This is a genomic window from Rhizobium sp. WYCCWR 11152, assembly GCF_013087615.1.
GTDB lineage: Bacteria > Pseudomonadota > Alphaproteobacteria > Rhizobiales > Rhizobiaceae > Rhizobium > Rhizobium indicum.
On record NZ_JABFCP010000028.1, the window covers coordinates 1 to 48,826 of the forward strand.

Here is a 48,826-nt window from a genome sequence, read left to right on the forward strand (position 1 = left end):
CCCGGTAGCTCGTCAGGCTCATAACCTGAAGGCCGCAGGTTCAAATCCTGCCCCCGCAACCAAATTCCTCTTAAAGATCAGCACCTACCTTCTTATCGCTGGCGGAAAAGCTTCGCTTTCCCTGGCGATGGTAGCTCCTCGTTCGCGAAGCTCACCATAACCTGAAGGGTGAGCGGTCGCTCGGGCAACGCCCGATAAAACAGTCCAGTGGACTGTTTTAAGACCCGAACGGGGCAAATCCTGCCCCCGCAACCAACGATACTTACAAATTTGCCCATTCAGGGTATTTGCCCTTGCTCCTCGCCATAGCGGTCGAGGAGCTTTTTGCGTTTCTGCAGGGTGTCCAGCTCCCCGGAGCCAGCTGACCTGCCACGGAACTTCATCCGGCTGCGATGAGAGCCTCGGCGGTTTGATACGCATGGTGCCGTGCAATCGGCGGAAACGCGAAGCTTTCATCTTGCACAGCGAACCACTCGTCTCAAAACGTCCTGAGCCCGGACACATCATAGCCAGCGGCAACATAACTGCGACGGCATTGTATGAGGTGCCTCGCCGTTGTACCATGTAGTCTGACAATTGCGCGCAGTGCTCATTGTATAGCCGGAGCCAAAGTCCGGGCGCGCTTCAACCCGATGAATAAGTAGCCGGGATCATGGAACTTATCGTCGCCCTTGGCCTGATCGTCTTGAAGGTCGCGTTCCTGATTGCGATCCTGCTGTTGCTACCCTTGCCGCTAACCTGGCTGGAACGCAAGATCGCCGGGCACATGCAGCAGCGGATGGGGCCGATGCGCGTGGGATGGCACGGGCTGTTGCAGCCGGTTGCGGACGGAATCAAGCTCCTGACCAAAGAGGATCACATCCCGGCCGAGGCCGACCGGTTCCTGTTCAAACTGGCGCCAATCCTGGCGCTCGCCCCGCCCTTTGTGGTGTTCGTCGCGATCCCCTTCGGCGAAACTGTCTCGGTCCTCGGCCACGAGATCACGCTCTACGTCTCCAACATGAATGTGGCGCTCCTTTTCGTTTTCTCGGTGATCGGGATCGAGGTTTATGGCGTCATCTTCGGCGGCTGGGCCTCCAACAGCAAATACGCTGTCCTGGGCAGCCTCAGAACCTGCGCGCAGATGATCAGCTACGAAATCCCGATGGGGTTCGCGGTCATCGGCGTGGTCATGCTGGCGCAATCCATGAGCCTTCTCGAGATCGTGCGGGCGCAGGCCGACGTCTGGAACATCGTCTACCAACCGGTCGGATTCTTCGTGTTCTTCATCGCTGGATTGGCCGAAGCGCAGCGCATTCCCTTCGACCTGGCGGAAGCGGAAGGCGATCTAGGGGCCGGGTTCCATACCGAATACAGCGGTATCCGCTTTGCCTTCTTCATGGTTAGCGAATATGCCATCGTATTGCTTGTGTCTGTCCTGGTGGTGATCCTGTTCTTCGGCGGTTGGAACGGAGTTCTGATTCCCTTGCCACCGCTCCTGTGGTTTGTGCTCAAGGTCGCGTTCTTCGTCTATGTGTTTATCTGGTTCCGCTTCACTTTCCCCCGCTACCGCTACGACCAACTGATGGCGATCGGATGGAAAGTCTTGCTTCCTCTTTCAATGGCGAACATAATTATAACCGGTGTACTTTTAGGGGTCGTAGCGGCTCCGTAGCGAGGCGGCGATGTCGCGCGCGCAGGACAGAGTTGGAACATGGATTGGTTGGGCGTTCTTTGCCGATCTGGCGAGCGCCTTGGCTCTGACTTTCGGCTACATGTTCTCCAGATCCGTGACCATGCAGTATCCGGACAAGGAAAAGTGGCTGCCCTACTCCCGCTATCGCGGGCATCACTTCCTGACGCGTGATGAAGAGGGCGAGATCAAGTGCGTGGCCTGCGAACTCTGCGCGCGGATCTGTCCCTGCGACTGTATCGAAGTCGTCCCCTACGAGGACGAGAAGGGCAAGCGGCACCCGGCCAAATTCGAGATCGACACGGCCCGCTGCCTGTTCTGCGGGCTGTGCGAGGACGCCTGTCCGGCGGATGCGATCGCGCTTGGCCAGCAGTATGAATTTTCGAGTTTTTCCTCGCGTGACCTGGTGATCGGGCGCGACGACCTGCTCGCCAAGCCGGGTAAGGCGGCAACCGGCGGCGGCGTGGTTGCCGCGCGCCTGAATACGAAGAAGGACGTACTTGTCGAGACGAAAGAGACGCAGGGCTACAACTGGTGGCGGAATATCCGGCGAACATGAACGCGCGCCAGCTGTCAAACCGAAGCGCTCGGAAAGGAGGCTTAGATGTTTGTCGGTGAAATCATGAAGAACAAGGGTGTCGGTGTCATCGCAGTCGCTCCCGATCAGACGATGGTGGAGGTACTGAGGTTGTTTCGAGACAACAATATCGGCTTCGTCGTCGTGAGCCGATCGAACAGCAAATATCTCGGTACGCTGTCGGAGCGGGACTGCTGCAATGCGGTGGCGGAATACGGGGCTGAGGCGGCGGCGATGCGGGTCGCGGACATCATGAACCGCAATGTGGCGACGTGTTCGACACAGGATTTGCTGCCCGTCGCGATGGGGATCATGACCCAGCGGCGTACGCGCCATGTGTTGGTCACGGATGGAGGCGACGTTGTCGGCGTGGTCAGCATCGGCGACGTGGTTAAACACAGGCTCGACGAAGCGCAGCGTACAGAGCAGGATCTGCAGGATTACATATGCGGGACCAGGTATCACTGACGTCGCCAACTCGATGTGAAGACGCTGGGGCGGGCAGCTTGCCGCGGGGCCTTGCGGTGCCCCGACCCCAAATCTTCAGACCCCACGCCAGATCCGGCCTGGGCGGTCGACCTCAAGAGTCGCATGCGACTTCTGGACTTCCACCGCGCATGGATATTCGCCCCGCCGCAGCAGGCTGTTGAGACGCAAGGCTCTATAGTTTTCCGGAACGAAGACGAGGCCCTTGGGAAACCGCCTGTCGACCTTGAGCTGCGCCGTCAGTTCGCCTTGGCCGGAACGCACGATTACCTGATCACCATCCGAAAGGCCAAGCTCCGCGGTATCCTGCGCGCTCATCGCGACATAGGGATCGTTGGCGACCGTGTTCAGGATGTCCGACCGTTCGGAAAGATATCCGTTGTGGAACAGGCAGTCGCCGGTGATCAGCATGAGCCGGTCGGCTGCTGTTGGAACGGGTGGCGGCGCAAGGAACACGCCAGCCGGTAATGTTGGCACCGCCTTGGTGAATGCGCCGTCGGCGCCAAGCCCGTCCTGCGTCAACCCCTGATAGGCCGGAAGCAGCCGGGCAATCTCGTCGAAAATTTCGGCTTGCGTCGATGGCCGCAGCGCCTGGTTGCGTAGCGCCGCGACGAAGTCGACAATCGCCAGATTGCCTCGCGCCTCGAAAACGGGCTCACTGAATTTGCGAACATTCTGGATCCGACCCTCGTTGTTGGTGAACGTTCCGGATTCCTCGCCGTAGCCCGCCGCGGGCAAGACGACCTCGGCCATGCCCGCCGTATCCGTGAGGAACGCGTCCTGCACGATCAGGAGATCGGCGGCGCCAAGCGCCCGCGTCACAAAGTCCCGGTCGGGATAGGCGACCAGGGGGTCGGTTCCGACGATGTAGAGCGCGCCCATCCGCCCACCGACGCAGAGCTCCAGCATGGCGTCGAGATCCGCGCCGGGTTCAGACGGGATTTCGGCGCCCCAGTTTCGTGCAAGAGTTGCGCGCGTCGCGTCATCGGCGACCGCCCGCAGCCCCGGCAGAGCCGCCGGCAGGACCCCCATGTCCCAGGCGCCCATCTGGTTGGCACGGTCGAAGAGAAACTGCATCGCCGGGCCTTTGCCGAGCAGGCGGAGAACGTGCAGCAGGTTGTTGAGCTGCTGCAGCGTCGCGCGCGCTTCGGGTGATCTCAGGAGGTCGACGCTGACAAGCACGGTGACGCTGCGGCCTTCCTTGAGCGCGGCGGCCAGGCGATCCGGCCCGTCACTGCCGGCGCCCGCCGCCGGCCTGCCGATTGCCGCGTCGATGTCCGCAAAAGCGCCGCCCGGCAAGGCCTGACCAGCTGCCGCCACGAGACCGGCCACCACCGCCGCAAGGCTTGCCGCTTCTCCGCCCGGAGGCACACGAACCACCACCCTGGCATCGGCGTCCAGACGCGATGGCCGCGCCGATAGCATGAGCAATCCGGTCTGCCGCCGCCGCGCGCCGTCCCGCAGCAGGTATTCGGTGACCGGGTTCTCCTCGGTTATATTGCCTCCGACGACGAGCACGCAGTCGTTGCCGATTACGTCGTCCAGCGGCGTGCGGCTGTAGAAAGTTCCCAATAGCGGGCCGAGCGTATCGAAGGGCGCGGCCCAGCGTGACGAACAATCAATGTTGTTGGTCCGGAATACTGTTCGCATCAGCTTCTGGAACTGATAAAGCACCTCGTTGGGCAGGCGAGGCGAGGCCAGCCCGCCGGCAGCCTTGCTCTCGACGGCCAACAGTCGCCGGCGCAGATAGTCCCCCGCTTCGTCCCAGGAAACCGGAACCAGGGCGCCATCCTGACGGATCATTGGCTGCTTGATCCGGTCCCGGCTTGCAACGAAATCGAGGCCGAAGCGTCCTCGCACGCAGAGAGTTTCGTGGTTGACACCTTCGTCCCACTTCGAGCGCACCCGCATGAACTCGCCCTTGCGCGTGCCCACCGTCAGCTGGCAACCGGTGCCACAATGCGGGCAGACCGTGTCGGTCTCTACGAGATCCCAGGGGCGCGCCTTGTAGCGGTAGGGGAAGCTCATCAGCGCGCCGACCGGGCAGACCTCGACGCAATTGCCGCACTGGTCGCAACTCGCCAGACTGCCCTCGAAGCCGGTGACGGCGGTATCCATGCCTTTTTCGACGGTGCCCAGCGCCACCGCGCCGACGACCTCCTCACACATCCGGACGCAGCGCTGGCACTGGATGCAGCGGTTGACGTTCATGATGATGACCGGGCTCAGACGAATGTCCTCGGAGTGGAACACACGTTTGTCATCGCGGAATTGGCTTTCGCGGGGCCCGTAGGCCATTACCATGTCCTGAAGCTCGCATTCGCCGCCCTTGTCGCAGATCGGGCAGTCGAGGGGGTGGTTGGCGAGCAGCATGTCGAGCATGGAAGAGCGCGTTTCCTCGATCAGAGGCGTGTTCGTCCGCACGACCATGCCATCAGTGACCGCAGTGGCGCAGGACGGCTGCAACCGCCGCACGCCCTCGATCTCCACCAGGCACATGCGGCACGAAGCCAGCGGCGGCAGCCGCTTCAGATAGCAGAAGGTCGGGACGTCGATGCCCAAACGCTGGGCGGCCTGCAGCACAGTCGAGCCAGCCTCAACTTCCAGCGTTTGTTCGTCGATCGTGACTTTAAGCATGGTTTCCTCACAACCCTGATCCAGCACTCCTTCAGTGAAACGGGCACCTCCGCTCCTCGACATGGGCGACGAATTCATTTCGGAAATGCGCGAGTGCTGCACGCAATCCCATCGCTGCACCGTCACCCAAGGCACAAAACGTATTGCCGAAAATGCCCTTGCAGAGCATCTCCAGCTGCTCCAGATCGCCGGGTGCGCCATCCCCGCCTTCAACCCGGCGCAGGACCTTCACGACCCAGTTCAATCCTTCCCGGCAGGGCGTGCACTTGCCGCAGGACTCATGGTGGAAGAACTCGATGATCCTGGTGGCGACCTTGACCATGCAGGTGCTATCGTCGATCACGATAACGCCAGCCGAACCGAGCATCGAGCCGGCGGCAGCCAGCGAGTCAAAATCCATCCTCACGTCCAGCCCGTGCTCAGGGATGACCGGCGCTGAGACCCCGCCCGGGATCACCGCCTTGATCTTGCGTCCCGGCAAGGCCCCACCGGCATGTTCCTCGACCAGCTCGCGCAGTGGTATGCCCATCGGCAACTCGTAGAGGCCGGGTTTGCGCACCTGCCCACTGAGGCAGTAGAGCTTCGGGCCGGGGCTCTTGTCCGGGCCGATGCCGCGGAACCAGTCCGCGCCCCGCGCCACGATATGCGGCACGCAGGCCAGCGTCTCGACATTGTTGATCACAGTCGGGCTGGCGTAGAGCCCGGCCACGGCCGGAAACGGCGGCTTCAATCGCGGCTGCGCCCGCTTGCCCTCGAGCGACTCGAGCATCGCAGTCTCCTCGCCGCAGATATAGGCGCCTGCGCCGCAGTGGATGTGGACGGCGAAATCGAAATTCGAGCCCAGAATGCCCGTTCCCAGATAACCCTTTTCGTGTGCCTCGGCGATCGCCTGCTCCAGGCGACGGATCGCCGTCACATATTCTCCGCGGATGTAGACATAGGCGGTTTTGGCCCCAATCGCATAGGCGCTTACCGCCAGCCCCTCGATGAGTTGATGCGGATCGCGCTCCATGATGATCCGGTCCTTGAAGGTGCCTGGCTCGCCCTCATCGGCGTTGCAGCAAAGATATTTCGGCTTGTCGACCTGCTTCGGCACGAAACTCCATTTCATGCCCGTCGGGAATCCGGCACCGCCGCGACCGCGCAGGTTGGACTGTTTGACGAGGTTAACGACCTCGTCAGGCGTGTATTCGCGCAGCGCCTTCGCCAGTGCCTGGTAGCCGCCGCCAGCCTCGTAGGTCGACAGCAGGTGACTGTCCGGCGCGGCGACATTCTTGAGGAGAACCGGCTCGAACATGGCGCTACTCTCCCTGCGGTCGCGTAGAGGGCTCGATGCTCGCGACCCGTTCCGTTGTAGCCCGCAGGTTGTCCAAAAGTGCATCTATCCGCGCGACATCAAGGGCACCATGGTAATCGTCGCCGACCTGCATCACCGGAGCCATCTCGCAGGCACCGAGGCACTCGACGGAGGAAAGCGTGAACATCCCGTCCGGCGTGGTGTCGCCCTTCCTGATCGCCAGCGCCGTTTCCAGATGCTTCAGCAGGTCCTCGGCTCCGCACAGCATGCAGGAAACATTGTCACAGAGTTGCAGATGGAACATGCCCACCGGCTCGGTATGGAAGAGCGTATAAAAGGTCGCCAGCTCGTAGACCCAGATCCGTTCGACTCCGAGAATGTCGGCGACTTCTTCCAGCACCTGACCAGGCAGATGGCCATGCTCCCTCTGCGCGATCAGAAGCGCGGGCATGATCGCAGAGCGCTGGTCGGGATACCGCGCCGCTGCGTCTTTTATCTTTTCGCGCATGGTCATTGCATTCAAATCCCTGCTACTTGTCCACCTCCGCCATCACTGGGTCGAGACTGCCGAGCACGGCGATCATGTCCGCCAGATAGCGGGCGTTGGTCACCCCGAACAGTCCCTGAAGGTTGACGAACGAGGGTGCCCGCACCTTCATGCGGAATGGTTTTGGCGACCCGTCGCTGATGATATAGAAGCCAAGCTCGCCCTTTGGCGCCTCGATCGCCGAATAGACCTCGCCCTTCGGCACCTTGAAGCCATAGGCCGACAGGTCGAAATGCTGGATCAGTGCTTCCATCGAGCAATGCACCTTGTCCTTGTCCACCGGGAAGGCGATTGTTGGCATGTCGATCTGGAACGGCCCCTCGGGCATCTGGTCGAGGCATTGCTCGATGATCCGGACGCTCTCGCGCATTTCCTCGACCCGACATTGCCAGCGCGCATAGCAGTCGCCCTCGTCGCGCGTGATGACGTTGAAGTCGAGCCGGTCATAGATCTCATAGGGCTCGTCGCGACGGATGTCCCAGTTGACGCCCGAAGCGCGCAGGTTCGGGCCGCTCAGGCCAAGATCGATGGCGTCCTCGGCGGAGATCACGCCGATCCCCTGCGTGCGCTTCAGGAACACCCGGTTGTTTTCGAGCAACCGTTCATAGTCGCGGATCCGGTTCGGGAAGATGTCGCAGAACTCCCTGATCTTGGGAAGGAAACCGTCAGGCAGGTCCTCGCGCACTCCGCCAACCCTGCAGAAGGACGTGTGCATGCGCGCACCGCTGATCATTTCCAGGAGGTCCATGATCATTTCGCGCTCCCGCATGGCGTAAAGCAAGGCGGTCATGGCGCCGAGGTCCATCGGCAGCGCGCCGGTGATCAGGACATGGCCGGAGATCCGCGCCAGCTCGGCCATCATCACGCGGATATATTGTGCGCGGATCGGTGCTTCTATGCCGAGGAGTTTCTCCACCGCCAGCGCGAAGGCGAGGTTGTTCGACGGTGGACAGAGGTAGTCGAGCCGGTCGGTGAGCGGAAAAATCTGGGTGTAGGTGAAGCTCTCCGCCAGTTTTTCGGTGCCGCGATGGAGGTAGCCGATGTGTGGGTCCACGCGCTTGACGTACTCGCCGTCCAATTCCAGGACGAGCCGAAGAACCCCATGCGTGCTGGGGTGCTGGGGGCCGAGATTGAGAAGCACCTCCTTGGTGTCGAACGCTTCGCCTTGAGGGCTGATCAATTCGGTGACTTCGGTCATTTTAAGTTCCCGGCGTGGAGCGGCCTCCCTTATGGAATGTTCTTGGTGGCGAGGTCGGGCTGCGTCGGTGGCGTGCCTTCGGCGCCAAACGGGTTCAGCTTGTCCTTGTAGCCACGGAGCGGAAAATCCTTGCGCTGCGGGAAGCCCTCGAACCCTTCCCACATGTAGATCCGGCGCAAGTCAGGATGGCCGTCGAACCTGATCCCGTACATGTCCCAGGCTTCGCGCTCATGCCAATTGGCGGTTCGCCAGACCCCCGTCACCGACGGGACCCGCGGCGGATCGGCGAGGCGGCATTTGATGCGAACGCGCCATTTGTTCGGTAGCGAATAGAGGTGGTACACCGTCTCGTAGCGTGGCATCTCAGGATAATGATCGACCCCGCAAATGTCCGACAGGAAGTTGAACCGCAACGCCGGGTGTTCCTTCAGAAACCGGCAAAGCTCGACGATCATGTCAGGCGGAGCGGCGAAGGCATGTACACCATGCGCGAAGCCAAGATCGTCGATTGCCTCGCCGAAACGCTCCGTGATCGTAGTGCGGATGAGGGGCGTCTCCACACTCATGACGCTGCAACCCGATCCAGAGGAGTCCCGGCCAGTGCTCGGGATTTTTTGATCTTCTCCTGAAGTAGCAGGAATCCATGCATCAGCGCCTCGGGCCGCGGCGGGCAGCCGGGCACATGCACGTCCACCGGCACGAAGGTCTCCGCTCCCTGCACCACGGCATAGGTGTTGTAGACCCCGCCCGAGATAGCGCAGGTGCCCATGGCGATAACCCAGCGCGGCTCCGGCATCTGGTCATAGAGCCTGCGCACGACGGGAGCGAATTTCCGCGTCACGGTGCCGGCGATGATCATCACGTCGGACTGGCGCGGCGAAGGCCGGAACACCACGCCGAACCGGTCGAGATCATAGCGGGCGCACCCCGCCGAGATCATCTCGATGGCGCAGCAGGCAATTCCGAAGGTCTCGGGCCACAGCGCCGATTTTCGGCTCCAGTTGATAACGCTCTCGGCCGTGGTGAACAGCACGCTGTCGCGGATCGCATTGTTTACGCCTCCCATTCCAGCGCTCCCTTCAGCCAGGCGTAGGCGAAGCCCACAAGAAGCAGCACTATGAAGACGAACATCTCGACATAACCGACGAGCCCGATGTCTTTCAGGACAACGGCCCAGGGAAAGAGGAACATCGTCTCGACATCGAAGACGACCAACAGGATCGCGAGAATAAAGAACTGCACCCTGAAGCGGCCCCCGGCGGCGTCGCCTGCTGGGTCCATGCCGCATTCATAGGGCATGTTCTTTTCGGGATAGGGATTGGACGGGCGCAGCAGTGAGGAGACAAAAAGCGTCGCCCCTGTCACCAGAACAACTCCGGCGACCATGAAAAGAACCGGCAAGAATTCCATTGCAGTCATATCACTGCACCGGTTGCCCACTGCAGGCTTTTCTCGGGCCGCCGCCCCTGTTCAGGGCCGTAATGCGGTCGCCCGGGGAATCGACTTGGGCAATCCTTTCTTGAGCTTCGAGTTTATTCCGTCGGGCAGATCATTGCAAATTCAATCGGTCAGCCGCCAAACACCGAGTTTTGAGCAAGCCTCAGAAACCAGGCGGGAAACAGGCCGATGCCGATGGTGCCCAAGGCGGTGAAGGCGAGCGTGGCGCGCACCGAGGGCGTCAGCGCCGGGTCGAACGTCCTTTCCGGCTCGCGCATGTAGATCACCATGACGATGCGGATGTAAAAGTAGGCGGCGACGGCGCTCAGCAGCACCGCGATCACCGCCAGCATGACGAAACCTCGCTCGACGAGCGCGACCAGCACATAGAACTTGGCGAAGAACCCGGCCGTCGGCGGAATGCCGGCGAGCGAGAACAGATAGAGCAGCATCAGAAGCGCGAGCCCGGGACGGGACTTGGCGAAACCCGAGTAGTCTTCGATAACCTCGCCCGAGAAATTGGCGTTCCGCATCATGATGACGGTGGCGAAAATGCCGAGATTCATCAAAGAGTATATCAGCAGGTAGAGCATCACGCTGGCGATCCCGTCGGCGCCGCCGGCCACCACGCCAAAAAGGGCGAACCCGGCATGGGCGATGCTGGAATAAGCGAGGAGCCGCTTGAAATTATCCTGCACCAGCGCCACGAAACTGCCGAGCGCCATCGTCACCACGGCAATGACCGCGACGATGATCCAAACGTCCGAGGCTGCTACCAGCGGGTTGAGGAACACCCGCAGGATCACTGCGAACCCCGCCGCCTTGGGGCCGACCGACATGAAGGCGGTGATCGTCGTCGGTGCGCCTTCATAGACGTCCGGCAACCACATATGGAACGGCACCGCGCCGACCTTGAAGACCAGCCCCGCGACGATGAAGACCACCGCCAGCAACAATCCGGGATCGAGCGGATCGCCGGTGACCGCCGCAGCCATCCCGTCCAGCTGCGTCGTACCGGTGAGCCCGTAGACCAGCGAAACGCCGTAAAGGAAAATCCCGGTCGAGACCGCGCCAAGGATCACGTATTTCAGCGCCGCTTCGTTTGACCGCCGCTCTCGCCGCAGGAATCCGGTCAGCACATAGGTGCAGAGCACCATCAGTTCGAGGCCCACATAGATCGAGAGGAGATCGGTCGCCGAGGCCATGATCATCATTCCCGAAAGCGCAAAGAGCAGCAGGACATAGTATTCGCTGCTCCCGATCCCCTCGATATCCGCATATTTTCGCGAAAGGAGGAATGTCAGGATGGTGGCCAGGTAGAACACGAACTTGAAGAAGACCGCGAAGCGGTCGGCGACGAACATGCCCGTATAGGCCGGCCGCACCTCGCTCGAAAGAATGAGTGTCGCCAAGGCGGCAATCAGCACGATCGCGACGGAAGCCCAGACCAGGAAATATTCCTGCCCCCTGCGCACAAGTTGTCCCAGGATCAGCAGGATGCAGGCTCCAGTGATCACCACGATCTCGGGCAGGCTTGCGAGAGCCGACTGGAAAAGTGCTGCGGCTGTCATGGGCCGCTCCCCTTATCGTGCACCTGAGCCAGCAGATGCTTCACCGAGACGTCGATGATGCCGAGAAAGGGTTTCGGATAGAGCCCGACCCACAGCACTAACACGGCTAGCGGCAGGATCGCTGCCATCTCGCGGGCGTTCACGTCGCATATCTTGAACCGGGCGCCGACGCTGGCGGGACCGAGCGCGACTTTCCTGTACATGCCAAGCAGATAGGCCGCGCCCAGCAACGCGCCCAAAACGGCCGCCGCGCCGACGGCCAGGTTGGCCGCAAACCCGCCGGACAACACCAGCAATTCGCCTATGAACGAATTCGTTCCCGGCAGCGCCATCGACGATAGGGTGAACAGCGCGAGAAACGCTGTGTAGACCGGCGCCGCCTTCATCAACCCGCCATATTCGGCGATGCTGCGCGTATGTGTCCGCTCGTAAATCAGGCCGACGAACAGGAACAGGGCGCCCGTCGTTACGCCATGATTGAACATTTGCAGGATGCCGCCCTCGAGCCCGCGCAGGTTCATTGCAAAAATCCCCATCGTCACGAAGCCCATGTGGCTGATGCTGGAATAGGCCACCAGCTTCTTCAGGTCGTCCTGCGCCAGCGCAAGCAACCCGCCATAGACGATCGCAAGCGCCGAAAGCGAAAGCATCAGCGTCGAATAATACACCGACGCCTCCGGCAGCATCGGCAGCGAGAACCGCAGGAACCCGTAGGCGCCCATCTTCAGGAGCACCCCTGCAAGGATGATGCTGCCTGCCGTCGGCGCCTGCACATGGGCGTCCGGCAGCCAGGTATGGACCGGCACCATCGGCACCTTGACGGCGAAGGCGATCAGGAAGGCGAAGAACAGCCAGGACTGGACTGGGAACGGCAAATCCTGCGCTGTCAGCGCGAGGATGTCGAAGGTCTCGCCGCCGTTGAAATAGAGCACGATGACACCGATGAGGAACAGGAGGCTGCCCGCCAGCGTGTAGAGGAAGAACTTGAGCGCCGCATATACCCGGCCTTCGCCACCCCAGACGCCGATGATCAGGTACATCGGGATCAGCATCGCCTCCCAGAAGACGTAGAACAGGAACAGGTCGAGCGCGCAGAACACCCCCAGCATCAGCGCCTGCATGGTGAGCAGACTGACCATGAACTCCTTCACCTTGCGATCGATCGCGACCCACGAGGCGAGCACGCAGATAGAGCCCAACAGCGCTGTCAGGAACACGAAGAGCGCGCTTATCCCGTCGATACCAAGCGCATAGGTGATCCCGAGTGCCGGCACCCACGGGTGCGTCTCGGTGAACTGCATCGCGTGGGTCGTTGTGTCGAAGCTGGCCAGCATAGCGATGGAGAGAGCAAGGTCGAGGACGGTGACACCCAGCGCTGTCCACCGCACCGCATCGTCGCTGTGGAGGAACATCAGAACCACCGCCCCGGCGACGGGCGTGAACATGATGAGACTGAGTAGCGGGAACTCCATCGCACCCCCTACCGCCACGCCACGGCGAAGACGACGGTGGCTGCGATCACACCGGCGATCATCGCCAGCACGTAATGGGTCACGACGCCGGTCTGGAGCCGCCGCAGCGCCCCGCCGCCGCGCAGGGTCAAGCGGGCGACACCGTTCACGACGGCGTCAACGCCGGTGACATCGATCCGCAGTCCCATTCGCGCCGCCCCATGCAGGAAAGGCAACACAGCAGTCTCGGACACGTCGCTCACCGCCTTCTCGTAGCGCGCCAGCGGTTTTCCGGCGATCCACATGAAGACCCGTGCGCCCTTGCGGTAGAACCAATCGGTGTCGATGCTGATCGTGTTCTCGGGGTCGAGCGCCCTGAGGAATATGACAAAACCCAAGGCGGTGAACATCAGCACGCCAAGGCTCTCGGTGACATGGACGCCGGTGTAAGGTTCGTAGTCCACCGGATAGGGCAGAAGATCGTAAAGCGGCTGAGGGAACACCCCGATCGCGATGCAGAGCACCGCCGCCATGCCCATCGCAACCAGCATGTTGCGGGGCGGCTCCCGCGCCTCCAGCCCACGGTCGGTGCCAAAGAACATGTAGTATGGCAGCTTCAGTCCGGTGTGCAGGAACGTCCCCGCCGACGCCATCGTCAGCGCGAGCACCATCACAGCGCGGTGATCCTGTCCGGCGGCGGCCACCACCATCGACTTGGTGACGAAGCCCGAGAAGAATGGAAATGCCGAAATCGCGAAAGCGCCAACCATGTAGAGCGCCACGGTCACCGGCATGGTCTTGTAGAGCCCACCAAGCTCGGTGAGTTTGCGCCGGCCGGTGACGTAAATCACCGCCCCAGCACCCATGAACAAGAGCGCCTTGTAGAGGATATGTGCGAAGGCATGACTGGTGGCCCCGTTCACCGCCATCTCGGTGCCGACGCCGACGCCCGCCACCATGTAGCCCACCTGGCTAACGATGTGATAGGCCAGTAGCCGCCGGCAGTCGTTCTCCAGCACCGCGTAGACGACGCCGTAGAGCGCCATCGCGGTGCCGAGCCAAACGAGAAGTTCAGTTCCCGGAAACGCCCGCGCCAGCACATAGACGGCGGTCTTGGTGGTGAAGGCGCTCATGAACACCGCGCCGGTGACAGTCGCCTCCGGGTAAGCGTCGGTCAGCCATGCGTTGAGCGGCGGCACAGCGGCGTTGAGCATGAACCCGGCAAGGATCAGGTAAGCGCCGACGCCCATCTCGCCTGCGATCGGGCCGAAGAGCAGCGAGCCAGTCGAGAGCCCGTAGAGAATGACGCCGCCCAGTAGGACGACGCCGCCAGTGATATGGACCATGAGATACCGGAACCCGGCGGCGATCGCCTGTCGGCCGCCTTGGGCGAAGACCAGATAGGCAGAGGCAAACGCCATGCCTTCCCAGAACAGGTAGAGCGTCAGGTAGTCGCCGGCGAACACGATGCCGAGGGCGCTGCCGACGTAGACAAATGCAGCGACATGCTGGCCGGGGCGAGGCAGGTGCAGCGCATAGACCGTTCCGATCAGCGCCATGATGGTGAAAACGGTGGCGAAGACGATGCTCAGCTTGTCGACCTTGGCTATGAGGATTTCCTGCCCGATGAACTGCGTCGCGCCGTAGCTTCCCGGTTGTACCGTCAGCACGGCGAGGATCGCCAGCGCCGGGATCAGCAGCAGATAGGCTTTGCGGATCGATCCGTTCAGGAAAGGGATCGGCAGGGCGCCGAGAATGAACAGCAGGGCGGGATGGACGAAGTCAGTCATAATAGTCCTCGCGCCGCATGAGCCCAGCCCGATGGCCGAGGAACTTGGAAACGAAAATCAGCAGCACGCAGGATAAGAAGCCGTAGACGGCCGACCAGCCCGGCAGGCGGTCCCACAGGTATTCGGCGTGTTCGCGGTGGACCAGAAAGTCGGCGATGACGATCAGAACGAGCACCAGATAGAACAGCCGGCGGCGCTGGCTCGCATGTTCCTCGTCACCAAAGAAGTCGACGACACGCTTAATCATCTGACAACTCCTTCCGCCAGGGCGAGGAAATAGCCGGGAAAGATGCCCATCGACACCGACAAGATGGCGGTCGCAACCAGCGGGATCGTCATCATCGGAATTTCACGGACCGTCGCCGGGCTCTCCTGCGCTTCCGTCCCGAAAAAAGCGACATAGCTGACAGGCAGGAAATAAGCTGCGTTCAGGACCGAGCTCGCAAGGAGCACGACCAGGAACGCAATTTCGCCCGCCTCCACCGAGCCCCGCGCCAGATACCACTTGCTGACGAAGCCCGCGGTCGGCGGCACCCCGATCACGCTCAGCGAGGCGACGAAAAAAGCACCCATCGTCCAAGGCAGCCTGCGGCCGATGCCGGCCATGTCGCTGATATTCCGCTTTCCCGACGCGCAAAAGATCGAGCCGGCGCAGAAGAAGAGGGTGATCTTGGAGAACGCATGAGCCGCAATGTGGATGATGCCGCCGACCATCGCGACCGGCGACAACAGAACCGCGCCCAGAACGATGTAGGAGAGCTGGCTGACCGTCGAATAGGCGAGCCTCGCCTTCAGGTCGTCCCGCGTCAGGGCATAGACGGACGCCATCAGGATCGTGAAGGAGACCAGATAGGCCGTGGCGATGCCCAGCCCCAGCCCGCCCACCAGCCCCGTGCCGAAAATGTGGAATACCACCCGCAGCACGCAGAACACGCCCATCTTGACCACTGCCACTGCATGCAGGAGCGCGCTGACCGGTGTCGGCGCCACCATCGCGGCAGGCAGCCAGGCGTGCATCGGCATCACCGCAGCCTTGGCAAAACCGAAGAGATAGCAGAAATAGACGACAGTAAGCATCGGGGCCGAGGCATCGACCCGCGAGAGCAGCCCCCCCGCCACAAAATCGAGCGACCCCGCAATGTGGTAGGTCAACGCCAGCGCCGCGAGAAGCAGGCTTTTCGACGCGCCCATCAAATAGACGAGGTACTTGCGGCTGCCCGCCCATCCCTGTTCATCCTCGTGGTGGTAAACAAGCGGATAGGTCACGAGGCTAAGCATCTCGTAGAAGATCACCAGCGTGAACAGATTGGCGGAAAAGGCGCCCCCGACGGCCGCCGCGAGGCTGGTGGCGAAGCAGGCGAAGAACCTAGTCTGCGCATGCTCGTTCAAGTGGCGCATGTAGCCGATGGAATAGATCGCCGCCACGATCCACAAAAGCGACGAGACGGTGGCGAATACCATGCCGAGCGCATCTACCCGGAAAGCGAAGTCTATCCCCGGCAAAATTTCGAACAGGCGCAAATCGACCGTCCCGCCCGCCAGCACCGTGGGCGCCATCGAGACGACAATCGCGAACATGGCGATTGCAGCGAGCGGCGAGACGATATCGCGGAGCTTCTCGCGGTTGTGCAGAAGGAGAACGGCAAGGGCCGCCAGGCCTGCTATGGCGACGGCAAGCAGCGGCCGGATCGATATCACCGGGTCCAAAGCCGCTATCCTTTCATCATGGTCACTTCGTCGACCTTGAGGGTGGATTTGTTCCTCACGAGGGCGACCAGGATACCGAGGGCGACGGCAACTTCCGCCGCGGTGATTGCGATGACGAAGATCGCGAAGATCTGCCCGCGGAAATCGCCGTAGTAACGCCCGAAAGCGATGAAATTGATGTTGACCGAGTTGAGCAGCAGCTCCAGCGACATCAGCACGACCAGGATATTGCGCCTGACCAGCACGCCCGCTGCTCCGATCACGAACAGGACCACTCCGAGTAGAATGTACCACGAGAGCGGAACCATCATCCCTGCTCCTTCCGCGCCAGCACGATGGCGCCGACCAGGGCGGCCAGAAGGATGACGGACGCAGCTTCAAACGGCAGGAGATAGTCGGCGAAAAGTGTCGTGCTGAGCTGCCTGATCTGATCGCCGCCGCCCATGGCAGCGGGCTCCGTGATCGAAAAGCGGTCGCTCCAGAGCACCAGCACAAGCATCTCGATCCCAAGCAGGATGAGCAGCACCATGGCCGGCAGGTTGCGGCCCGGCAAGAACCGCTGCAACACCGCTTCACGTACATCGATCATCATGATCACGAACAGGAACAGGACCATGATCGCGCCGACATAGACGAAGATCTGGATCACCGCGAGCAACGGCGCCTCGAGCATAACGAAGATTGCCGAGATGTTGAGGAAACACGCCATCAGCGCCAATGCGCTGTGCACCGGATTCCGGGCCAAGACCACCGTCAGGGCCGTGATCACGGACACCGTAGCGAACAGAAGAAAGAACCCCGGATCCATCGACGCCGACCCTCCGACGCGAACCGCTACCCGGCGCGAGACGGCCGGATTTGAGATTGCGCCGCAACTTCCGATGCGTTCACAAATTGTGCCCTAATATTGGATTTTTCACAAGATTATTGTCATTGGCGGAGCAAGACCGGGTCGGTCCGGATGTGGCGAAGGTCGCTTGCGAAGCGCGCGCTTTCGATAGCGCCGTACCGATTTTATTGTTCCATAGGCAAATGGCTTGAGCCGGTCGGTACCGACGTTTTGTTACGGCGTAGTGGGAAATTTCTTCCAAATAACACCGGCTGTTTCGCCGAAGTTACAAGTCTCTGTGGCTTCAGGCCCCCGCAAGAAGGCGAAGCCGACGCAGCGGGACAGAAAACACAAATCCTGAAACCGAAACCAAACTTCCTTCCAAAAATCAAACGCTCTTCGTGGAGCAGCCCGCTCGGCGGACAATCGATTCACTCGATCGATTACTTATCCGCCTCGCCTCGCCAGGCTCATAACCTGAAGGGTGAGCGGTCGCTCGGGCCTCGCCCGATAAAACAGTCCACTGGACTGTTTTAAGACCCGAACGGGGCAAAGCATGCCCCCGCAACCAGATTCCCCAATACACTCCAGAGACCAAAACACAAAAGCCCTCCGACAAGGAGGGCTTTTTGCGTTTCCAGATGTGATCGAGGAGTTAACCCCTCAGCAGGGGGCCGCAACAAGGCCAGGCGATGATGAATGGCCGATCTGCCTATATGCCCGTTCGAGCGTCTGAACCACGTCCTCGCCTCGATAGGTGAAGCGTGCATAGTTCTCGAATCAACCCATTTATCGGTTCTTAAACAAAGAATGACAGCTTAGCTCCAATCGGTGGCGAGGGTGCATTCGTGGTAAATGGTTTGATGTCGCGGGTTCGCATTCAGACGAAGGTGCTCGTACTTTTGGCGCCATTCGTCATTAGCCTATGCGCAGTGGGACTGACGGGGTACTACGCGTCCAGCCTTCTCGAGGGACGGATGGAGATCTCCAACCACGTTTTGCAGTCCCTGAACGGGTTCAAACATGTTTCTTCCAGCATGACCGGCTTTCTGATGAAGCCGTCGCAGGAAGCTCGTGATACCGCGCTTGCGGACGCCCGAGAGCAACTGGCAAACCTGAAGCAGACGATCGAGAGGCTAAGGGCGACGACTGATGTGGGGCTTCTTGACCGGGCGCTTGATCAATCGCAAATCATTCCACAAAAGATCGAAGCGATTTGGCAAATCGCAACGGGACAGCAGAAAATTCTCAGTGATGTGGACGCTGCTTCCGCGGCACTTCTTGACCTGCAAGGGCAGGTTGGCAAGCGCTCGTTCATGCTGATGGCCAGTGCGAAAAAGATGGAAAATGCCAACAAGAGCGGCCTGAGCAATTCCGTTTCCATCAGCGCCGCCGCCAGTGTCGCGACAAAACTTCGCAATGACTATGCGAACGCGACGACGCCGGCTGACAAAGTTAGCCTGCTAGCCAAATATGCGCCCGATTTGCAAAAGGCCAAGGAGCAGCTTTCGCCTGCTGTAGCGACCGAAGCCCTCGCCGCGCAGTATGCCGCTGCTGTGGATGCCATCGCCAACGCTTCGAAGGTGTCGCCTGACACTTTGGATGTCCCAACAACGGATGCCGCCGTCGCCAATCTTGCTGCAACTGGCGACAGTCTCAAGACGATTGGCGACGATCTGATGCGGACCTCCGTGCTTGCGCTTGCCGCGTCGGACAAGGATATCTCTCAGGCGACGAATGTCGGCAACGAACTGCGCGCCATCGTTAACAGCAATAACGAGATCCGCGTCGGCTTCGCCGAACTCGCCGGCAATCCAGACGACGCGCGAGTGAAGAAAGTCCAGCAGTCGATCTACATGTATCAGACCGAGCTCGGCCGTCTCGCCGGCGTGGTGAACGACGATCCGGTCTTTGCCGAAATTCCGAAGAAGGCTCAACCCGTCCTCGATTTGCTTGCGGCGAACGCGGCAGCGCTCTCCGAAGGTGCGGTGCGCAAGCTGGCTGAGTTCGACAGCGCTGCTGGGCAGATCGACAACACCTGGAACCTGCTTGCTCAATTCGCCGAGACACAGAGGCAAAATGCTGGGCAGGATCGTCAACAGGCCAATAGGATATCCGGCGGCGCGATTGTCATCGGCATACTGATCGCTATGACCGCGGGTGCGGCGCTGGTCGTCACCCTGAAGGGACCGATCACCCAGATTACCGCAGCGATGCGCAAGATCGCAGAGGGAAGGCTCGATACCGCAATTACCGGCGAGGCACGGGGCGACGAAATCGGGGAAATGGCGCGTGCGCTTTCCGTCTTCAAACAAAATGCCCTGTCGAATGTCGAAATGGAACAACAGGCCGAGATCGCGCGTAGTGATGCGGAATCTGAGCGCGCCCTCAACGAACTCGAGCGACGTAGCGCCAAAGCCCAGGTTGACGCCGCAATCGAGGCGCTTGCAGAGGGACTCACACGGCTGTCGCGCGGGGAGTTGAATTTTTCGATCGATACGCCCTTTGCCTCCGAACTCGACCGGATCCGCACCGATTTCAACATGTCGGTGGCGGGTCTCAGGGAGACGCTCTGCGATATCCGCGAGACGTCTTCTCTTATCAGCGACAATGGCCGACAGATGGCGGAAGCCGTTGATGACCTGGCCAGCCGAACGGAAAAGCAGGCGGCTGCACTTGAAGAAACCGCAGCGGCAGTGGAGGAGATTTCTTCCGCCGTCAACACCTCTTCGGGACGGGCAGCAGCAGCGCTTGCGCTTGTCCAACGCGCCAAACAGGGCGCCGACGCCTCGGCTTCGGTGGTCCAAAACGCGGTTTCGGCCATGGGACGGATTGAGGACGCGTCGGGCAAGATTGTTCAGATTGTCAGCGCCATCGACGCCATCGCTTTCCAGACCAATCTCTTGGCCCTAAATGCGGGAGTCGAAGCGGCAAGAGCGGGTGAGGCCGGCAAGGGCTTTGCTGTCGTGGCACAGGAGGTGCGGGAGCTGGCGCAGCGATCGGCTCGCGCAGCCAAGGAAATCGGCGAACTCATCAACAATTCCGTCCGCGAGGTTGCGTCCGGCTCCGAATTCGTCGGCCGCACCGGCAATGCGCTGATGGAGATTTCCAGCGAGATCGTCCACATCGTCGGTCATATCGAGCTCATCGCCTCGTCAAGCCGCGACCAAGCGACGACACTCCATTCGATCAACGCATCGGTGAACGATATTGATCGAATGACGCAACAAAATGCGGCGATGGTGGAAGAGACGAATGCTGCCACCCGACAGCTATCGTCCGAGGCGCTTGCACTTACCGACATGATTGCACGCTTTCGGCTTGAAGGCCGCGAGAGCCCGGCTTCAAGAGGGTACGAGGCTGCGGCATAACAGCAGCATGTATTCGCAGAACCTGTTAATTTGCTTTGAGATGCATGGTTTCCGATCAGAAGGCTGATGAGTGATACGTTTCCCTTGATCAGTTTTCAGGCGCACGATCGTTGCTAAAATAGCAATATTCTAATATACGTGGAGCCGGCGTTTTAATATTTTCGCAGCGGCAAGCAACGTCCCTCCAATTGGCGGGCGTTTATTATCCTATTCAGCAGGGTGTTCGACTTCATGAAGTAGATCAGAGATTTATGGGGGGAGGAATAATGCGAAAATGGGCATCTTCTTTACTGACGGCTCCGCACGCAAGGTGTCGTCTTCCGTTTACAGTCTCGGGATTGCCAGCGCTCTTTGTCGTGGTGCTCTTTGCCGGTGTCGCTTCCGCGCAGGCGCCGACTGAAGAGCAGCGCAATGCGATCAGGGCGGAATGCCGCTCCGATTTCATAGCGCAATGTTCAGGGGTGACGCCGGGCGGCATCGAGGCGCTCACCTGTCTGCAACAGCATAATGCCACACTGTCAGCGGGCTGCCGGAAGGCGGTGTCGGCGGTGAGCAAACCCAAGTCGACATCTGCGGAGCCGGCTCCGGCGGCGCCAGCAACGACTGGGGCGACCAGTCCGGCACCTGCGACGGGCGCACCGGCGCATCAGCCGACGCAGGCGCAGCGCAACGCCGTCAAATCGGCCTGCCAACGCGATTTCCTGGCGCAATGCTCCGGCGTCACACCGGGCGGCTCCGAAGCACTCAGTTGCCTGCAGCAGCACAATGCCGCTCTGTCGGCGCCGTGTCAGCAAGCCGTTGCGGCATTGGGAGGATCAACCGGCGGAGGATCAGTCGGATCAACCCCAGCCGCCGGCGGTGCCGCGGCGACGGTTGCGACGACGCCTGCTCCTCGAGCCATGATGCCGGCCTTCTCGCCACGCGAGGAACTGATGATCCTGCGCGAAACCTGCGGATCGGATTTTCAGGCGCTGTGTCGCATGGTGCCTTTGGGCGGAGGGCGAGCTATGGCTTGCCTGCGGGACAATCTGCAACGCGTGTCGCCTGCCTGTCATAGGGTGCTGACCTCGGGACTATAGCGTCTGTTCGAATCTCCGGCTGAGGAGCCCCCCAACGGCAACCTGCTTCCGCGCGAAACCGCAAGTGATCGCGCGACAGGCTGTTGCCACAGCCTTACTGAACCTTCGATATCTCCGTTTCGGCGAGGCCCGCGGTCTTTGTGCGCCCTTTCCAATATTCCTCGAGGCGCTGCAACAGGACGTAGAAGGACGGGACAAAGAGCACGGCGAGGCAGGTCGAGGCGATCATGCCACTGAAAACAGATATGCCGATCGATTTGCGGGCGGATGCGCCGGCGCCGGTCGCCAGCACCAGCGGCAGGACGCCGAGGATAAAAGCGAAGGACGTCATCAGAATTGGCCGGAAACGCAAGCGGGCGGCTTCGACGGCCGCATCCAGTATTTCCATGCCTTCCGCCCGCCTTTCCCTAGCATATTCGACGATCAGGATGGCATTCTTCGACGCAAGCGCGATCAGCAGGATAAGGCCGATCTGCGTATAGAGGTTGTTGGCAACGCCGGCTGCCATAAGCGCTGCCACCGTGCCGAGGAGAGCGAGCGGCACGGCGAGAAGGACTGCCAGCGGCAAGAGCCAGCTTTCATACTGGCCGGCGAGCACGAAATAGACGAGGAGCATGGCAAGCGCGAAGATGAAATAGATCTGCCCGCCCACGGCCTTCTCCTGATAGGACAGCGCCGTCCACTCGAAGCCCGTGCCCGGCGGCAGTGTCTGATCGGCAATCTGCTCCATGACGTCGAGCGATTGGCCGGAACTGAAGCCGGCGGCAGGCCCGCCAACGATGGTTGCGGACGGGTAGAGATTGTAGAGGCTGATCAGGGAGGGGCCTTGTGTCGTCGTGACATCGACGACCGTGCCGAGCGGCACCATCGTGCCGTCACCGGCCTTGACCTTCAGATTGCGGATGTCTTCAGCGCTGACCCGGAAGTCGGAAGCGGCTTGCGCATAGACCTGGAAGGTGCGGCCAAATTTGTTGAACTGGGTGACATAGCTCGATCCGACATAGCCGGAGAGAGCGGAGAAGACCTGGCCCACCGTAATTCCCAGCGTCTCCGCTTTTATCCGATCAACGGAAACCGCGAGTTGCGGCACGTTCGAGCGAAAAGGCGTGCTCAGCCTTTGCAGCGACGATTGGGCACTGCCGTTCTTGACGATCGTATCGGCAAGCGATTGCAGCAGCGGGTAGTCGGAAATGCCGTTCCTGATCTCGACCTGCATGGTAAAGCCGCTGGCATTGCCGACGCCCTGGATCGGAGGCGGCACGACCACCAGCGTCTTGGCGGCCAGCACACTTTGCAGCGCGCCATTCAAATGCTGGTAGATCGACAGCAGATCTTGTCCCTTTTCCTTGCCGCGCTCGTCCCAATCCTTCAGCACGACATAGGCGACGCCGGCATTCTGCAGGCTGGCATTGTTGTCGAGAACGGAAATGCCGCTGATGGTCAGCACCTGATCGACGCCGGGCGTGGCTTCGGCGATCTTGCCGACCTCTTCCATCACCGTGTCCGTGCGTTCCTTCGACGCGCCATCTGGCAACTGCGCGCTGATCAGCACATAGCCTTGATCCTCGATGGGCAGAAACGCAGTCGGCAGCCGGGCGAGCCCCCAGACGGCGACACCGATCAGCGCAAGTGCTGCTATGACCATGATGCCGCTGTGGCGGGTCATCGATCCGATCAGCCCGGCATAGCTGCGTTCACCCCTGTCATAGACCCTGTTGAAGCCGCGATAGAAGATGTTGCGTTTCTCGGGCGCGGCCGGCGGCCGCAGCCAAAGGGCGCATTGCGTCGGTTTCAACGTGACGGCATTGATCGCGCTGATCAGTGCCGTGGCGGCGATGACGAGCGCGAATTGCCGGTAGAGCTGTCCGGTCAGGCCGGGCAGGAAGGCGGCCGGAATGAAAACGGCCATCAGCACCAGCGTGATGCCGATGACCGGGCCGAGCAGTTCCTCCATCGCCTTTTCGGCCGCCTTTCGGCCGGACATGCCCGCCTCGATGTGTCGGGCGACTCCCTCGACGATAACGATGGCATCATCGACGACGATGCCGATGGCGAGAACGATGGCAAACAGCGTCGACAGGTTGACGGTGAAGCCCAGTGCCGCCATGGCCGCGAAGGCGCCGATGATGGTGACCGGAACTGTGGTCGCCGGCACCAGCATCGCCCGCCAATCCTGCAGGAAAACGAGAATGACGATGAGAACGAGAACGCCGGCCTCGATCAAGGTGACGTAAACTTCGTCAATGGAAGCCTCGACGAATTTCGTCGTGTCGAACGGCACGTGATATTCGAGGCCCGGCGGGAAGCTCTTCGAGAGCTCCTGCATTTTCGTGTTCACCGCTTGGGCCACCGCGATGGCATTCGCCTCCGGCAGCTGAAAAATGCCGATCCCAGCCGCCGGTCGGCCGTTCTGCATGAAGGACTGGCTGTAAGTCTGGGCGCCGAGTTCGACGCGGCCGATATCGCGGATGCGGGTAATGCGGCCGCCCTGTCCGCTCTCGACCTTGACGACGATGTTTTCGTAGTCGGCCGCCTCGTTCAATCGGCCATTGACGTTCAGCGTGTATTGGAAGACCTGCCCCTTCGGCACCGGCGGAATGCCGATCTGGCCGGCGGCAACCTCCTGGCTCTGCTGCTGCACGACGCTGACCACATCCTGTGGCGTCAGGCCGCGTGCCTGCAGCAGGTTCGGATCCATCCAGATGCGCATGGCATACTGCCCGGCACCGAACACCGTGACGTTGCCGACACCCGGCAGGCGGGCGAGTTCATTCTGCAGATTGATGACGGCGTAGTTCGACAGGAACAGGCTGTCATAGCGGCTGTCGGGCGAGGTCAGGCTGACGAAGCCGAGGATCGCCGTCGACTTCTTTTGCGTCGTCACACCCTGAAGCTGCACCGCTTCGGGAAGCGATGACATCGCTATGGCGACGCGGTTTTGCACCAGAACCTGGGCCTGGTCCGGATCCGTTCCGATGGCGAAGGTCACGGTCAGGGAATAGGTGCCGTCGCTGGCGCTCGTCGACTGCATATAGAGCATGTCCTGCACGCCGTTGACCTGCTGCTCGATCGGCAGCGCGACGGTATCGACGAGGGTCTGGGCGCTGGCGCCCGGGAAGCGCGTCGTCACCAGCACCGTCGGCGGAACGACATTCGGATATTGCGCCACAGGCAGCTGGAACAGGGCCACCGCGCCGATGAGCACGAAAACCAACGCCAGAACATTGGCGAGTATCGGTCGCTCGATGAAGAAACGCGAGATCATGCTGGTGTCCTTAGACGTTCAGATGAAGCATGGCGGCGGATTCATTGCGTGGTGGTCTTGGCCTTGGCATCGCCGGCGGCATTGGCCGTCGGGTTCATTTCCATCTTCTCGGGGGTGACCTTGCTGCCGGGAATGGCCTGCTGGATACCTTGGGTCACCACCCAGTCAGCCGGATCGAGGCCGGACTGGATAACCCGAAGCGGACCTTCACGCTGGCCGGTCTTGACCTGCTTCTGCTCAACGACGTCGTCCTTGCCGAGAACAAGCAGGTAGCTGCCCAGCTGGTTTGTCCCGATGGCGTCGTCGCGCACCAGCAGAGCCTTGTCATTATGGCCGACCGGCACCCGAACCCGCACGAAGAGACCGGGCAGCATGGCGTGGTCCTTGTTGTCGAAGAGGGCGCGCACCTGAAGCGTGCCTGTGGAGGCATCGAGCTGCGGCGAGACGTAATCGAGATGTCCCTTATGCGGGTAGCCTTCCTCGGTCTGCAGGCCGAGTTCTGCCGGAATGCTTGGAAGATCCGTCTGCTTGAAGGTGCGCCCCTGCCTTGCCAGGGTTTCCTTGATCATCAGCACCTGGGTTTCGCTGACGTTGAAATAGGCATAAAGCGGATCCGTCTGAACGATGCTGGCGAGTTTGGTGGGACCGGATACGCCGACGAGCGCGCCGATATCGACGAGGTGATCGGTGACGGTGCCGTCGAACGGGGCAAGCACCTCCGTATATCCGAGGTTGATCGTCGCGAGATCGAGATTGGCCTGAGCGTTGAGGATGGATGCATTCGCCTCGTCGAGGGTCGCCTTGGCGCTGTCAACCGCGGTCTGGGTGGTGACCTGTTGCTTCGACAGATTGAGCTGGCGGTCATACTCCTGCTTTGCGCCGACTTGGGAAGCCTGCTGCGAGGCGAGTGACGCCTTCGCCTGATCCAGTTGCGCCTGATAGGTGTTGCGTTCAATTCCGAAGAGCTTGGTGCCCTTCATCACCGTCATGCCGTCCTGGTAGTCGATCGATTGGACGTAGCCTTGGACGCGCGCCTCGATATCGACGGAGTTGAGCGGCGCCGTGTTGCCGGTGAGTTCGAAATAGAGCGTCACCGGTTGCTGGATCGGCTGGGCGACCCGAACCGGAGGTGGAGGAGGGGCAACGTAAGTATTGCCGCTTTCCTCACAGCCACTGAGAATTGCCATGCCGGCGAGCACCACAGACAGGTGCAGACCCTGATACAATCTCACACGCATTGCCGCCGCCCCGATGTTTACGAGCCTACTACATAATTCATCAAATCGAATCGGTTTGTTGAATTATGAAGCAATTTCAACGAGCTACTGCGTCTTTTGCGCGTCTGAATAGACGCGCGGCGCCGTAGTCTTCATGCGTGCCTCGGTGGAGACGACCCCTCTCCGAAAAGTTCCGGGCATGCGATATTATGTCGCGGCATTGCTAAAAATTGCAATAGCTGCTGGTGCACAATTAAACTGTGAGCTCGTCCTCGACGGATGCCATGATGCGGCTATGGTTTCCCCAGCCGTTCGATGGCAAACTGTAGTGGTGCATCCGAAACACGGATCAGCCCAACATATGGGTTCGCCATATCCGAAACCAGGAAGATGGCGCCGGCGACGGACAGGGCGCAGACGAGCAGAATTGACAGCACCGTCGGATTGGCCGGCGCCTGCAGCCCGAAGGTCGCAAAGAGCAGCGAAAGCCAACAGACGAGAACGGTCAAAAAAGCCCAGGGCAAGCCCTCTTTGCCGGATTCGACCAACAGCCAGTGGGTCTCGGCCACCATGCCGCTCACTTCCAGCGCACGCGCCTGGAGAGAGTGCTGCACGGCATCCCTCGGCGCCAGGGATCGAAGGTCGGCCTGAACCGCCTCGATATCCTGATATTCCCCCGGCGCATTGCCGGATGTCTCGTCGATGGTCTCGGCAGTCCAGCCACGGCTCAGCCGTTTCTCGATGAGTTCACGCAGCAATTGACGTGCCTTGTCGGTTTCCGGCCCGTATTGCGCCATGACCCGGTCAAGCAGGAGTACCCGTGCCGCCGCCGTTCTCATTTCCACTTCGGCATTGTCATAGGACGACTTGGCGGATGCGATCAGAAGGCCGAGCGCCAGGGCCGACAGCGTTCCCACCACTGCGGTCGCCAGCCTGATGACGTCCTTGGATTCTGCATTGAGATGGTGATCCGGCAAGCGGCCGCGCACCATCAATCCTAACGATGTTGCCATCGACAGGAAAACAAATACAAGCCCGCCAACCAACAGTGAGCCCAAGCCCTGTCTCCGTATCGCCACGTAAGTCCTGCAGTCACCTTGCAAGCTGTGCTGCTATCATAGCGGAAGACAGACCAAGCGCGGAACTCTTTACTTTCCTGATCTTGTGCGGCCGCAATCGGGCGGGTTTCATTGCTGGAAAATCAGCAGCACGTAAGCCAGAAAAAGCACCAGATGGACAGCACCTTGCATGAGATGCGTGCGGCCGCTGGCAAAGGTGATGATGCTAACGGCAAGAGTGAGCAGGAGCATCACCAGATCTCCATGTTCCAGGCCGAGGGTTACCGGGTGCCCGTAAAGACGGCTGATGACAAGCATCGCCGGCACGGTCAGCCCGATCGTCGACAATACCGAACCAAGGAAGATGTTGACGGCGCGCTGAAGATTGTTGGCGATGGATGCACGCACGGCGCTGATTGCCTCGGGCGTCGCCACAAGGATGGCCATGACAACACCGCCAAATGCGGTTGGGGCATGCAGGGTTTCGATAATGTAATCGATCGGCCGCGCAAGCTGTTCGACCAGAAAGACGACGGGACCCATATAGGCGAAAAGCAGAATGGCATGAGGCCAGACCGGCCCGCGGGGAGGAGCATGTTCACCATGATGCTCGTGCCGATTGCTGTCGTCGGCGAAATAGTCCCGATGACGGCCGGCCTGAAGAAACAGAAACGTAGCGTAAAGACCGACCGATATTATACCCAGTATCAGTTGTCTCGATGCGGATGGATGCTGTCCGTCTGGGCCCGCAAGAAATGTCGGCATCACCAGGCTCAGGGTCGCCAGCGGGACGATGACCCCGAGATAGGCGTTGGCGCCCTGCAGGTTATGCTGTTGTTCCGGTCGCCGCCATGCGCCCAGCAGCAAGGACAGGCCGACCATGCCGTTCAGGATGATCATGACGACCGCAAAGAGCGTGTCGCGCGCAAGCGTGGGGTTGTTCTCGCCGTGAAGCATGACGGCGGATATTGCCATCACCTCGATCGAGGTGATGGCGAGCGTCAGAATGAGGGTGCCGTAAGGCTCCTTCAACCGCTCCGCCAGGTGATCCGCATGCCGCACGACCGACAGAGCGGAGCCGAGGACGACGGCAAACAGCCAGACGAAAACCACAGTGAACCAAAGGGGATCGGAAAGCTGCCCGAAGAGCTGCTCCTGGAAGGTAAGGAACGCCAGGCTGGTCGCGACGCTGACGCCGAGGAACCATTCCTCGCGCACCAGGCTGGTTGCGCCGACGGCGCGCAATGCCGGACCCTCCGTCATCGAAACCATCCGCCTTCTGGCAAATGCCGCCGCAATGCGATCATCAACACCATGGTGTCCGCCCGCTGTTCTCCTGCCCGTCCCATGAGCAGGACGCAGACGAGGCTGCCTCAAGGCGAACCGAAGCTCAAGCCAGATCGTGTGTCACTGAATAAAACTTGCAGGACTCTGTCGTGTCATCACCCACTGATCTCGACAAAGTAGCAATCGCGGGCGATCGATCACGCCACGTCTTCCGTTATTCGCGGCCGGTCGCCGGGATTGCCGCGCCGGTGACGACGGCTGCGGCCGGCGAAATCAGGAAGGCGATGAGGCAGGCGATCGATTGCGGCGATACCCAGCCGTCCGTCTTCGCATCGGGCATGGCCGCGCGATTCTCAGGCGTGTCGATCGTCCCGGGCAGGATGCAGTTGGCGGTGATGCGGTCGTCGCGGCATTCGGCAGCGATCGCCTCGGTCAGCCGGATGACGGCGGCTTTCGAGGCGGCGTAAGCGGCCTGCTTGGCGCCGGCCTTCAGGCCCGGCGCGGCAGCGATATGAACGATACGGCCGTAGCCGGCCGCCTTCATGGTCGGGAGAACCGCGGCGCTGATGGTCAGCGCAGTGCGGGCGTTTGCGGTCATCATCGTCTCCCACTGCGCGGGCGCCTCCGGCCCGACCGGCCCCATCTGGAAACCACCGACGGTGTTGACCAATGCGCTCACGCCGCCGAAGCGCTTGACGGCCCGGGCGACAGCGGCGGCACAGGAAGCATAATCGGTGAGATCCGTTCCCGCGATCGACAGAAATTCCGTAGAGGCAGGAAGATCGCCGGCCAAGGCTTCCAGCTCATGGCTCGAACGGTTCATGCAGACGAGTTTTGCGCCGGCATTGGCAAGCTCGCGGACAACGGCGCTGCCGAGGTTGCCGCCGGCTCCGGTGACGATCACGGCTTTCTGGTCTTTCATGACAATCGATCTCCTGACGGTGCCCGCGCTGGACGGTGCCGCGCATTGTTGATCCAGGCTGCGCTGCAGCGCAAGCCCGCCGCCCAAGACAAGGTCAGATGTTTGCGAAACGGCCCGCGGAGCTATCCGCGGGCCGTTCGTCTTTGATCGTCTGCCGGACCAGCTTTCAATGATATTTCTCGCGCTCGCGGCCGAGGATGACAGGCGCGTCGAGGCCGGCGATGGGACGGGTGACATCGGCCGGGATGTCGCCGGTGAGCTGCAGGTCGAGATAGCGAGCGCAGCAGACCCGCAGGAAGGACGTGAAGTTGCCGAGATCGTGGCCTGCATCGATCGATTCATGATGCAGCCGGGTGATCAGCTGGACGACATTCATGCCGTCGCGGCGGGCGATTTCCTCCAGCTTCGACCAGAAGAAATTTTCCAGCCTGACGCTGGTGACCATGCCGTCGATGCGCAGCGACCGGGTGGCGCTTTCCCAGAGCCGAGCATCCGCCTTGATGAACAGTTCACACATATCGTCCTCCCCGGTGCCGCCCTCCTCAGGCGGCGTTGGTTTCGAGCAGTGTTGCGGCATCGAGCACGGCCATGAACTGGCGCAGCCACGACGGATGCGCCGGCCAAGCGGGCGCCGTGACCAGATTGCCGTCCGAGACTGCATCGCTGATAGCGATGTCGGCATAAATGCCGCCAGCAAGTTCGACCTCCGGCCGGCAGGCGGGATAGGCCGAGCAGGTGCGGCCCTTCAAAACGCCGGCTGCGGCGAGCAGTTGTGCGCCATGGCAGATGGCGGCGACGGGTTTTCCTGCGTCGAAGAAGTGCCGGACGAATTTGAGGACGTCGGCATTGAGGCGAAGATATTCGGGCGCGCGGCCGCCGGGGATGACGAGGGCATCGTAATCTTCGGCGCACACACTGTCGAAAGTGGCGTTCAGCGCGAAATTATGGCCGCGCTTTTCGGAATAGGTCTGGTCGCCTTCGAAATCGTGGATGGCGGTGGCGACGGTCTCGCCAGCGTTCTTGCCGGGGCAGACCGCATGGACCGTATAGCCGCAGGCGAGCAGCGTCTGGAACGGCACCATCGTTTCATAATCTTCGGTGAAATCACCTGTTATCATCAGGATCTTTGAAGCTGGCATCGTTTCCTCCCTTTGAAACCAACTGGCGGAGAGTAGCAAAGAGCTGTGGAGAGCAGGTACTATGGGAATACTACAGGCAAAATTCGCACCCGATAAGGCGACCATTAAATCGCCCTGACCTTCACATCAGGCAATGCGCAAGCCTCGCCGCCGCCGAAGAGGCGGGAACGGGTCAGGAAGCGCTTCTCGCGGCCGTTGTCGAGCGAGAACATGCCGCCGCGGCCGGGCACGACGTCGATGATCAGCTGCGTATGCTTCCACGCCTCGAACTGGCTGGCGCTGATATAAACAGGTACGCCGCCGATCTCGCCGAGCTTGACGTCGCTGTCGCCGATCATGAATTCGTTAGCCGGATAACACATGGGCGAGGAGCCGTCGCAGCAGCCGCCGGACTGGTGGAAGAGGATATCGGGATGATCCCGCTTGATTTCTGCGATCAGATCGAGAGCTGTGTCGGTTGCCAGAACACGCGCTTCGCCGTTGACGGTGGTTTCCATCATTCTTCCTCCAAAGTTTCGGGAGGAGAATTCCCCTCCCCAACCCCTCCCCACAAGGGGAGGGACTTACGATGCCGCTCCGATAGCTCACCTCGTTGAAGTTTCGGCAAGAAGATACGTTTTTGGAGCGAGGCAATTCAACGCGTTAAGCCCCTCCCCCTTGTGGGGAGGGGTTGGGGAGGGGTTTTGACACTCCCTCCCGCCAAGCTAGAAGCTTCTCAGAAGAAGCCAAGCGCTTTCGGGCTGTAGCTCACCAGCATGTTCTTGGTCTGCTGGTAGTGGTCGAGCATCATCTTGTGGGTTTCACGGCCGATGCCCGACTGCTTGTAGCCGCCGAAGGCGGCATGGGCCGGGTAGGCGTGGTAGCAGTTGGTCCAGACGCGGCCGGCCTGGATTTCGCGGCCGAAACGGTAGCAGCGATTGGCGTCTCGGCTCCAGACACCGGCGCCAAGACCGTAGAGCGTGTCGTTGGCGATTTCGAGAGCTTCCTTCTCGTTCTTGAAGGTCGTGACCGAAACCACCGGTCCGAAGATCTCCTCCTGGAACACACGCATCTTGTTGTGACCCTTTAAGATCGTCGGCTTGACATAATAGCCGTTCGCCAGCTCGCCGCCGAGATCGTTGCGCGAGCCACCGGTCAGCACCTCGGCGCCTTCCTGCTTGCCGATGTCGAGATAGGCGAGGATCTTTTCCAGCTGCTCCGTCGAAGCCTGGGCGCCGATCATCGTCGCGGTGTCGAGCGGGTTGCCCTGCTTGATCGCCTCGACGCGCTTGACGGCCTTTTCCATGAAGCGGTCGTAGATCGATTCCTGGACGAGGGCGCGGCTCGGGCAGGTGCAGACTTCGCCCTGGTTGAGGGCAAACATCGCAAAGCCTTCGAGCGCCTTGTCGAGGAAATCGTCATCCTCGGCCATCACATCGGCGAAGAAGATGTTCGGCGATTTGCCGCCGAGTTCCAGGGTCACCGGAATGAGGTTCTGGCTGGCATATTGCATGATCAACCGACCGGTCGTCGTCTCGCCGGTGAAGGCGATCTTGGCGACGCGCGGGCTGGTCGCCAGCGGCTTGCCGGCTTCGAGGCCGAAACCATTGACGATGTTGAGCACGCCGGGCGGCAGGAGATCGCCGACGATCTCGGCCCAGAGCAGGATCGAGGCCGGTGTCTGCTCGGCCGGCTTCAGCACGACGCAATTGCCGGCGGCAAGCGCAGGTGCCAGCTTCCAGGTGGCCATCAGGATCGGGAAGTTCCACGGAATAATCTGACCGACGACGCCGAGCGGCTCATGGAAGTGATAGGCGACGGTATCGTGGTCGATTTCGCCGATCGAACCTTCCTGGGCGCGGATGCAGGAGGCGAAGTAGCGGAAGTGGTCGATTGCCAGCGGAATGTCGGCCGCCATGGTTTCGCGGATCGGCTTGCCATTGTCCCAGGTCTCGGCCTGGGCGAGCAATTCCAGCTTGTCTTCCATGCGCTGGGCGATCTTCATGAGGATATTGGAGCGTTCTGCAACCGAGGTGCGGCCCCATTTTTCCTTTGCCGCATGAGCGGCGTCGAGTGCGAGGTTGACGTCCTTTTCATTGGAGCGGGGAATGTCGCAGAGCTTGCCGCCGGTGACGGGCGTGAGGTTTTCGAAGTATTTTCCCTCGACCGGCTCGCGCCATTCGCCGCCGATATAGTTGCCGTATTTCAGCTTGAACGGCGACTCGACGATTTTCTGATGAAGCATGTCATCCTCCCTTGATGATCCAGGTTCCCAAGCGAACCAGTGGGAGGAAAATGTGCATGTTTTGGCGCAGCGAATAGGGTGGGTCTTCCATACCGCAGTGCACAGTGTCGCAGACCTGCGACAGCATCGGGTCACGATTGCTCCAGCATCGGGACCTTTACTCCGATCGGTGGAGATCGAGCTTTTTCATCTTCCTGTGCAGCGTGGCGCGGCTGATGCCGAGCGCGATCGCCGCCTGCGAGACATTGCCGCTGGCGCGCGACAGCGCCCGCAAGAGTGCCGCCTTCTCCGCCTCGACGATCTCGTCCTGCTGGGAGACGCCAGCCTCGTGCAGGACATCGGCCGCCGGAATGCCGGCGGCGATGCGCTTGTCGTCCAGCTGCAACGCGATGCGGGCGGCGCGCGTCGCGCCGAGCACCAGATCGTGCCTGTCGACGGCAAGCAGGGCGGCGGCGGAATTGGCGCCGGCCGGGACCATCAGGAAACGGGCGCCGGCAAAGGCCGAGCGAAAAAGGTTGAGCTCGATGCGCATCGCCGCATCGCGCACGGTCTGCGTCAGGATCGCCAGCGTCATCTCGTTAACGTCTTCGCGGCATGTGGAAATGTCGAGGGCTGCTGCCACCCGCCCACGATGATCGCGGATCGGCGCCGTCGTGCAGCTAAGGCTGGTATTCGAGCTGAAAAAATGCTGATCGCGGAAGATGGCCACGGCGCGCTCATCGGCAAGTGCGGTGCCGATGCCGTTGGTGCCGATGCTGGCCTCTGTCCAGACCGAGCCGGTCCAGAGGCCGAGTTCGCGGAATTCCTTGTCGTCGCCGGCAGCGCCCCGGCGTTCCAGCGCGATGCCGTTCTTGTCGGTCAGAAGCAGGCAGCAGCCGGCCCTGCCAACGGTGGTAAAGAGACGATCGAGCTCTTCCGTCGCGCTGGCGATCAGCTGTTCGGACTGCTCGCGCGCACGGCGGAATTCCTGGTCGGTCAGGCGCAGTGGAGCCCGCTGGTCCTCGGGGGCAAGCTGGTGCATGGTCATGCACCGCCGCCATGAGGCGACAACAGGAGAACTGGCCGCCGCAGAATCACGCTGGGCAGATGTGTAGACGTGCTCGGCGTGCGCTGAGTGTTCGTGCATCGGCTCCTCCCACCGAATTTCAGCACACTCTGATGGAAAAGCGGCTGGTTTGCAATCGGCCGGCGCTGGCGGTCGTCAGCGTGCGACTCTTCCTGACGAACGTGACTGAAATCACATTTCGGTGTTTTGGCGGCCATGGCGTAACAAAAGCCCCTCTCTTTCGTAGTTCTTTGCAGAAGTAAGTTTGCCAGACGAGGAGATCCGACCATGCTGAACAGACGATTGTTGCTGATGGGCGCTGCTTTTGGGGCGCTTGTGGTTCGCTTAGGCCTGGCCGGCAAGGCGATCGCCGGCGAGAGGTTTGCGGTGACCCACACCGAGGAGGAATGGCGCAAGCTGCTGACGCCGGATCAATATGTCATTCTGCGCCAGGCGGGGACGGAACATCCCTTCACCAGTGCCTTGCTGCATGAGGAGCGAAAGGGCAATTTCGCCTGCGCCGGCTGCGACCAGGACCTCTTTTCCTCGACCACCAAATTCGACAGCGGCACCGGCTGGCCGAGCTTCTGGGCGCCGCTTGAAAATGCCGTCGGCACCACCGGCGACACGACCTTCAGCATGGCACGTACCGCCGTGCACTGCAGCCGTTGCGGCGGTCACCTCGGCCATGTCTTTGATGACGGCCCGAGGCCAACCGGGCTTCGCTACTGCATGAATGGGCTTGCCATGACCTTCCATCCGGCCTCGGCCTGATCGAGAGATGATCTTGTTGTTTTGCCTCAGGGCTGACGGCCGCCAGCGCGGATTGAAAGAGTCAGAGCGTCCTTTGTGCGTCCGAAAGAACGCACGGCGCTCTAGCGCTGCAGCCAGGCTTCGATGCCACGGGCTGCCGCCCGGCCGGTCGCCAGGCAGGCGGTGAGGAGATAGCCACCAGTCGGCGCCTCCCAGTCGAGCATTTCGCCGGCGACGAAAGTGCCCGGCAGTGCCTTCAACATGTAGTTTTCGTCGATGCCGCTCCAGCGGATGCCGCCGGCCGAGGAGATCGCTTCGGCGATCGGCCGGGTTTCGATCACCGGCACCGGCAGAGCCTTGATCATGCCGGCGAGACGCTCCGGATCGGTGCGGTCGCGCTCGGGAGCGAGTTCGCGCAGCAGTGCCGCCTTGACGCCCTCGAGGCCGGCGCCCTTGCGCAGGCGGTTTGAAAAGCTCGATTTGGCGTCCTGCCGCGCAAGGTCGCGGCTCAGCCTGTCGATGGTGCGGCCGGGTGCGAGGTCGAGCGTCAGGACGGCGCTGCCATGGTTCAGCAGCCGGTCGCGCAACGCGGCCGTATGGGTATAGATGAGGCTGCCTTCGATGCCGCTGCCGGTGATGACGAATTCGCCGGGAAACGTGCCGGCCTCGGACGTGGCGGTGACCGATTTCACCGGCTCGCCGGCGAAACGCTCGCTGAAATTCCTGCTCCAGCCGACGACGAAGCCGCAATTGGCGGGTTGAAAAGTGTCAATTTCCACACCCTTGCCGGCCAGCCAAGGCACCCAGGCAGCATCGGAGCCGAGGCGCGGCCAGCTTGCGCCGCCGAGCGCCAGCAGGGCTGCGTCACAATGGACGATGCCGCGCCCTTCGGACGTTTCAAAAACATAGCCGTCTTCGGCAAAACCGGTCCAGCGGTGGCGGGTGCGCAGCGTGGCGCCCTGTGCCTCCAGCCGCCTGAGCCAGGCGCGGAGCAAAGGCGAGGCCTTCATCACCTTCGGGAAAACCCGGCCGGACGAGCCGACGAAGGTCTCGGTCCCGAGCTCTGCTGCCCAATTCCTGATATCATCAGGGGTAAACGCATCAAGAGCGGGGCGCAGACGGGCGGAGGCCGCGGCGAAACGCGTGGTGAAACGGGCATAATCCTCAGAATGGGTGATGTTGAGACCCGATTTGCCGGCCAGCAGGAACTTGCGGGCAAAGGTCGGCATGGCGTCATAGACCGTCACCGCATGACCGGAACGGGAAAGCAGTTCGGCAGCCGCGAGACCCGCCGGGCCGCCGCCGATGATTGCAATCCGCTTCTGGTTCATTGATCTCTTCGCCCGATTCTCTCTGCATGCAGTTTTGGCGCGGGCGCGGATCGCCTGCAAGGGCAGAGATTAGAGCAATTCCAGGAAAAGTGTGAAGCGGTTTTCCGTCCGGAATTGCGGGAAAACAAAGAGATAGAGCATTTTCGTGATTCGAAGAAAAACGGAAATGCTCTAGTGGTGCGGATGCGTGCACTGGCCGTGGTCGGCGAGAACCTCGATGACGCGGCATTGGTCGACGCGGCCGTGGCCGCAGCCTTCCACCATGGTTTCCAGCTCGGCCTTCAGCGCCATCAGGCTGCGGATGCGCTGCTCGACCTCGATGAGGCGGGCCTTGGCGATGGCGTCGGCCGAGGCGCAGGACTGGTGCGGATCGTCCTGCAGGGTGAGCAGCGTGCGGATCGCCTCGATCTCGAAGCCGAGTTCGCGGGCGTGGCGGATGAAGGCGAGGCGGCGGATATCGGCGGGTTCGAAGGAGCGCTGGTTGCCCTCGCTGCGGCTCGGGGCCGCGAGCAGGCCGATGCTTTCATAATAACGCACCGTCGGCACCTTGACGCCGCTCTGGCGGGCGGCTTCACCGATCGTGATCTTTTTCATGATTTTCCTCTTGCACCTCTAGTCACTAGAGGATGTAGGAGGGATGCTTCTGTTTGACAAGGAAGCGGATCATGGCTGAGAGCGAGACACGATACCGGGTTGGCGGCATGGATTGCGCCTCCTGCGCAACCAAGATCGATACGGCGGTCAGACGCTTGGCGGGTGTCGCCGATGTTTCCGTTTCGGTGATGGCAGGCACGATGACCGTCCGGCACGATGGCAGCAGTGATCTCAAGGCGATCGAGAAGAAGGTGACCGGGCTCGGCTATTCCGTCGCGCCGCTTGCCGGAAACGCTGCGCCTGCGCATGCCCACAGCTTGCAGCATCGTCACGACCATGGACATGAGCACCGTGATCACGCGGGCCATGACCACGATCATGCGGTGCATGATCATGAAGGGCACGACCATGCAGGCCATAGCGATGACCATGCAAGTCATGACCACGACGATCATGGCGAGAAGGAAATTGAGGGGCTGCACGGGCACGACCATGCGCCGATGGCCGGTCCCTGGTGGCAGAGTAGGAAGGGCCGGCTGACCATCCTTTCGGGTGCGGCACTCGTTGCAGCCTATGCCGTCGGCCATCTCGTGCCGGCGGTTGCCTCCTATGCCTTCATCGTCGCCATGCTGATCGGGCTGGTGCCGATCGCCCGGCGCGCTATCATGGCCGCTTTCTCAGGCACACCGTTTTCGATCGAGATGCTGATGACGATCGCCGCTGTCGGCGCCGTCATCATCAATGCCGGCGAAGAGGCGGCAACCGTTGTGTTCCTGTTCCTCGTTGGCGAGCTGCTGGAAGGGGTGGCAGCGGGCAAGGCGCGCGAAAGCATCCAGTCGCTGACGGCGCTGGTGCCGAAGACCGCGCTGCTCGAAGACAATGGGCAGACGCGGGAGGTGCCGGCGGAAAGCCTTTCGGTCGGCGCCATCATCATGGTTCGTCCTGGCGACCGGATCTCGGCGGACGGCATCATCCTCTCAGGCGAGAGCGCGATCGACGAGGCGCCGGTGACGGGTGAGAGCACGCCGGTACACAAGGGCGTCGATGCCGTCGTTTTTGCCGGCACGGTCAATGGCGACGCGGTGCTCAGGGTTCGCGTCACGGCGGCTGCCGCCGACAATACCATCGCCCGCGTCGTCAAGCTGGTGGAGGAGGCGCAGGAATCGAAGGCGCCGACGGAGCGCTTCATCGATCGGTTCTCGCGCTATTACACGCCCGGCGTGGTCGTGGTCGCAGCGCTGGTCGCGGTCGTTCCGCCGCTGCTGTTTGCTGGGCCGTGGGGCGAATGGGTCTATAAGGGCCTTGCGATCCTTTTGATCGGCTGCCCCTGCGCGCTCGTCATCTCGACGCCGGCGGCAATCGCCGCCTCGCTTTCATCCGGTGCGCGGCGCGGGCTGCTGATGAAGGGCGGCGCGGTGCTGGAAACGCTCGGCAAGGTGACGATGGTCGCCTTCGACAAGACGGGCACGCTGACGGAAGGCAAGCCTCAGGTGACTGACATCATTTCGTTCGGGCTGAGCGAGGCGCAGGTGCTGTCGCGCGCGGCGGTGCTGGAGCAAGGCTCCAGCCACCCGCTGGCGCTGGCGATCCTCAACCGTGCCAAGGCCGATGGTGTTCCCGTGCCGCCGGCCTTCGAGCTGGAAGCGCTGCCGGGCAAGGGTGTCAGCGGCAAAGTCGGCGGTGAGGCGCTGGATCTGCTGTCGCCGCCTGCCGCCCGCGAGCGCGGGACGCTCGGCGCGGAACAGGATGCACGCATCACGGCGCTGAACGACGAGGGCAAGAGCGTGTCGGTGCTGCTCGTCAATGGTGTTGCGGCCGGCTTGATCGCGATGCGCGACGAGCCGCGCGAGGATGCCGAGGCCGGGCTCGCTGCCCTCAAATCAGCAGGCGTCAAGGCGATGATGTTGACGGGCGACAACAAGCGGACGGCAGCAGCCGTTGCCGGCATGCTCGGCATCGACTGGCGCGGCGAGATGATGCCGGAGGACAAGCAGCGGGTCGTCGGCGAATTGAAGCGCCAGGGTTTCATCGTCGCCAAGGTCGGCGACGGCATCAACGATGCTCCGGCGCTGGCCGCTGCCGATATCGGCATCGCCATGGGTGGCGGCACCGATGTGGCACTGGAGACGGCGGATGCCGCCGTGCTGCACGGACGCGTCGGCGACGTGGCGCGAATGATCGAACTTTCCAAACGCACGATGCGCAACATCCTGCAGAACATCACCATCGCACTCGGGCTGAAGGCGGTGTTTCTGGTGACGACGATCGCCGGCATTACCGGGCTCTGGCCAGCGATCCTCGCCGATACCGGCGCCACCGTACTGGTGACGATCAACGCACTGCGGTTGCTTCGGATAAAAATATGAATGTCGTTTGGGGAGCCGGCTTCTGCCGGCTCTTTTTATGATGGGTTCTCCACAGCGCTTTTCCGTTAACGCTTCATTATCCACATCATACACAGGCGCGGCGATTCGTTGTCGCCATTGCTGCGCCGCCGCAACAACTTGTTGACGTCATCGGCGATTCGGGTACCATATCTAGTGTTCGAGGTTCCGTCGATTCGTGAGGATCGGCGGCTAAGACGGGAATTCGGTGCGCTTCGCCATCATGGTGCGGCAATGCCGGAGCTGCCCCCGCAACTGTAAGCGGCGAGCAACTGTCCGATTTCAGGTCACTGGAGCATGATGCTCCGGGAAGGCTGGGCAGGCGCTTTGACCCGTGAGCCAGGAGACCTGCCTCGAACGAAACGTCCACGGGCGGGGTGTCCGGAAGGTCGCGTTGCATGCCTGCGGGGAATCTCCGCATCGCGTTTCGCAGGCCCGAACCTCCGCCCCCGAAACCTTCGCATTGAGCCACTTCGGGGTGAAGTCATGTCAGTATCTCAGTTCAGGCCGCCACCCGCTCAAGGTAGAGGGCGGAGTACGCCCAGCGGCTAAACAGCCGCACAGCTCAAATCATCAGAGAACTTTTCGACGGATATCGACAGATTTCCGATCGATGTCCTGCGCCCAATCGCGTCGTCACGAGGAATATCATGACCATTACCGTCTACAGCAAGCCTGCCTGCGTCCAGTGCACTGCCACCTACCGCGCCCTCGACCGGTTGGGTGTCGATTATGACATCGTCGATATCTCGCAGGATGCCGAAGCGCTCGATCGCGTCCGCAGCCTCGGCTACATGCAGGCGCCCGTCGTCATCGCCGGCGAGCAGCATTGGGCGGGCTTCCGTCCCGACATGATCAGCGCGCTCTCTTGACGTGAGGACAAGCGATGGGCCTGATCGTCTATTATTCCAGCCGATCCGAGAACACCCATCGGTTCGTCGTCAAGCTCGGACTGCGCGCGGCGCGCATTCCGCCAGGTGGCGCAGACGCATTCCATATCCGCGAACCCTTCGTGCTGATCGTGCCGACCTATAGCGGCGACGGCGGCAAGGGCGCCGTTCCCAAGCAGGTGATCCGTTTCCTCAACGATGCGGAAAACCGCGGACACATCCGCGGCGTAATCGCCGCGGGCAATAGCAATTTCGGCGAGACATACGGGCTCGCCGGCAACGTGGTCTCGCAGAAATGCCAGGTGCCGTACCTTTACCGGTTCGAGCTCATGGGCACCGAAGACGACGTCGCCAAGGTCAAACACGGAATGGAACGATTTTGGACACGGGAACAAACCTGACGCGGGATGCGGGCGCAAAACCGCATCACACTATTGCTCAGCCCGCCGGGGAGAGGCCGTCGAAGGCAGCCGAAACCCTCGACTATCACGCGCTGAACGCGATGCTGAACCTCTATGACGATGAGGGGCGGATCCAGCTCGACAAGGATCGAATGGCTGCCAAGCAATATTTCCTGCAGCATGTAAACCAGAACACGGTGTTCTTCCACAATCTGAGGGAAAAGCTCGATTACCTCGTGACCGAGGGTTATTACGAGCAGGAGGTTCTCGACCAGTATTCCTTCAATTTCGTGCGGGATCTGTTCGACCAAGCCTATGCCAAGAAATTTCGTTTCCCAACCTTCCTCGGCGCCTTCAAATATTACACCAGCTATACGCTGAAGACCTTCGACGGAAAGCGCTATCTCGAGCGCTATGAGGACCGCATCTGCATGGTGGCTCTGGCCTTGGCGCGCGGCGACGAGGCCCTTGCCCGCGACATGGTCGACGAGATCATTTCCGGCCGCTTCCAGCCGGCAACGCCGACCTTCCTCAACGCCGGCAAGAAGCAGCGCGGCGAACTGGTTTCCTGCTTCCTGCTGCGCGTCGAGGACAATATGGAATCGATCGGTCGGTCGATCAATTCGGCGCTGCAATTGTCGAAGCGCGGCGGCGGCGTGGCGCTGTCGCTGACGAATATCCGCGAGGCAGGCGCGCCGATCAAGCATATCGAGAACCAGTCCTCAGGCATCATCCCTGTCATGAAGCTGCTCGAAGATAGCTTCTCCTACGCCAACCAGCTCGGCGCGCGGCAGGGGGCAGGTGCGGTCTATCTCAACGCCCACCACCCCGACATCATGCGCTTCCTCGACACCAAGCGCGAAAATGCCGACGAGAAGATCCGCATCAAGACGCTGTCGCTCGGCGTCGTCGTGCCCGATATCACCTTCGAGCTAGCCAAGAACAACGAGGATATGTATCTTTTCTCGCCCTATGACGTGGAGCGCGTCTATGGCGTACCCTTCACCGAGATTTCGGTGACGGAAAAGTACCGCGAGATGGCTGATGATGCCCGCATCTCCAAGAAGAAGATCAAGGCGCGCGAATTCTTTCAGGTGCTTGCCGAAATCCAGTTCGAGAGCGGCTACCCCTACATCATGTTCGAGGACACGGTGAACCGGGCGAACCCGATCGCCGGGCGTATTTCGATGAGCAATCTCTGCTCGGAGATCCTGCAGGTGAGCGAGGCGAGCGAATATAATGACGACCTTTCCTACAAACATCTCGGCAAGGATATTTCCTGCAATCTCGGCTCGCTGAATATCGCGGCGGCAATGGATTCGGCCGATTTCGGCAAGACGATCGAGACCTCGATCCGGGCGCTGACGGCCGTTTCCGACATGAGTCACATTTCCTCGGTTCCCTCGATCGAGAAGGGCAATGACGAGAGCCATGCGATCGGCCTCGGCCAGATGAACCTGCACGGCTATCTCGCTCGTGAACGCATCTTCTACGGCTCCGAGGAAGGCGTCGACTTCACCAACATCTATTTTTATACGGTGACCTATCACGCAATCGGCGCCTCGAACCTATTGGCGGTCGAACGCGGCACGAGCTTCAAGGGCTTCGAGAATTCGAAATATGCCTCCGGCGAATATTTCGACAAATATACCGACCGGCCCTGGGAGCCGGCGACGGAAAAGGTGAAGGCACTGTTCGAGACGGCGGGCATCCACATTCCGACGCAGGAAGATTGGGCGGCGCTGAAGAAGGCGGTGATGGCTTCCGGCCTCTATAACCAGAACCTGCAGGCGGTGCCGCCGACAGGGTCGATCTCCTACATCAACCACTCGACCTCCTCGATCCATCCGATCGTCTCGAAGATCGAGATCCGCAAGGAAGGCAAGATCGGCCGCGTCTATTATCCGGCGCCGTTCATGACCAACGACAATCTCGACTATTATCAGGATGCCTACGAGATCGGGCCGGAGAAGATCATCGACACCTATGCGGCGGCGACCCAGCATGTCGACCAAGGCCTGTCGCTGACCTTGTTCTTCCGCGACACGGCAACGACGCGCGACATCAACAAGGCGCAGATCCATGCCTGGAAGAAGGGCATCAAGACGATCTACTACATCCGCCTTCGCCAGATGGCGCTGTCCGGCACCGAGGTGCAGGGCTGCGTATCCTGTACGCTGTGATTGATTTCGGGCCTCGAGCCAGAAGCCCCCTCACCCTAACCCTCTACCCGCTGGGGAGAGGGGACTTAGTGGGGATGCCGCTGCCACAAGTCTCTTCTCCCCAGCGGGAGAAGGTGCCGGCAGGCGGATGAGGGCGCGCCCAGACATATTGAGGGACCACCTAATGAACATACAAATCAAACCCGCTTCTCGCGTGCGCGCCATCAACTGGAACCGCATCGAGGACGACAAGGATCTCGAAGTCTGGAACCGGCTCACCGGCAATTTCTGGCTGCCGGAGAAAGTGCCGCTTTCGAACGACATTCCTTCCTGGGCGACGCTGACGCCGGTCGAGCAGCAGCTCACCATCCGCGTCTTTACCGGATTGACGCTGCTCGACACGATCCAGAACGGCGTCGGTTCCATCCAGCTGATGGAGGATGCGGAGACGCAGCATGAGGAGGCGGTGCTTTCCAACATCTCCTTCATGGAGGCGGTGCATGCGCGCTCCTATTCGTCGATCTTCTCGACGCTGTGCTCGACGCCGGATGTCGACGATGCCTATCGCTGGTCGGAGGAGAACGAATTCCTGCAGCGGAAATCGGCGCTGATCATGGAGCAGTATCGCTCCGGCGATCCGTTGAAGAAGAAGGTCGCGAGCGTCTTCCTCGAAAGCTTCCTGTTCTATTCCGGCTTCTACCTGCCAATGTATTGGTCGAGCCGCGCCAAGCTGACCAACACGGCCGACATGATCCGGCTGATCATCCGCGACGAGGCGGTGCACGGCTATTATATCGGCTACAAGTTCCAGCGCGGGCTGGAACGCCTCGGCGAGGAGAGAAGGCAGGAGATCAAGGATTTCGCCTTCGAGCTGCTGCTCGAACTCTATGATAGCGAGGCGAAATATACCGAAGCGCTCTATGACGGTGTCGGGTTGACCGAGGACGTCAAGAAATTCCTGCATTACAATGCCAACAAGGCGCTGATGAACCTCGGCTATGAGGCGTTGTTCCCGGGTGAGGCCTGCAAGGTCAATCCGGCGATCCTGTCGGCACTTTCGCCGAATGCCGACGAGAACCACGACTTCTTCTCCGGCTCCGGCTCCTCCTATGTCATCGGCAAGGCAGTGGCGACCGAAGACGAGGATTGGGATTTCTGAGGCATGATTGCAGTCTGCCTCTTATCATTTGCTCTCTCATCGCCCACATTCAGCGGAAACTAAATTCGGTCCTCGCCGATGATGTGGCGTAGCGGGAGTTTTTGATGTCGTCTTTTTTGAACAAGGCCGGGACTGCCGTCGAGGCGGACGAGGGCGTCTGGCCGATCCGCAGAAGACGGATTCTCGACTGGCTGGTGAACGATACGCGCGGCGAGCGGTTTATCGACAATATCCTGGTGGAAATGTGCGAGAAGCTGCTGGCGGCAGGGGTGCCGGTAGCGCGGGCGACATTGCATTTCAGGACGAACCATCCGCAATGGATCGGCGCCCGCATCCTCTGGAAGGAAGGCTTGGCAGAGGCGAAGATCAACACTTTCGCCTATGGTGTCGAAAACACGCCGGAGTTCCTGAAGGGTCCCGTCAACGCGATCCATCAGGGTTCGGAGGAGGTGCGTAGACATCTGGAAGGCACAGCCGACGGCGACGAGGATTCATTCTATCAGGAACTGCGCGATGACGGCCTCACGGAGTATATCGCCTGGCCGCTCGAGCATACTTTCGGCAAACGGCATGTCGCGACATTTTCCACCAGCCGGCCCGGCGGTTTTACGAGCGAGCATGTCGATTTCCTGCGTGACCTGCTGCCGGCCCTGACCCTCGTCAGCGAAATTCGGCTGAAGAACATCATGGCGCGCACGCTGCTGCAGACCTATGTCGGACCGCATGCGAGCGAACAGATCCTGGCGGGCGTCACGACGCGCGGCAGCGGTGCGACCGTCGGTGCGGCAATCATGATCTGCGACCTGCGCGACTTTACGGCGATCTCCGATCTCTGGCCGCGCGACGATGTCATCCATCTGCTCAATGATTATTTCGACGCCATGTCGGATCCGATCGAACGGCATGGCGGAGAGATCCTAAAGTTCATGGGCGACGGATTGCTGGCGATCTTTCCGCTGAGCAAGGAAACGGCCTGTCACGATCTGCTGCAGGCGATCCGCGAAGGCCAGGGGTTGATGGCGCAATTGAACCAGCAGTATGCGGGCAATGGACGCGAGCCGCTGCGTTATGGCGTCGGCGTGCATGTCGGCGACGTCATGTACGGCAATATCGGCTCGCGCCGGCGGCTGGATTTCACCGTCATCGGTCCGGCGGTCAATGTCGCCTCGCGGCTGGAAACGCTGACCAAGGAGGTCAAGCGTCCGGTGCTCTTGTCGCGGGCCTTTGTCGAAATGGCGGGCTGCGCGAAAGACATGGACAGCCTCGGCACCTTCCCGTTGCGCGGGCTCGGCGAGCCGGTCGATGTGTTCGCCTTTCCGGAGCGCTAGAAACTTATACTCCTCGCTTGTTTCCCCAAAGCAGCACATGCAGTTGAGGTAGCACGCGGGCTGTAAACCATTGGTCGGCTGTTACTTTTGCGACAAGCCAGTGCATTTGATCCATCACGCCGTCGATATCAATGCGTGCGTCATGGTCATCGGGTGGTGGCGGTGTGTGATTGCCGGGCTGAAGGAACAAGGGAATTTGGGGATAGCGCTGACCTGCGCATTGGGCGAATTCGTAGTCGGTATCGTCGAAGACGACAATCTTCAATGCGACCTCCGGTCCGCCGGCGGCCAGTTGAAGACAGTGATCCACGTGATCCCAGTCCGTCAGCATTCCGCTTGATGGCGGTTTGGGGCTGATGACCAGGATATCGAGATCGCGAAACCAGGCCTGGGCCACGCTTCCCTGTGTTTCCAGTGCAAAGCGGTATCCTTGGGAATGGCCGAGTTCGATCAGTGGCCTCAAGGGCTGTATCGCCGGATTGCCTCCGGAAAGGGAAACCGTCAGTGGTTTGCCCCCGGAGAGTTCGGTGACCTTATGCCAGACCGCCTCAGTGGACATAGGAATCCATTGATCCCGGAACGCGCTGTCGACGGCGTGAAGGCTGTCGCACCAGGAACACCGATAGTCACAGCCGCCTGTCCTGACGAACACCGTCGGCAGCCCAATCAAGACGCCTTCACCCTGTATGGTCGGGCCAAAGATCTCGCTGACGCGAATGGTCCCCACGCTCACGGCCTGTACTCCGCCCAGGTTTTCGGCGTCTCGCTGACGCGAACGGACGATGTCTCCGGGAAGCGCTGCTTGCACCAGTCGTAAAAGTGCCTTGCCAGAAATTCCGACGTGACTTTCGAATGGCCGAAGACGTCGTTCAGGTGACGATGATCGAAAGTTTCGTCGATATAGCGCTTGAGCGGTGAGAGGTCGTGATAGTCACGTACGAAGCCATCATCATTCAGGCTTTCCGCAGCCAGCTCGACGATGACGACGTAGTTGTGCCCGTGAAGCCGAGCACATTGATGGTCGGTAGGCAGGTGATCCAATTGATGGGAGGCGGAGAGATGAAACTCCTTGGTGATGCGGTACATCAACGCACCTCCGTGGCCGAATATCGAGACACGGCCGCTTTCCAGAAATCGCGGTCTTCGTATTCCGTGGGATCGGGGACGCCGGCAAGATGGAACGCTTCGCGACGTTCCACACAGGTTCCGCAGCGCCCGCAGTGGCGCTCGCCGCCTTTGTAGCAGGACCATGTCTCCGAAAACGGCGTGCCGTGTTTTTCGCCGTCAACCACGATCGCTGCTTTGGAGACATCGACGTATGGGGCAAGCAGTTTCACGCTCGCATAACCTTCCAGCGCTTCGTTCTGCATGCGCTGGAAAGCATCGATGAAGCCCGGCCGGCAGTCCGGGTAAATGAAGTGGTCGCCGCCATGCACGGCGACGGCAACGGCATCTGCTTTTTGCGCGGCCGCCAAACCGAATGCGATTGCCAGCATGATGGCATTGCGGTTGGGCACGACGGTGGCTTTCATTGTCTCCTCGGCGTAGTGGCCGTCCGGAACCTCGACATTGTCGGTCAGGGCCGATCCGCTGAGATGGCCGCCGATGCTGGCGATGTCGATGATATGATGGGGAACGGAGAGGCGTGAGGCACATCTGGCGGCGAAGTCGAGTTCCTTGCGATGCCGTTGGCCGTAGTCGAAGGATACGAGACCGATAAGCTGTTGTTCCGCTGCTACCTTGTGGGCAAGCGTAACGGAGTCCAGTCCGCCGGAGCAGACGACGATGGTTTTCATATTTTGGATCCCTTGTTTTGACCGGGTGGGCTGCGACCGGATTGCGCGGTGCTTCTAGGACAAATCACGCGTTATGGAAACAGTTTTGAAGCGTCAGCGTCACTAAGGGATGAGATGACGTTGATTTCACTGCGGTTTTCGTGGCTCGAGGTTTGATGCCAACGCGAGGTCGTCTAACCGATCGGAAAGTTGATCTGCGGCGGCAGCAGGAGTTGCAGATCCTCGGCATCCGGATTGTTGATGCGCTGCAGCAGCATGCGTCCCAGATCCTCGCCGGCCGCCGTCAGGTCCTCGTGGATCGTGTCGACCTTGGGCTGCAACTGGCTGAGAAGGCGGGACGTCTCCTTGGCGACGATATCGTAATCGACGGCCAGTATGCGGCCGGCATCGCTCATGCCGCTGATGACGGCAAGCGCCGAAACTTCGCCGGGGCAGATGAAACCATCAGGAGCATCCGGGTCATCAGCGCGGCTGCGAATGAAGTCGCGCAGCACGTCTGCCGGCGTATCGAGATCGACCGCCTCGGGGATCTCATAGGCGATGCCTGCCTCGCGCACCGCCGTCATAAAGCCATGCAGGATATGCTGGCAGAAGGTCAGCCGTTTCGGCGGCAGGATGACTGCCGCCTTTTTGCGGCCCTTGGCGATCAGCCGGCGCGTCGCCTCATAGGCAAAGGTGAAATTGTCGTAGTCGACATAGGGGTGCTGCGTCGAAAATTCGGTGCGGCCATGACAGATGAAGGGAAAGCCGGTCTCGAGCAGCAGGCGGACGCGGGCATCGAGCGGTTCGGTGCGCGTGAAGATCAGCCCGTCGGCGAGGTGATTTCGGATGATGTATTCAGCCGCCTCGACATCGGTCGTCGACAGGAAGTTCGGGGCGACGACAAGATGGTAGGAGGTCTCCTTCAGCGCCTTGGCGATGCCGTACATGATCGAGGTGCTGAAACCGACCACTTCCTCGTGCGAATCGAGCAGGATGGCGATGACGTTGGTGCGGCCGGTCTTCAGACGCTGCGCGGCCCGATCAGGAAGGTAGCCGATCTCGCGGGCGATACGGTGCACGCGTTGGCGGGTCTCGAGCGAAATCTGCGGCGCATCGGAAAGCGCCCGTGACACCGTCGTCACCGCAAGACCGGCGATCGTGGCGATCGTTCGCAAGGTCGGCTTGCCGCGCTTATGCGTGATATCGAGATTTTCGCCGCGTTGCGGCCGGGACGGTTCGGTCACCCTTGGCTTTCCATGCTGGAATTGCCGATACCATAACACGATGAATCGGGCGCGCAATCGACGAATGGAAACGTTTTAAATTTTAGCGTTTTGTTAGCCATAGATTAAATATGAAATATATTCAGTATCTTAGTGAAATAACCATATTTTTCTCGGGAGTCGAGAAAGGGCTTGACGACCAAAGATTTATAACGTTTTAAATTAGCAACCGCGCGGAGGAGCGCGGCCGTATGCTGACCGCTGCAATGGCGGGAAGCATCGGGCGGCAGGGAGGTCCCGCCGCCGATTTGCAAACGGGAGGAAATTCATGAACAAGTTTTTGAGCTCGGCAGCTATTGCTGTCGTGATGATGGCTGGCCTCAGTGCTGCCCGCGCCGCCGACGTGAAGGAAGTGCAGATGCTGCACTGGTGGACGTCTGGAGGCGAGGCAGCGGCGCTGAACGTCTTGAAGCAGGATCTTTCGAAGGAAGGTTTTGCCTGGAAGGACGTGCCGGTGGCCGGCGGTGGCGGCGATGCGGCGATGACGGCGCTGAAGGCGATGGTTGCGGCCGGCACCTATCCGACAGCCTCGCAGATGCTGGGCTATACCGTGCTCGATTATGCCCAGGCCGGCGTCATGGGCGATCTGACCGAGACGGCGAAGAAGGAAGGCTGGGACAAGTCGGTTCCGGCAGCCCTGCAGAAGTTCTCGGTCTATGACGGCAAGTGGGTTGCTGCTCCCGTCAACGTCCACTCGGTCAACTGGCTGTGGATCAACAAGGCTGTGATGGACAAGATCGGCGGCACCCAGCCGAAGACCTTCGACGAGCTGATCGCCCTGCTCGACAAGGCCAAGGCAGCCGGCGTGATCCCGCTCGCCCTTGGCGGCCAGAACTGGCAGGAAGCGACGATGTTCGATTCCATCGTGCTGTCGACCGGCGGTCCGGAGTTCTACAAGAAGGCCTTCAACGACCTCGACGATGAATCGCTGAAGTCCGACACGATGAAGAAGTCCTT

General features: G+C 60.9%; 43 protein-coding genes and 1 riboswitch. Of the genes, 13 read left to right on the forward strand and 30 right to left on the reverse strand.

Going from position 1 to position 48,826, the window contains the following annotated elements; translation table 11 throughout:
- Positions 1-652 precede the first annotated feature (652 nt).
- From nuoH to G9X67_RS34055, 3 genes are read left to right on the forward strand one after another with little or no spacing between them, the layout of a single operon-like run.
- Positions 653-1,654: an NADH-quinone oxidoreductase subunit NuoH gene (nuoH, locus tag G9X67_RS34045; protein WP_138334946.1), complete on the forward strand. Its 1,002-nt coding sequence runs from the start codon at positions 653-655 to the stop codon at positions 1,652-1,654.
- Between the two features lie 10 nt (positions 1,655-1,664).
- Positions 1,665-2,231, forward strand: a complete 567-nt coding sequence (locus G9X67_RS34050) for an NADH-quinone oxidoreductase subunit I (protein ID WP_138334947.1) — start codon at positions 1,665-1,667, stop codon at positions 2,229-2,231.
- Positions 2,232-2,276: 45 nt separating this feature from the next.
- Entirely contained in the window at positions 2,277-2,717 is a 441-nt protein-coding gene (locus G9X67_RS34055; protein ID WP_138334948.1) for a CBS domain-containing protein, read from the forward strand.
- 75 nt (positions 2,718-2,792) lie between these two features.
- Here the strand turns inward: G9X67_RS34055 and nuoG are convergent, their stop codons facing one another.
- The 14 genes from nuoG to G9X67_RS34125 form a co-directional block, all read right to left on the reverse strand.
- Positions 2,793-5,372 carry an NADH-quinone oxidoreductase subunit NuoG gene (nuoG, locus tag G9X67_RS34060; RefSeq protein ID WP_138334982.1) on the reverse strand — a complete coding sequence of 860 codons (2,580 nt, stop codon included), beginning with the start codon at positions 5,370-5,372 and terminating at the stop codon, positions 2,793-2,795.
- A 31-nt stretch (positions 5,373-5,403) separates the two neighbouring features.
- Positions 5,404-6,669 (reverse strand): NADH-quinone oxidoreductase subunit NuoF, encoded by a 1,266-nt coding sequence (gene nuoF, locus G9X67_RS34065; RefSeq protein ID WP_138334949.1) that lies wholly within the window; start codon positions 6,667-6,669, stop codon positions 5,404-5,406.
- A 4-nt stretch (positions 6,670-6,673) separates the two neighbouring features.
- The gene (gene nuoE / locus G9X67_RS34070; RefSeq protein WP_138334950.1) at positions 6,674-7,183 is read right to left on the reverse strand and encodes an NADH-quinone oxidoreductase subunit NuoE; all 510 of its coding nucleotides are present in this window, start codon (positions 7,181-7,183) and stop codon (positions 6,674-6,676) included.
- 16 nt (positions 7,184-7,199) lie between these two features.
- Entirely contained in the window at positions 7,200-8,414 is a 1,215-nt protein-coding gene (nuoD, locus tag G9X67_RS34075; RefSeq protein WP_138334951.1) for an NADH dehydrogenase (quinone) subunit D, read from the reverse strand.
- Positions 8,415-8,443: 29 nt separating this feature from the next.
- Complete coding sequence (locus tag G9X67_RS34080; RefSeq protein WP_138334952.1) at positions 8,444-8,980, reverse strand: NADH-quinone oxidoreductase subunit C; 537 nt, start codon at positions 8,978-8,980, stop codon at positions 8,444-8,446.
- On the reverse strand, positions 8,977-9,480 hold the full coding sequence (locus G9X67_RS34085; protein ID WP_020052269.1) for an NADH-quinone oxidoreductase subunit B: 504 nt from the start codon (positions 9,478-9,480) through the stop codon (positions 8,977-8,979). The genes G9X67_RS34080 and G9X67_RS34085 overlap by 4 nt, the downstream gene beginning before the upstream one ends.
- The gene (locus tag G9X67_RS34090) at positions 9,468-9,833 is read right to left on the reverse strand and encodes an NADH-quinone oxidoreductase subunit A (RefSeq protein ID WP_138334953.1); all 366 of its coding nucleotides are present in this window, start codon (positions 9,831-9,833) and stop codon (positions 9,468-9,470) included. Before G9X67_RS34090 ends, G9X67_RS34085 begins: the two co-directional genes overlap by 13 nt.
- Before the next feature lie 149 nt (positions 9,834-9,982).
- Positions 9,983-11,422 carry an NADH-quinone oxidoreductase subunit N gene (locus G9X67_RS34095; RefSeq protein ID WP_138334954.1) on the reverse strand — a complete coding sequence of 480 codons (1,440 nt, stop codon included), beginning with the start codon at positions 11,420-11,422 and terminating at the stop codon, positions 9,983-9,985.
- Positions 11,419-12,894: an NADH-quinone oxidoreductase subunit M gene (locus G9X67_RS34100; RefSeq protein ID WP_138334983.1), complete on the reverse strand. Its 1,476-nt coding sequence runs from the start codon at positions 12,892-12,894 to the stop codon at positions 11,419-11,421. The genes G9X67_RS34095 and G9X67_RS34100 overlap by 4 nt, the downstream gene beginning before the upstream one ends.
- Positions 12,895-12,902: 8 nt before the next feature.
- A complete protein-coding gene (locus G9X67_RS34105; protein ID WP_138334955.1) occupies positions 12,903-14,663 on the reverse strand; it encodes a Na(+)/H(+) antiporter subunit D in 1,761 nt (586 codons plus the stop codon).
- Entirely contained in the window at positions 14,656-14,910 is a 255-nt protein-coding gene (locus G9X67_RS34110; RefSeq protein WP_063474349.1) for a hypothetical protein, read from the reverse strand. The genes G9X67_RS34105 and G9X67_RS34110 overlap by 8 nt, the downstream gene beginning before the upstream one ends.
- Positions 14,907-16,370, reverse strand: coding sequence for a monovalent cation/H+ antiporter subunit D family protein (locus G9X67_RS34115; RefSeq protein WP_138334956.1), 1,464 nt, complete (start codon positions 16,368-16,370; stop codon positions 14,907-14,909). The genes G9X67_RS34110 and G9X67_RS34115 overlap by 4 nt, the downstream gene beginning before the upstream one ends.
- A 5-nt stretch (positions 16,371-16,375) precedes the next feature.
- Positions 16,376-16,678: an NADH-quinone oxidoreductase subunit NuoK gene (gene nuoK, locus G9X67_RS34120; protein ID WP_026265523.1), complete on the reverse strand. Its 303-nt coding sequence runs from the start codon at positions 16,676-16,678 to the stop codon at positions 16,376-16,378.
- On the reverse strand, positions 16,678-17,178 hold the full coding sequence (locus G9X67_RS34125) for an NADH-quinone oxidoreductase subunit J (RefSeq protein ID WP_138334957.1): 501 nt from the start codon (positions 17,176-17,178) through the stop codon (positions 16,678-16,680). The genes nuoK and G9X67_RS34125 overlap by 1 nt, the downstream gene beginning before the upstream one ends.
- 869 nt (positions 17,179-18,047) lie before the next feature.
- Here G9X67_RS34125 and G9X67_RS34130 point away from each other — a divergent pair.
- Positions 18,048-20,570 carry a methyl-accepting chemotaxis protein gene (locus tag G9X67_RS34130; RefSeq protein ID WP_171600723.1) on the forward strand — a complete coding sequence of 841 codons (2,523 nt, stop codon included), beginning with the start codon at positions 18,048-18,050 and terminating at the stop codon, positions 20,568-20,570.
- A gap of 266 nt (positions 20,571-20,836) precedes the next feature.
- A complete protein-coding gene (locus G9X67_RS34135) occupies positions 20,837-21,649 on the forward strand; it encodes a hypothetical protein (protein WP_171600724.1) in 813 nt (270 codons plus the stop codon).
- 94 nt (positions 21,650-21,743) lie between these two features.
- Here G9X67_RS34135 and G9X67_RS34140 read toward each other — a convergent pair whose 3' ends face one another.
- From G9X67_RS34140 to G9X67_RS34185, 10 genes are all read right to left on the reverse strand, one after another.
- Positions 21,744-24,914 (reverse strand): multidrug efflux RND transporter permease subunit, encoded by a 3,171-nt coding sequence (locus G9X67_RS34140; RefSeq protein WP_171600725.1) that lies wholly within the window; start codon positions 24,912-24,914, stop codon positions 21,744-21,746.
- A 41-nt stretch (positions 24,915-24,955) separates the two neighbouring features.
- Complete coding sequence (locus G9X67_RS34145) at positions 24,956-26,152, reverse strand: efflux RND transporter periplasmic adaptor subunit (RefSeq protein ID WP_138334961.1); 1,197 nt, start codon at positions 26,150-26,152, stop codon at positions 24,956-24,958.
- A 272-nt stretch (positions 26,153-26,424) separates the two neighbouring features.
- Positions 26,425-27,189 (reverse strand): DUF4239 domain-containing protein, encoded by a 765-nt coding sequence (locus G9X67_RS34150; protein WP_138334962.1) that lies wholly within the window; start codon positions 27,187-27,189, stop codon positions 26,425-26,427.
- A gap of 129 nt (positions 27,190-27,318) precedes the next feature.
- Positions 27,319-28,452 (reverse strand): calcium:proton antiporter, encoded by a 1,134-nt coding sequence (locus tag G9X67_RS34155; RefSeq protein ID WP_138334963.1) that lies wholly within the window; start codon positions 28,450-28,452, stop codon positions 27,319-27,321.
- 238 nt (positions 28,453-28,690) lie between these two features.
- Positions 28,691-29,398 (reverse strand): SDR family NAD(P)-dependent oxidoreductase, encoded by a 708-nt coding sequence (locus G9X67_RS34160; RefSeq protein ID WP_171600726.1) that lies wholly within the window; start codon positions 29,396-29,398, stop codon positions 28,691-28,693.
- Between the two features lie 166 nt (positions 29,399-29,564).
- Complete coding sequence (locus G9X67_RS34165) at positions 29,565-29,915, reverse strand: ribbon-helix-helix domain-containing protein (protein WP_138334965.1); 351 nt, start codon at positions 29,913-29,915, stop codon at positions 29,565-29,567.
- 25 nt (positions 29,916-29,940) lie between these two features.
- Positions 29,941-30,537, reverse strand: coding sequence for a DJ-1/PfpI family protein (locus tag G9X67_RS34170; RefSeq protein ID WP_171600727.1), 597 nt, complete (start codon positions 30,535-30,537; stop codon positions 29,941-29,943).
- Between the two features lie 104 nt (positions 30,538-30,641).
- Positions 30,642-31,034 carry a DUF779 domain-containing protein gene (locus G9X67_RS34175; protein ID WP_138334984.1) on the reverse strand — a complete coding sequence of 131 codons (393 nt, stop codon included), beginning with the start codon at positions 31,032-31,034 and terminating at the stop codon, positions 30,642-30,644.
- 218 nt (positions 31,035-31,252) lie between these two features.
- Positions 31,253-32,761 (reverse strand): aldehyde dehydrogenase, encoded by a 1,509-nt coding sequence (gene adh, locus G9X67_RS34180; protein ID WP_138334967.1) that lies wholly within the window; start codon positions 32,759-32,761, stop codon positions 31,253-31,255.
- Between the two features lie 157 nt (positions 32,762-32,918).
- Positions 32,919-33,887: a helix-turn-helix domain-containing protein gene (locus G9X67_RS34185; protein ID WP_138334968.1), complete on the reverse strand. Its 969-nt coding sequence runs from the start codon at positions 33,885-33,887 to the stop codon at positions 32,919-32,921.
- 207 nt (positions 33,888-34,094) lie between these two features.
- Between G9X67_RS34185 and msrB the strand changes: the two genes are divergently transcribed.
- Entirely contained in the window at positions 34,095-34,580 is a 486-nt protein-coding gene (gene msrB / locus G9X67_RS34190; RefSeq protein WP_171600728.1) for a peptide-methionine (R)-S-oxide reductase MsrB, read from the forward strand.
- A gap of 101 nt (positions 34,581-34,681) precedes the next feature.
- Here the strand turns inward: msrB and G9X67_RS34195 are convergent, their stop codons facing one another.
- Together G9X67_RS34195 and G9X67_RS34200 are read right to left on the reverse strand one after the other, a co-directional pair.
- Complete coding sequence (locus G9X67_RS34195; protein WP_138334970.1) at positions 34,682-35,890, reverse strand: TIGR03862 family flavoprotein; 1,209 nt, start codon at positions 35,888-35,890, stop codon at positions 34,682-34,684.
- A gap of 171 nt (positions 35,891-36,061) precedes the next feature.
- Positions 36,062-36,484, reverse strand: a complete 423-nt coding sequence (locus G9X67_RS34200; RefSeq protein ID WP_171600729.1) for a helix-turn-helix domain-containing protein — start codon at positions 36,482-36,484, stop codon at positions 36,062-36,064.
- Between the two features lie 71 nt (positions 36,485-36,555).
- Here G9X67_RS34200 and G9X67_RS34205 point away from each other — a divergent pair, with 71 nt between their 5' ends.
- The 6 genes from G9X67_RS34205 (at position 36,556) to G9X67_RS34230 (ending at position 44,808) form a co-directional block, all read left to right on the forward strand.
- Positions 36,556-38,850, forward strand: coding sequence for a heavy metal translocating P-type ATPase (locus G9X67_RS34205; RefSeq protein WP_138334973.1), 2,295 nt, complete (start codon positions 36,556-36,558; stop codon positions 38,848-38,850).
- Between the two features lie 164 nt (positions 38,851-39,014).
- Positions 39,015-39,239, forward strand: a riboswitch (cobalamin riboswitch).
- Positions 39,240-39,518: 279 nt separating this feature from the next.
- Complete coding sequence (gene nrdH / locus G9X67_RS34210) at positions 39,519-39,740, forward strand: glutaredoxin-like protein NrdH (RefSeq protein WP_018243700.1); 222 nt, start codon at positions 39,519-39,521, stop codon at positions 39,738-39,740.
- Positions 39,741-39,754: 14 nt separating this feature from the next.
- Positions 39,755-40,159 (forward strand): class Ib ribonucleoside-diphosphate reductase assembly flavoprotein NrdI, encoded by a 405-nt coding sequence (nrdI, locus tag G9X67_RS34215; RefSeq protein ID WP_138334974.1) that lies wholly within the window; start codon positions 39,755-39,757, stop codon positions 40,157-40,159.
- Positions 40,138-42,342 (forward strand): class 1b ribonucleoside-diphosphate reductase subunit alpha, encoded by a 2,205-nt coding sequence (gene nrdE / locus G9X67_RS34220; protein WP_138334975.1) that lies wholly within the window; start codon positions 40,138-40,140, stop codon positions 42,340-42,342. The genes nrdI and nrdE overlap by 22 nt, the downstream gene beginning before the upstream one ends.
- Positions 42,343-42,505: 163 nt before the next feature.
- Complete coding sequence (gene nrdF, locus G9X67_RS34225) at positions 42,506-43,480, forward strand: class 1b ribonucleoside-diphosphate reductase subunit beta (protein ID WP_138334976.1); 975 nt, start codon at positions 42,506-42,508, stop codon at positions 43,478-43,480.
- A gap of 104 nt (positions 43,481-43,584) precedes the next feature.
- Positions 43,585-44,808, forward strand: coding sequence for an adenylate/guanylate cyclase domain-containing protein (locus G9X67_RS34230; protein WP_171600730.1), 1,224 nt, complete (start codon positions 43,585-43,587; stop codon positions 44,806-44,808).
- A gap of 4 nt (positions 44,809-44,812) precedes the next feature.
- Here G9X67_RS34230 and queE read toward each other — a convergent pair whose 3' ends face one another.
- From queE to G9X67_RS34250, 4 genes are all read right to left on the reverse strand, one after another.
- Positions 44,813-45,541 (reverse strand): 7-carboxy-7-deazaguanine synthase QueE, encoded by a 729-nt coding sequence (gene queE / locus G9X67_RS34235; RefSeq protein ID WP_171600731.1) that lies wholly within the window; start codon positions 45,539-45,541, stop codon positions 44,813-44,815.
- Positions 45,538-45,894, reverse strand: coding sequence for a 6-carboxytetrahydropterin synthase QueD (queD, locus tag G9X67_RS34240; protein WP_138334979.1), 357 nt, complete (start codon positions 45,892-45,894; stop codon positions 45,538-45,540). The genes queE and queD overlap by 4 nt, the downstream gene beginning before the upstream one ends.
- Positions 45,894-46,604, reverse strand: a complete 711-nt coding sequence (gene queC / locus G9X67_RS34245; protein ID WP_138391141.1) for a 7-cyano-7-deazaguanine synthase QueC — start codon at positions 46,602-46,604, stop codon at positions 45,894-45,896. The genes queD and queC overlap by 1 nt, the downstream gene beginning before the upstream one ends.
- Before the next feature lie 173 nt (positions 46,605-46,777).
- Positions 46,778-47,830 (reverse strand): LacI family DNA-binding transcriptional regulator, encoded by a 1,053-nt coding sequence (locus tag G9X67_RS34250; protein WP_138391140.1) that lies wholly within the window; start codon positions 47,828-47,830, stop codon positions 46,778-46,780.
- Positions 47,831-48,137: 307 nt separating this feature from the next.
- Here G9X67_RS34250 and G9X67_RS34255 point away from each other — a divergent pair.
- The coding region (locus tag G9X67_RS34255) for an ABC transporter substrate-binding protein (protein WP_171600732.1) at positions 48,138-48,826 on the forward strand (689 nt) is incomplete at its 3' end.

Excerpts from the sequence above, each read along its gene's own strand:
- queC (WP_138391141.1), bottom strand. The coding sequence starts at position 46,604 with ATGAAAACCATCGTCGTCTGCTCCGGCGGACTGGACTCCGTTACGCTT.
- adh (WP_138334967.1), bottom strand. The coding sequence starts at position 32,761 with ATGCTTCATCAGAAAATCGTCGAGTCGCCGTTCAAGCTGAAATACGGC.
- G9X67_RS34110 (WP_063474349.1), bottom strand. The coding sequence starts at position 14,910 with ATGATTAAGCGTGTCGTCGACTTCTTTGGTGACGAGGAACATGCGAGC.
- queD (WP_138334979.1), bottom strand. The coding sequence starts at position 45,894 with ATGTACCGCATCACCAAGGAGTTTCATCTCTCCGCCTCCCATCAATTG.
- nuoH (WP_138334946.1), top strand. The coding sequence starts at position 653 with ATGGAACTTATCGTCGCCCTTGGCCTGATCGTCTTGAAGGTCGCGTTC.
- G9X67_RS34145 (WP_138334961.1), bottom strand. The coding sequence starts at position 26,152 with ATGCGTGTGAGATTGTATCAGGGTCTGCACCTGTCTGTGGTGCTCGCC.
- G9X67_RS34095 (WP_138334954.1), bottom strand. The coding sequence starts at position 11,422 with ATGACAGCCGCAGCACTTTTCCAGTCGGCTCTCGCAAGCCTGCCCGAG.
- G9X67_RS34080 (WP_138334952.1), bottom strand. The coding sequence starts at position 8,980 with ATGAGTGTGGAGACGCCCCTCATCCGCACTACGATCACGGAGCGTTTC.
- nrdH (WP_018243700.1), top strand. The coding sequence starts at position 39,519 with ATGACCATTACCGTCTACAGCAAGCCTGCCTGCGTCCAGTGCACTGCC.
- nrdF (WP_138334976.1), top strand. The coding sequence starts at position 42,506 with ATGAACATACAAATCAAACCCGCTTCTCGCGTGCGCGCCATCAACTGG.
- G9X67_RS34205 (WP_138334973.1), top strand. The coding sequence starts at position 36,556 with ATGGCTGAGAGCGAGACACGATACCGGGTTGGCGGCATGGATTGCGCC.
- nuoF (WP_138334949.1), bottom strand. The coding sequence starts at position 6,669 with ATGTTCGAGCCGGTTCTCCTCAAGAATGTCGCCGCGCCGGACAGTCAC.
- G9X67_RS34105 (WP_138334955.1), bottom strand. The coding sequence starts at position 14,663 with ATGACTGACTTCGTCCATCCCGCCCTGCTGTTCATTCTCGGCGCCCTG.
- nuoK (WP_026265523.1), bottom strand. The coding sequence starts at position 16,678 with ATGGTTCCGCTCTCGTGGTACATTCTACTCGGAGTGGTCCTGTTCGTG.
- G9X67_RS34135 (WP_171600724.1), top strand. The coding sequence starts at position 20,837 with ATGCGAAAATGGGCATCTTCTTTACTGACGGCTCCGCACGCAAGGTGT.
- nuoD (WP_138334951.1), bottom strand. The coding sequence starts at position 8,414 with ATGACCGAAGTCACCGAATTGATCAGCCCTCAAGGCGAAGCGTTCGAC.
- G9X67_RS34230 (WP_171600730.1), top strand. The coding sequence starts at position 43,585 with ATGTCGTCTTTTTTGAACAAGGCCGGGACTGCCGTCGAGGCGGACGAG.
- G9X67_RS34175 (WP_138334984.1), bottom strand. The coding sequence starts at position 31,034 with ATGGAAACCACCGTCAACGGCGAAGCGCGTGTTCTGGCAACCGACACA.
- G9X67_RS34055 (WP_138334948.1), top strand. The coding sequence starts at position 2,277 with ATGTTTGTCGGTGAAATCATGAAGAACAAGGGTGTCGGTGTCATCGCA.
- nrdI (WP_138334974.1), top strand. The coding sequence starts at position 39,755 with ATGGGCCTGATCGTCTATTATTCCAGCCGATCCGAGAACACCCATCGG.
- G9X67_RS34155 (WP_138334963.1), bottom strand. The coding sequence starts at position 28,452 with ATGACGGAGGGTCCGGCATTGCGCGCCGTCGGCGCAACCAGCCTGGTG.
- G9X67_RS34200 (WP_171600729.1), bottom strand. The coding sequence starts at position 36,484 with ATGAAAAAGATCACGATCGGTGAAGCCGCCCGCCAGAGCGGCGTCAAG.
- msrB (WP_171600728.1), top strand. The coding sequence starts at position 34,095 with ATGCTGAACAGACGATTGTTGCTGATGGGCGCTGCTTTTGGGGCGCTT.
- G9X67_RS34160 (WP_171600726.1), bottom strand. The coding sequence starts at position 29,398 with ATGAAAGACCAGAAAGCCGTGATCGTCACCGGAGCCGGCGGCAACCTC.
- G9X67_RS34165 (WP_138334965.1), bottom strand. The coding sequence starts at position 29,915 with ATGTGTGAACTGTTCATCAAGGCGGATGCTCGGCTCTGGGAAAGCGCC.
- G9X67_RS34185 (WP_138334968.1), bottom strand. The coding sequence starts at position 33,887 with ATGCACGAACACTCAGCGCACGCCGAGCACGTCTACACATCTGCCCAG.
- G9X67_RS34090 (WP_138334953.1), bottom strand. The coding sequence starts at position 9,833 with ATGACTGCAATGGAATTCTTGCCGGTTCTTTTCATGGTCGCCGGAGTT.
- G9X67_RS34085 (WP_020052269.1), bottom strand. The coding sequence starts at position 9,480 with ATGGGAGGCGTAAACAATGCGATCCGCGACAGCGTGCTGTTCACCACG.
- G9X67_RS34195 (WP_138334970.1), bottom strand. The coding sequence starts at position 35,890 with ATGAACCAGAAGCGGATTGCAATCATCGGCGGCGGCCCGGCGGGTCTC.
- G9X67_RS34170 (WP_171600727.1), bottom strand. The coding sequence starts at position 30,537 with ATGCCAGCTTCAAAGATCCTGATGATAACAGGTGATTTCACCGAAGAT.
- G9X67_RS34140 (WP_171600725.1), bottom strand. The coding sequence starts at position 24,914 with ATGATCTCGCGTTTCTTCATCGAGCGACCGATACTCGCCAATGTTCTG.
- G9X67_RS34125 (WP_138334957.1), bottom strand. The coding sequence starts at position 17,178 with ATGGATCCGGGGTTCTTTCTTCTGTTCGCTACGGTGTCCGTGATCACG.
- G9X67_RS34100 (WP_138334983.1), bottom strand. The coding sequence starts at position 12,894 with ATGGAGTTCCCGCTACTCAGTCTCATCATGTTCACGCCCGTCGCCGGG.
- G9X67_RS34050 (WP_138334947.1), top strand. The coding sequence starts at position 1,665 with ATGTCGCGCGCGCAGGACAGAGTTGGAACATGGATTGGTTGGGCGTTC.
- nuoG (WP_138334982.1), bottom strand. The coding sequence starts at position 5,372 with ATGCTTAAAGTCACGATCGACGAACAAACGCTGGAAGTTGAGGCTGGC.
- nuoE (WP_138334950.1), bottom strand. The coding sequence starts at position 7,183 with ATGACCATGCGCGAAAAGATAAAAGACGCAGCGGCGCGGTATCCCGAC.